Source organism: Anaerobacterium chartisolvens (genome assembly GCF_003337415.1).
Taxonomy (GTDB): Bacteria; Bacillota; Clostridia; order Acetivibrionales; family DSM-27016; genus Anaerobacterium; species Anaerobacterium chartisolvens.
Genome location: NZ_QPJT01000009.1, coordinates 115343 through 173013, shown reverse-complemented (window position 1 = coordinate 173013; position 57671 = coordinate 115343). Strand labels below are relative to the sequence as shown.

Sequence of the window (57671 nt, the reverse complement as noted above, 5' to 3'; positions counted from 1 at the left end):
GATAACTTCGCAGGCCAGCTTGGCAACGGAACCACATCGCCCAGTGTAATACCGGTACAGGTAACAGGGCTTTCAGGAATTAAAGCCATATCTTGCGGTAACAATTACAGCCTGGCATTAAAGGAAGATGGCACCGTATGGGGCTGGGGAGATAATTCCAGCGGACAGCTTGGAAATGGGACCACAGGCGTTAGCATAAGTCCGGTACAGGCAACGGGTCTTACGGGGGTAGACTCTGTAGCGTGCGGATTCTTCAACAGCATGGCGCTGAAGTCAGACGGCACTGTATGGGCATGGGGCCGCAATCAGGAGGGCCAGCTTGGTGACGGTACAATGACCGATAAGACAAGTGCGGTACAGGTAAACGGGCTGTCTGAAGTTAAAGCCATAGCACAGGGGTATTTTCACAGTATGGCGTTGAAGGAGGATGGAACGGTGTGGTCATTGGGACACAATGATGCAGGCCAGCTTGGTGACGGCACATTTGAAATGGGAGTATACCCGGTACAGGCGGAAGGGATTACGGAAGCTTCGGCTATTGCAGGAGGAAATTCTCACAGCATGGCAATAAATGAAAATGGCACGGTGCTATCATGGGGCAACAATTATCACGGACAGTTGGGAGGAGAAACCTATGTAATGTTCAATGCGGTGCCTATGGGGCTGTACGGTTCACCCCCAAGTGTTTCGTCTGACATTTTCGAAGGCGTACTTACCCTGACATACGGTGCAATCAGCGGAACAAGCAGCTATGAGATAGAGATAAACGGCTCGGTTATTGACAATGGCAAAAATACAAGCTATGCATACACATTGCCGGAGGATGGTCAAATTCCGGCTTACAGGGTAAGGTCGGTTAATTTGAACGGCTTTGGGGCGTGGAGTATAAATAAACCTTCGAGAGATGTTATTGGAAATGTATTGAGCGATGCTGTAAGTGCTTCATGGGGAGCTAATTCCAATGTGGACGGAACTTTATATTCTCTTGCCGCATTTAATCTCAGTGGCAGCCTGATAGCACAGACACCGTGGGAAACCGGCCTTTGGGGCACAGTAACGGGATTGCAGCCGGAAACACCATACCTTATAAGGGTTAAAGCAAGGAATGAAGATGGAGCGGAATCTGTGTGGAGCCCAATAGGCCTGATTATAACAAAGGATGCAGGCATAGAGTAAGAAAGAAGCAAAAAGGCCCCGGTCAAGCCCTACTTGGGCTGCCGGGGCTTTTCTGTTTTTTCATATAAAACAGCGTCATCTCTCTTAAGCTTGAAATTTATAGATGTAAATATGAATAATATTATTATTGAAATATTGCGTAAAAACACCTATAATAAAGTTTGAAGGAGCGTGAAGGCATGGAAGATAAAGCTTTTGAACTGATTACTCAAATGTATTCTGAAATGAAGCAGCAGTTTGAAGACATGAATAAGCAATTTGAAGATATGAATAAGCAATTTAAAGAGGTTAACAGGAAGCTGGATCAAAAGGCGGATAAAACTGATATCGTAAGGCTGGAAAATGAGCTCAATCCCAAGGTTCAGGCCTTGTTTGACGGGTATAAGCAGCATACGGATATCTTAGAGCGCATTGAAAATGAAGTTACCAGGCAGGAAGAAATTATTATGAGACGTATAAAATAGTACTACTTTTGGGGGAATTTAAAGTGCAGGGAACGGACATTATAGTTTTAAGACAGATAGTTATGTTGACCCTTCTGGGCTTGACAGGATTTTTTGCAGGCAAGACAAAGTATTTACCTGAGAACTCGGGAGTAATACTTTCAAGGATAGTTGTAAAGCTTACTGCGCCGATACTTATAGTTACAACCATGATAGGCTACAATTTTACGAAGCAGACAATATTAAACGGATTGTGGATATTTTTATTCGGTATAATTTTTATTTTAATATCGGGAGCGATTAGTGTCGCTGCGTGCAAAGCGCTTAAAATTCAGGGCGCTGCTTCAAATATATATAAAATGCTTTCAATGTTTGGAAATGTAATGTTCATGGCTTATCCTCTTTTAAGCTCCATATATAAAGAGGAAGGCATAATTTACGCCATCTTTTTCAACATTGCAAATGATGCGGTGCTGTGGACTCTCGGAATATATCTGGTGAACAAGCATAAAAACAATACGTGGAGAGAAAATATAAAGCATTTGATAAATGGAAATACCGTTGCCTTTACCGCGGGAATTATTTTTATTGCCACCAACCTTAGTCAGCATATTTCTTCCAATGCGGCGGTTAATAGCATATATACCGTTTTATTCGATACCTTCAGCCCTCTTGGCAAAACCACTATATATTTATCCATGCTTTTTATAGGATTAATATTGTCAGAGATAAAAATACAGAGCTTTTCGGATATGCTGAAAAGGTATCCTTTGTTTATATTGTCTTTTGTCAAAATGCTTATAGTTCCTGTTTTGGCATGTGTAATAATGTCATTTGCAGCACCGTTTTTAAATCCAATGGTTAAGGCTATAGTAGTACTGCAGTTGGCCATGCCTTCAGCCACCATTGTTTCGGCACTTGCCTCACAGTATGGCTCGGATTATAAATTTGCCACTGAGGGGGTGTTTGTCACTACCGTTCTGTCTGTTTTGACATTACCCGTGATGGTTTATGTTTTAGGAATATTCGGGTAATGAGGCAATTTAAATCGACCGATAAGAATACCCGGCCTTAAAAGCTTGCTATATATGAATATACACCGAGAAAACACGAATGTTTTATGCCTGTGGGGTAAATAATGTTCGTGTTTTTAACGTTGCTTCATTGACAAAGGGTGCTTCAATTTGATACTATATTTTATGTGAAAAAGAAGGCAACGAAGCAAGCATAAGGTATATTTCAGAGAGCAAGGAGCATATTATTATTTATGATTTAGGGAGGGTTTAGTTTCTATGGATAAGTTTTTTAAACTTAGGGAGAACGGTACTCGGGTAAGGACAGAGATTGTTGCAGGATTGACCACTTTTGTCACCATGGCCTACATTATTTTTGTAAATCCATCCATATTGGCTCTGACAGGAATGGAGCAGAGTGCGGTGTTTGCCGCCACATGTATTTCAGCATTTATCGGTACTATAATCATGGGACTGGTTGCTAATGTTCCCTTCGCTCAGGCTGCGGGCATGGGTATGAACAGTTTTTTTGTTACCATCGTGCTGACGGGCTTTGCAGGCGGCACAGTAAAGATAAGCTGGCAGCAGGCTCTGGCTATTGTGTTCATCTGCGGTATTATAAATATAATCATTACTGTTACAAGGGTGAGAAGGATGCTGATTAATGCGGTGCCTTTAAACCTTCAGTATGCAATCAGTGCCGGAATAGGTTTGTTCATAGCCTTTATAGGCTTTAAGTCGGCGGGAATCATAGCTGACCACGACATAAATCTGGTAGCTCTCGGAGACTTGTCCTCGCCTACCACCTTGATGGCTATAGCGGGAATCGTAATTATTGCGGTATTAATGCTGCTCAAGATAAAGGGGGCAATGCTCATTGGAATACTCGGAGTTACACTGCTGTCGGTGATTTTTGGAATGAATCCCATACCACAGGGCTTTTCACCGATTTCGGCTCCTCCATCCATGATGCCCACATTTTTTCAGCTAGACATTGTGGGTCTTTTCAAGACACTTCCTATATTCACTGTTCTTGCTCTTATACTGTCCTTCAGCCTCTCGGACACCTTCGATACACTGGGAACCTTTATAGGCACAGGCAGAAAAACCGGAATATTTAAGGATGAAGATATGAAATATTCGGGCAAGGGCATGAAAACCAAGCTTGACAAGGCGCTTTTTGCCGACGCGACAGCCACCTCCATAGGTGCGGTTCTGGGGACAAGCAACGTTACAACCTATATTGAAAGTGCCTCGGGAATTTCCGAGGGAGGCAAAACCGGACTTACTTCGGTTGTGGTTTCAATAATGTTTATTTTGTCGCTGTTCATCGCCCCTGTTGTAGGTATAGTACCGGGGTATGCCACGGCTCCCGCGCTTGTGATTGTGGGCGTGCTTATGATGTCCTCCGTAGGCAAAATAAACTTTGAGGATTTTGCAGAGGCTCTTCCGGCGTTTTTTACTGTCATAATGATGCCTCTGACAGGCAGCATTGCGGATGGAATCGCCTTTGGATTTATATTCTATTCTCTTGTAAAAATAGTGAGAGGCAGGTATAAGGAGGTACATCCTCTTATGTATATATTTGCGCTGCTGTTTATATTGAGCTTTATAGCGAACGCTTAGCAGCAAAATGCAAAGTCCGACTTCATAAAAGCCGGACTTTGCATTTTGATAAACATTATATATAGTTGCAGATATTTTAGTGGCAAAAGGAGCTGGTTAGAATGGATAAAAAATCGAAAGCCTTAGAAAAGAACCAAGCGGCAAAAGTTGCTGTAATTATGGGAAGTGACTCTGATTTTCCTACCTTAAAAAGCTGCATAAAGCTTCTTAAGGATTTTGGAGTAGAGGTGCAGGCTATGGTCTGTTCTGCTCACAGAACACCCGACAAGGCCGCCGAATTTGCAAAAAATGCCGAGAAAAACGGAATTGGAGTCATCATCGCCGCTGCGGGAAAGGCTGCACATTTGCCGGGAGTATTAGCCGCGTTTACAACTCTTCCCGTTATAGGTATTCCGATTAAATCATCTACAATGGACGGACTTGACTCGCTGCTGTCAATAGTTCAAATGCCGACGGGAATACCGGTAGCCACAGTCGCAATAGACGGTGCTGAAAATGCCGCGCTGCTGGCGGTTCAGATACTATCGGGATTACACCCTGAATTAAGGGCGAAGATGAAGGATTATAAAAAGAAATTGGCAAAAAAGGTAGAGGAAAAAAATAACGATTTGCAGGAGAAGCTTAAGGAAATATAAAACTAACAGTCATCAAGCGGTTTATAGGAGAATGACCATGAATTTTTATAATAGCATGAGGGATGGTATAAGATTTGACAAATTAAGGGAAGAGTGCGGAGTGTTCGGCATATTCAACAATGACCGTCACGACATTGCCCGTCTTACCTATTACGGCTTGTATGCACTTCAGCACAGGGGGCAGGAAAGCTGCGGAATTGCGGTAAACGACAATGGGACCATACTTTATCATAAGGACATGGGACTGGTTCCAGAGGTTTTCAATGACGTGGTTGTAAACCACCTTAAGGGGCAGATCGCCATAGGTCATGTCCGATATTCAACAACCGGCGCCAGCCGAAGAGAAAACGCACAGCCTATGGTAATAAATTACAGGAATGGACAGATGGCTCTTGCCCACAACGGAAATCTTGTAAATGCGTTGGAGCTGAGGACGGATTTAGAGAACAAGGGGGCAATATTTCAGTCCAGCAATGATTCAGAGGTTATTTTAAACCTCCTGTCGAGGTATAGGATTACCAGTGAAAGCATTGAAGAAACCCTGACTAAAATGATAAAGGATTTGAAAGGGTCATATTCTCTGCTGCTGCTCACACCCAAAAGGCTTGTAGGAATGAGGGACCCTCTTGGGATAAGGCCTCTTTGCATAGGTATTCTGGATAATTCATATGTGCTTGCTTCCGAGACATGCGCCCTAGATGCTATAGGGGCGGAATATGTGAGGGATGTCAACCCCGGAGAGATAGTTCTTATAGGTGAACAGGGAATAGAGTCAATTCAGACCGAGGTACCGGAGGAATCCAAGCTATGTATTTTTGAGTTTATATATTTTGCAAGGCCTGACAGCTACATTGACGGTATAAGTGTTCATCAGGCGAGAATGGAAGCGGGAAGAAGACTTGCAGAGGAGCATCCTGTGGATGCCGATTTGGTAATAGGAGCTCCCGACTCAGGGCTTACTGCCGCTATGGGCTTTTCTGAGAAGTCGGGCATACCCTACGGACAGGGTCTTTTAAAGAACAGGTACGTCGGAAGAACCTTTATACAGCCTGATCAGGCGCAGAGGGAAATAGGAGTTACCATAAAATTCAACGCAATGAAGAGTGCCATAGACGGCAAAAGGATTGTAATGATAGACGACTCAATAGTCAGAGGCACCACTACCCGCAGGATTGTACAAATGCTCAAGAATGCCGGGGCTAAGGAGGTGCATATGAGGGTCAGCTCCCCTCCCATGAGATTCCCCTGCTATTTTGGAGTGGATATACCGTCCACCAAGCAGCTTGTTGCATCCGCCAATTCAATTGAACAGATAAGAGAGATGATAGGTGCGGACAGCTTGGGATATTTAAGCCTGGAGGGATTGCTGAAAACTCCCGTAAGCGCCCGGTGCGGTTTTTGCAGCGCGTGCTTTAACGGAAAGTATCCCATGAGTGTGCCTATGGAGGGAAATAAATTTTCCTGCGGGGGATGCGGTTGATTTTTACACTTTTAAGGAGGATAGTTAATGGCGACATATAAGGATGCGGGCGTGGATGTAGAGGCAGGCTATGAGGCTGTCAGGCTTATGAGAGATCATGTAAAGAGAACCTTCAGGCCTGAGGTGGTTTCCGATATAGGGGGCTTTGGGGGCTTGTTTGCGTTAAACAAGGATAAGTATGACCAGCCTGTGCTTGTTTCGGGCACCGATGGAGTGGGAACCAAGCTTAAGATAGCTTTTTTAATGGATAAGCATGACACAATAGGGGTAGATTGTGTAGCCATGTGCGTAAATGACATTGTATGCTCGGGGGCGGAACCACTGTTTTTTCTTGACTATATAGCCTGTGGGAAAAATAACCCCGATAAAATTGCCGGGATAGTTAAGGGGGTTGCAGACGGGTGCGCCGCCTCGGGCTGCTCGCTTATAGGGGGAGAGACGGCGGAAATGCCGGGGTTTTACCCTGAGGACGAGTATGATCTGGCGGGCTTTGCCGTGGGCATAGTTGACAGAGCTAAAATTATAGACGGTAAAAGGATTAAAGAAGGAAACCGGCTTATAGGGCTGGCATCCTCAGGACTTCACAGCAATGGCTATTCCCTTGTAAGAAAGCTTTTAAACCCCAATCGCGAAAAAATGAGCGAGTATGTCGAGGCGCTTGGCACAACGTTAGGGGATGAGCTTCTAAAGCCTACCAGCCTGTATGTTAAGACGATACTTGATTTAAAGCAAAGATATGAGATAAATGGAATTTCTCATATTACAGGAGGCGGCTTCATAGAAAACATACCCAGAATGATTCCCGATGGGCTTAAGGTCAGGATAGACAAAGGGACATGGCCGGTCCTTCCGATATTTACACTCCTTCAGAAAATGGGAAACATCAAGGAGAGGGATATATACAACACCTTCAATATGGGAATAGGAATGGTAATGGCCGTTGATGAGGAGATTGCCGGGGATATGCTGCAATATCTGAACAGCACCTCCCAGCAGGCGTACCTCATCGGGGAAGTTATACGAGGTGAGTCCGGGGTGGAGCTATGCTGAGGATAGGGGTGCTCGTTTCGGGCGGAGGCACTAACCTGCAGGCAATCATAGACAAAATCGAGAATGGCTATTTAGATAAATGCTCTATTGTTACGGTGGTGTCGGGAAAGCATGACGCGTATGCTTTGCAGCGTGCCACAAAGCATGGTATTCCTTCCATTTGCATCAGCAGTAAGGACTATGCTTCGATAGACGAGTATGATACGGCAATAATTGAGCATTTTAAGGAGTATCAGGTGGGCCTTGTAGTTATGGCAGGGTTCCTTTCCATTCTTGGGGAAAAGTTTACAATGGCTTTTCAAAATAAAATAATAAATATACATCCTTCTCTTATACCTGCGTTTTGCGGAAAGGGCTATTATGGCATAATCCCGCATAGAAGGGCTTTAGAGTACGGGGTCCGGGTGTCGGGTGCGACTGTGCATTTTGTGGAGCGGGAGGCCGATGCCGGGCCTATAATACTGCAAAAGGCAGTTTCTATTGAGCAGGAGGATACTCCTGAGACTCTGCAGAAGAGGATTATGGAAGAGGCAGAATGGGACATACTTCCCGCGGCAATAAAGCTGTTTTCTGAAAACAGGCTTGTGGTTGAGGGCAGGAGGGTAAGGATACTTCCCTGACAGCATATCAAGAGTATATATAAAGATAAATATATAAAGGAGGAGAAATAAAAATGATTAAACGCGCATTGATAAGCGTATCCGATAAAACGGGGATAGTTGATCTGGCAAAGGAGCTTGCGGGCTGCGGTGTGGAAATAATATCAACCGGAGGAACCTCGGCTGCTTTAAAGGATGCGGGTATAGATGTGATAAATGTATCCGATATAACAGGCTTTCCAGAGTGCCTTGACGGGAGGGTTAAGACACTTCATCCCAATATTCACGCAGGGCTTCTGGCAATAAGAGATAATGAGCAGCATATGGAGCAAATTAAGGAGCTGGGGGTTGAACCCATAGATATGGTTGTTATAAACCTCTACCCCTTTAAGCAGACCATACTTAAAGGGAATGTAGACCTTGAGGAGGCTATTGAAAATATAGATATAGGCGGCCCTACAATGCTCCGTGCCGCAGCCAAGAATTATCAGGATGTAGCGGTAATTGTAGATCCTTCTGATTATGGCGCGGTTTTAGAGGAAATAAAGGCATCACGGGAAATATCCGTAAAGACAAAGTTTAAGCTTGCCTATAAGGTGTTTGAGCACACCAGTCATTATGACACGCTTATAGCGGGGTATTTGAGGGATAAGCTGGGAGAGGAATTTTTCCCTGAAACCCTTTCACTGACCTTTGAAAAGGCTCAGGAAATGAGATATGGGGAAAACCCCCATCAGAAGGCGGTATTTTATAAGGAAGTCGGCGCTAATGTCGGGTGCATAACAGCCGCAAAGCAGCTTCACGGCAAGGAGCTGTCGTACAACAACATAAATGACATAAACGGAGCGCTGGAGCTTTTAAAGGAGTTTGAGCAGCCCACCGCTGTGGCGGTAAAACATGCAAACCCATGCGGAGTTGCCAGCTCCGACAACATATATGACGCTTATGTAAAGACCTACGAGTCGGACCCTGTTTCAATATTTGGAGGAATACTGGCTTTGAACAGGGAGGTTGACGCCGCTGTGGCGGAGGAAATACATAAGATTTTTCTTGAAATAGTTATAGCACCCTCCTTTACAGAGGAGGCGATTGGCATACTGACACAGAAAAAGAATTTAAGGCTTATGCAGCTTGATAATATATCCGCAAAGCTTCCCGCAGGCACATATGACATGAAGAAGGTTGCGGGAGGGCTGCTTGTTCAGAATTACAACAATGAGCTTATAAACCTTGACGAGCTTAAGGTTGTCACAGAGGTAAGGCCTGCCGCCCAGCAAATTGAGGACATGATTTTTGCAATGACGGTGGTAAAGCACACAAAGTCGAACGGAATAGCTCTTGCAAAGAATAAGCAGTCACTTGGAATAGGCCCCGGACAGACCAACAGGATAATGGCTGCAAAGATAGCTATAGAGTACGCAGGAGACAGAGCAAACGGAGCGGTTATGGCATCTGATGCCTATTTCCCGTTCAGCGACTGCGTAGAGGCGGCGGCCGCTGCCGGGATAAAGGCTATTATTCAGCCAGGAGGCTCGGTAAGGGATCAGGAGTCTATAGACGCTTGCAATAAGCACGGAATTGCTATGGTGTTTACAGGGATGAGGCATTTTAAGCATTAAAATTGGAGGACGCAAAATGAAAATACTTGTGGTTGGGGGCGGAGGCAGGGAACATGCCATTGTGTGGAAGCTGGCTCAAAGCCCTCTGGTTGAAAAGATATACTGTGCCCCCGGAAACGGGGGAATTGCAGGTCTTGCTGAGTGTGTGCCTCTAAAGGCCATGGATATAGAGGGAGTAGTTGAGTTTTCAAGGGGCAATGGAGTGGATATGGTTGTTGTCGCACCTGACGACCCGCTGGTGGCGGGAATGGTGGATGCCCTCGAAGAGGCCGGCATAAGGGCTTTTGGTCCCCGCAAAAGTGCTGCAATTCTCGAGGGAAGCAAATCCTTCTCTAAGGACCTGATGAAGAAATACGGAATACCTACGGCGGGATATGAGGTTTTTGATGACAGCAGCAAGGCTGTGGAGTATTTAAGGCATCAGAGCTACCCCATAGTTGTAAAAGCAGACGGGCTTGCCCTTGGAAAGGGAGTAATCATAGCCCAATCCTTTGATGAGGCTTCGGAGGCTGTTAAAAGCATGATGGAAAATAAGGCGTTCGGAAGTGCGGGGGACACCGTTGTAATAGAGGAGTTTCTGACAGGCCCCGAGGTGTCTGTTCTGGCGTTCACCGACGGAAGCACGGTGGTGCCTATGGTAAGCTCTCAGGATCATAAAAGGGCTCTGGACAATGATCAGGGACTCAACACGGGTGGAATGGGAACATTTTCTCCCAGCAGGATTTATGACTCCCAAATGGCTGAGTATTGCATGGAAAAGATATATAAGCCTACTATAGAGGCAATGAATAATGAGGGCAGGAAATTTAAAGGAGTATTGTATTTCGGGCTTATAATAACGGAAGACGGGCCTAAGGTACTGGAATATAACGCAAGGTTCGGGGACCCTGAAACTCAGGTAGTGCTTCCAAGGCTTAAAAATGATCTGGTTGAGGTATTTAACGCTGTTATAGACGAGAGGCTTGACAGCCTCAACATAGAATGGCATGATAATGCTTCCGTATGCGTTATAATGGCTTCGGGAGGGTATCCCGGAAGCTATTCTACAGGCCATGAAATAAGCGGCATTGAGGATGCCTGCAAAAATGGCGGAAACATTGTTTTTCATGCCGGCACGAGATGTGAGGACGGAAGATACTATACGGCGGGAGGGCGCGTTTTAGGAGTAACTGCCGTGGGGGCTTCTCTTACCGATGCCATTTCAAGGGCATATGATGCCGTTAAAAAGATAAGCTTCAAGGACATGCATTACAGGAAGGATATAGGAGTAAAATAGCGATTTGCAATTTGGCTTTGCACGAGGGAAATCTTGCAGAAAATTTCAATAGCATCGAAAAATGCCTTGTAGGGAAATGTCTCTGGGGTCCGTCATCAGACATTTTTCTTAGAAGTATTCCTTACGGGTCAAATGAAATTTTCTTCCAGATAATCCCTCATGCAGCCAACTGCGAATTGAAAGGCGTAAAATAGAAAGCTTGACGAAAATAAATAATTTTCTTATAATGGTATAAATGAGAGTAAGATGAGTAGAGAAGAGAAGAGTGGAGAAGAGAAAGCTTAATCGTGGTGGTTCTTTTTTTGGGGGTTCTGTCGCAGGACAATTCTCTTCACTCCTTCTAAATTAAATTTAAAGGAGTGTTTTTTATGTTCGAATATTTATCTGATGATGGGTTTTTTGAGTATTTGACCGAGGGCAATATAAAAATTAAAAGAAAAACGGTATCGTCCGATGCAAAGGCAAGCGTTAATAAGATTTTAGAGCTTATTGACAGCAGCAAGGGGGCCCTTTTTTCAAGCAGCTACGAGTATCCGGGAAGGTATTCGAGGTGGGACATAGGCTTTGTAAACCCCTGCCTGGAGCTGAGGGCCAAAAAGCGTTCCTTTGCTTTCAATGCCTTGAATAAACGCGGTGAGGTTCTGCTTGGTGCTATTTATAATCATTTGAAGGGCAATAGCGATATAGAAGGCATCAATTTGAGCAGCGCGGGCATAGAAGGAACGGTAAAGAGAAGCGACGCTGTTTTCAGCGAAGAGGAGAGAAGCAAGCAGCCCAGTATTTTTTCGGTAATCCGGGCCGTCAATCGGTTGTTTTCATGCAAGGATGATAAATTCCTCGGGTTTTATGGGGGTTTTGGATATGATCTGGTGTTTCAGTTTGATCCCATTGAGTTAAAGCATGAACGCCCTGAAGCCGCCAATGATCTTGTGCTCTTTATGCCCGACCGCATAACTGTAGTGGATCATAGAATGGCGCAGGCCAGTGAAATAAGCTATGAGTTCATTGTTGACGGCGTAAGCACGGAGGGAATACCTGTGGAGGGCAGCAGGAACGAATTTGGCGCAGGCTGCGGAGATGTTCAGCTTCCCAAAACCGAAAAGGGGAAATATGCCTCCATTGTCAGAAAGGCTATAGAATCCTTTAAGGTTGGAGACATGTTTGAGGTTGTGCCCTCTCACACGCTTTATTATAAATGCAGCTCAACGCCATCGGAAATTTTCAACAATCTGAAGGCATCCAATCCAAGTCCATATGGCTTTATAATTAATATGGGAGGAGAGTATCTCGTGGGTTCATCTCCTGAAATGTATGTCCGTGTTGAAAATAATCGCGTTGAGACATGTCCTATTTCCGGCACCATTAAAAGGGGAAAGGATGCAATAGAGGATGCCGAGCAGATAAAAAGGCTGCTGAATTCCTACAAGGATGAGTCGGAGCTTACAATGTGCACCGATGTTGACAGAAACGATAAATCCAGGATTTGTATACCCGGTACTGTAAAGGTTATAGGGAGGAGGCAATGCGAATTTTACTCGCATTTGATCCACACCGTTGATCATGTCGAAGGATATTTAAGGCCCGAATTTGATTCGTTAGACGCCTTCATGACACATATGTGGGCGGTAACCATAACGGGAGCGCCCAAGAAGGCGGCCATAAGCTGGATAGAGAATCAGGAGGATTCGTGCAGGGAGTGGTATGGAGGCGCGGTGGGGTATATTGCTTTTAACGGTGATATCAATACCGGACTTACCCTCCGCACCATTAAAATAGAAAACAACGGAGTAGCCAAAATAAGGGCCGGAGCAACCCTTCTTATCGATTCAGTCCCGGAGGATGAGGAGGAGGAAACGTATGTAAAGGCCGCCGCGCTGGTGAAGGCAGTGGAATTTAATAAGGCACGGAGGGTGGAATTGCCGAAGGAGGAATTGAAAAGCGGTGCGGGCAAAAAGATACTGTTTGTAGATCATGAGGATTCCTTTGTACACACTCTTGCAGACTATTTCAGGCAAACGGGGGCTTCTGTTGTGACACTGCGTTCGGGTCAGGCGCAAAAGGTGTTAGCTTCGGGGGAAGCAGGCTTTGATCTTATTGTTCTTTCTCCGGGGCCGGGAAGGCCGGAGCAATTTAATTTAAACCTCACCATTAAACTGAGCATTGAAAGGGGCATACCGATATTTGGTGTATGTCTGGGATTACAGGGGCTTGTAGAGTATTTTGGAGGAAGGCTGGGACAGCTTGACTATGCGCAGCACGGGAAATCGTCACGTATAAACGCCGATGCCACAGGCAAGCTGTTTGCGGGGCTGCCGGAGGAATTTTGTGTGGGAAGGTATCATTCCCTTTATGCCGCGGAGGTGCCCGAATGCCTGAAGGTGACGGCTGTTTCTGAGGATAATATTGTTATGGCTGTTGAGCATAGAGAGCTTGCTATAAGCGCAGTGCAATTTCACCCTGAGTCTATAATGACGCTGAAGGAAAATAACGGCTTAAAGCTGGTGGGGAATGTGGTTTCGGCACTAAAATAGTTTAGGTGTCTTTATGTATACAAAGCATCTTTAGGAGGTTTATTACATTTACAACCTCTTCAAAAGATGCTTTATTTTATGTCTTTCTTTTAGGCATGTTATATAATAAGAATAATAATATACATTTAAACTACTAAATAGAAGGGGTGGTTATATGAAATATTATACAAGGGAAATGTACGAAAAGGATCAAGTTATGGATTGGCTGTTGATGGATAAGACAATTTTTAGTGACTTAGAGAGATATTATGTTGAAAACGGTATAGATTTTAATGTTAAGCATGAAGAAACAAACAAATTATTGCTTAAGTATTTACCAGAGCATCTTAGAGACAAGATATACAGTATTAAAGATGCTATATATTTGGACAAATACGACGCTTTATTTAGGCCATATTTGGTGGATGAGCTTGAAAAATGGAAGAATGATATTAAGCAAGAGTGTATCAGCAATAGTCAGGCTTACAGTAAGTATTTAAATTCAATTGCAATGCTTTTGCCAGATGGTGTCCAGACACTAATAAAAACTAGTTTGCATGATGCGCAATTGATAGAAATAAACAAACCAACAGAGAATACAATAGCGTTTGAACTTGACGGCAGTAACTGCTGCCCGCCTCAGGGCAGGTACATAATGCTGTTTTCGGATGTGAATTTTTTCCATATGACTCAGGATATATTACCGAAGTGGTGGATATATGAAGAGATTGAATTAATAAATGAAGACTGCTTCAGGATGGGAATCTTATTCGATAACGGAGAGTGTGAATTAATTGCAAACAATTTAATTTTAAAGACAAAATAGCAGAAAACAGACTATTCAGACACACTGCCTTTCCCAGAATTCCCCGAGACACATCTTCTTGCATACTACTAAGCTATTTCAAATTATAGCTGAAAATCGTCGTATTGTCTTATCGCCTTCCTTCAAAAAACTTTTTTGCATATGCTGATGCACCCCCTATGCTGTAGGTGAAGAATCAAAAAAAGATCTTTAAACGTCAAATCTTGTAAAGACAATTCCTCGTTCTCTTAGTTTTAGCTTTCTTGCCTTTGCCGTGTTAAAATAGCCGTTAACGTATAGGCATGGGTATAATTTTATGTTATAATATGCAATAACGTTTTTTAAGGAAATCAACACAATGAATAGATACAGATACATCGGTATTGCAGGAGGAACATTTAATCCCATACATTATGGACATTTAATTCTTGCAGAGAATGTAAGGGAAATATTCCATCTGGACAAGGTCATATTTATTCCTTCCGGAGTCCCTCCTCATAAAAATACACTGGAGGTTGCCTCCGCAAGACACAGGCTTAATATGGTAAAGCTTGCCGTAGAGTCAAATCCTTTTTTTGATGTGTCGGATATGGAAATAGAGAGAGCGGGATATACCTATACAGTTGACACTCTGCTTTATCTTAAGAATCTGTACGGAGAGGATTCCAGACTGTTTTTCATAACAGGGGCGGATGTTATATTGGATCTGCATACATGGAAGGATTACAGGAGGGTTTTTACGCTGTGCGAGTTTATAGCCACAGTCAGGCCGGGATATGAAGAGGAAAAATTTCAAAACAGGCTTGATTTTTTAAAAGAGGAGTATGGAGCCGCAATAAATTTGGTTAAGGCGCCTTTAATAGAGATATCGTCCACGGCTATAAGAGAAAGGATCGTATGCGGCAAATCCATAAAATATATGGTCCCGGAGGCTGTGGAAGGATATGTGGTTGAAAATAGACTGTATTTGGAGGATATGCAAAGGGGATAGAGAGGGACATTGAATATGACTATTGAGGAAATGAAGGACAGGCTGAGGCCGGGTTTAAAGCACAAGAGATTTGTACACTCGGTTAATGTTATGGAAACTGCAATACTTCTCGCAAGAAAATATGGTGTGGACGAGGAGAAGGCGGCTGTTGCCGGCCTGCTGCATGATTGTGCCAGGGATATAAAGGGAGAACAGGTTTTCAAGCTCTGTGACGAGATGGGAATTGAAACGGATTATATAACGCGCGCCCAGCCCGAGCTTCTTCATGGCCCCATAGGAGCCAGGCTTGCAGAGACGGAATATGGCATTTCAGATGCTGGGATACTTGATGCAATAAGATATCATACCACAGGCTGCGAAAGAATGAGCATGTTGTCCAAAATTGTGTTCATAGCGGATTATATTGAGCCGGGAAGAACATTTCCGGCAGTGTTTGAGGCGCGCAAGGTTGTGTATAATGATATTGATAAGGCAATACTCATGTCCCTCGAAAAAACGGTAAGATTTGTAATGGATAAGGGGACGCTGGTTCATCCAAATACAATCAACGCAAGAAATTATATTATTTATGAACGGAGAAATAAGGCTAAATAACCAAAAATTCATGCCTGTAAAGGTGCTTTACTATGCGATAATTAATGGTATAATAAAGCTGTGGACTAATCTGAAAAGGAGGATAAAATTCATTTGGATTCTGAAAAAATAGCGCAAAAGATTCTTGAAATTTTGGAAGGAAAGAAAGCAAGAGATATAAGTGCGGTTAACATAACAAACATATCAATTCTGGCGGACTATTTTATTATTTGCAGCGGGACATCAACCACGCATATACGTGCCCTGGCTGATGAAATTGATGAAAAGCTGTCTAAGGAAGGATATAACTGTTTGCACAAGGAGGGCTACAATACTGCGAGATGGATATTGCTTGATTATGGTGAGATAATAATACACATATTCCATGAGGAGGATAGAGAATTCTACAATCTTGACAGGCTGTGGTCCGATGGAATTGTGACATATAAATAGTTTGCCTGGTTTGAAGGGGAGATTTTGAATATGGGGATAAGGGCCGGAACAATTGTATTTGACTTTGATGGAGTTATTGTGGATTCAGGAGCAGACATAGCCAATGCCGTGGCCTATACCCTTAAAGCCTTTGGAAGGCCTGTGTTAAGCAGGGAAGAGATAACAGGCTATGTTGGAGGAGGCGCGGAGCAGCTTATAAGAAAAAGCTTCAAGGACTGTGGTGAGGATATAATAAAAGAGGCCCTGCCTTTTTATAAAAAATACTATCTGGATAACTGTGTAGTTGAGACCAGGCTTTATGACAATGTCCGGGAAACATTGAGCTTTTTTAGCGGAAAAAATCTGGCTATACTCACAAACAAGCCCGAGGATTTGACGTACAGGATACTTGAGAGGCTGGAGGTAATGAAGTTTTTCAAGCTTGTTATAGGCCCTGAGTCTGTACAAAGGTTAAAGCCTGATCCTGAGGGGCTGGTAAAGGTTCTGCAAAGCTTGGGAGAAAGCCCTCAAAACGCTTTAATGGTAGGGGATACATATACCGATATAGAAGTTGGGAAGAGGGCGGGGGCGCGCACCTGCGGAGTGACATACGGCTTAGGAGACACCGGGGCGCTTGCTGCGGCTGGGCCTGATATTATTATAGACGATATGGGAGAGCTGATGCTGCACGTCAAATAAAGACCTGGTAACATAAATACAGGCACTATGGGAAGAACTTCAGTCCTTACCCATAGTGCCTGTATTTTATATTTAAGATCAGCTTATTTTCTCAATATACCTTTTTATTTTTTTAGTGGTGGTCTTTTCAAACTCATTTTCACGGACTGTAAATTTGCGTATGCGTTTATATAAAGGCATACGGGAATTTATAGCCTTTACCTCCAGATTGATTATTTTAAGTATATCCTCCTGTGAGGGGTTGTCAATCCTGAGCTTTTCCTTTATTGCCTCAACATAGGGTACAATCTGGGCGCTTACATATGTTTCACCCGACATTTCCTCATACTTTCCCCATATCAGGCATTCCTGAATATAGGGGCTCTTGTTGAGATATGCTTCGACCTCCTCCGGGAAAATATTTTTGCCGTTTTTAGTCACAATGACATTTTTCTTTCTGCCCGTCACATAGAAAAAGCCGAAATCGTCAATTCTCCCCAGATCGCCTGTATAAAACCACCCGCCCTTCAATACCTTTTCTGTGGCGAGGCTGTTTTCAAAATACCCCAGCATGACGTGATCACCCTTTACCGCTATTTCTCCTATGCCGTCACTGTTGGGATTTTCAATCCTTACCTCTGTTCCCGGAAGAGCATGACCTATTGAAGCGTCCTTGAAGGCATCGTCCCTGTTTACTGTTACAATAGGTGAACACTCGGTAAGTCCGTATCCCTGTATTACGCGTATTCCCATAGAGCCGAGGCCTTTAGACACCCTTGGATCTATTGCGGCGGCTCCCGATATTACCAGCCGTACCCTTCCTCCTAAGCTTTCATGCACCTGACGGAACAGCTTTTTCCTTATATCAATATTAAAGGCCTTATACAATATATCGCTTATGAAAATGGCAGCTTTAAGCTTGAACCTCATTCCCTTTTTCTTACCCGCCTGCTCCCATATTTTCTTGTAAAGGTTTTCGAGTATGAGAGGTACAACCAGAAGTATAGTGCATTTAACCTCCTTAAGATTTTTGGGTATATGCTTTAAGCCCTGACAGAAGGAAATAGTACAGCCGTTATAGAGCATAAGCAGAAAACCGTTGGTGCATTCATAGGTATGATGTATGGGAAGTATCGACAGAACCGAATCGTTGCTGTCCAGATACAGCACCGAACAGGTCGCCATTATATTTGAGCATATATTTTTGTGAGACAGCATTACTCCTTTAGCCAGATCGGTAGTACCCGAGGTGAAAAGAAGTATGCTCATCTTATCGACATCAATTACAGAATCCACAAAAGCCCTGTTTCCACATTTTTCAATAAGCATCCTTCCGCGCTCAATCAAGCTGGTGTATGAAATAAATCTGCCGTCGGTGCCTTCTGTGGAAGAGCCGGAGGAAGGCTGCTGCGTATGCTTGTAGTCCATTCTGATAAAATACTTTACAGAAGTAAGGGTGGCGGACAGCATTCTCATCTCCCTATCAAGCTTTTCGGAAAAGATAATTGCAGATGTGTCCGACCTTATAATAAGGTTTTCAATTTCCGACAAAGGGAGCTCCCTGTCCAACGGAACTGCTACGCCTGTGCCGTTTACAACGGCCATATAGCCTACTCCCCACTCATAACGGTTTTCTCCTATTACAGCTATAAATTTATCTTTTAAACCCAGATCCAAAAGTGCCGTGCCTAATGCATCCACATCTCTTTTAAAATCACAATACTTTATCCCCCTATAATTATTATCGCCTTCTTTAAGGAGAAAAGCATCCTTTTCACTGTAAAGATCCGCACTTTGCTCAAGCATGTCTTTCAAATTCTTTATTGGCCTCACACTGTAAATGGGCTGAGACACCATTACATACCACTCCTTTGTGATGTATATACATCGAATGCTATTGCAGCACTAAAAATGCAATAGTATATATTATATATTAAATTTTAGGAAAATTAAAGCCCATTATTTTTGCAGCATCAATCTATGTTTGTAAAATCTTTATCGCTTCCTACATATATTATATTAAAAAAAGCATTAACATAGCATTGCTTTGCTTGAATTTTAAGATATTTATTTTGCCTCTATATTTTTCTTGAATTTACTGCTCGGGATATTCTCCGGAGTACTATTCTCAATAAAATAAAGAATATTATTAATCCGGCAACAAAAAGAAGTATTTTTTTAAAGGTTCCTTCCCAAAAGCTATGCACGTTTTCCTTAAGCTCGGCGACAAAGCTCTTTTCTATGTCATTTGCGGCAATAATATTTACCCTTCCCAGAGCTGCTCCGTCATTTTCATACTCTATGTAGCCTAAAACCTCTCCCTTCTTTATGGGAGCCTTAAAGGTATCTGAGACAAAGCTTTGCTTGATGTTTAAATTCCATAGGGTATTGTCTGAAGGCATTAGCGCAGATAAGCCGCTTTCGGAAATAAGAGAAAGCTTTGCATCATCCTTTGCGTCCTCGACGGCAACTGTCTTTACAACCTCATTTGCATTTGCGATAATGGCTTCGGAAAAATTTTGAAAGCCGTATTCAAGCAGCCTTCTCGACTGAATATATACATTGCTGGCATTAACATTATTTCTTACCCCGAACATGACTGCCATAAGCTGTATGCCTTTGTCATTTTCCGCAGCGGATACGAGGTTGTTTCCGGCCTGACTGGTATATCCTGTTTTTATGCCCAGAACACTGGAGAAATAATCCGATTCGGAGTACATGGATATCAGCCTGTTTGTTGTATAAAAGGTATCCCACTTGTCATGCTTATTGGTGCTTTCCATATCATACTTGGGCTTTGCCACTATCTCCCTGAACTTTTCCAGCTTCATTGCATAAAACGCGATTTTTGCCATGTCATGGACAGTGCTGTAATGATCGTCGTCATGCATTCCGTTGGTATTTACGAAATGAGTGTTATATGCGCCAAGCTCCTTTGCCTTTTTATTCATAAGATCAACAAAGTCCTGTCTTGTAGGACACAGGTTTTCAGCAATTATATTTGCCGACTCATTGGCGGATTTCATAAGAAGAGCATGTAAAAGGGCTTCCATAGTGAGCTGCTCGTCTGCCATAATGCCTACGTTCATTCCCCCGCGACCTGGGTCTATGTTCTTTTCATTTGCTGTCATTAACTGATCAAGCTTGCCGTTTTCAAGTGCGATAATCGCAGTCATTATCTTTGTGGTGCTTGCGGGGTACATCCTCTCGTTCTCGTTTTCTCCGTACAGCACTCTGCCGGATTTTAAATCCATAAGTATGTAAGAGGGTGCGTCTATGCCTTCTATCGAAGGCTCGGCGTAAGCCGCAGAAAAGCATAAAACTACAATTAAAAGCGCTATTGTACATGAAAAAAGCTTCCTCATCAGTTCCTCCAAAAAAATATAAGTGGATTTTAAGGTACGATAATAATTATGCCATACCTTCCATATAAAATACTCGCATTAAATATTATTCTGCAAATAAAAGTATACCAGAAAAGAGGATAAAAATGTACTGATTTTTCAAAAAAAATGAAGTAAAAAAAGGGAAAAATGCACATATGTAGAATATATAACATTGCATATTATGTAAAATCTGAGAGCGAATGCTTTAAGAGAGGTGTTGTTTATGGAGCTTAATATACTGGGAAGGCAAATATATATAAAAAAGCAGCTGGTGGTTATTGCCGCCGCAGTTATTGTTTTGGCGGCGGTTGTGGCAGGATTTATGATAAGAAAAAACGACAAGGGAATAATAATAGACAGGCAAGGCGTGTATGGCCCGCAAGAAAACGTGCAGCAGCAGACAGCCTTGCAGAAGGAGCAGGAGGAGAGGGAGGAGGACGACCTTAAGGAGGAGATAAAGGTCTATGTGGTGGGGTGTGTGAAAAAGGCGGGAGTAGTAACCTTAAGAAAGGGACAGATAATTGATGATGCCATAATAGCTGCCGGAGGCTTTACCGACGAGGCCGATATGGAAAACATAAATCTGGCATACCGCTTGGAGGACAACACCATGATTAAGGTATTGTCAAAAAAAGATACTGAGAAAATAAATGAGGATATAAAAAGCCCCGCACCTAAGGCACCGTTAGGCACAAAGCCCGGAGTTATAATTACAAAAGACAGCGGGGGTGCCGTTGTAAACCCTGAGGGGGAGAAAAGCAAGGCGAGCGCAAAAATAAACATAAATACCGCAGACTCTGCGGAGCTTGATAAGCTGCCGGGAGTAGGAGAGAAGACGGCGGGCGATATAATTTCATACAGAGAGAAAAACGGCAGCTTTAAAAGACCCGAGGATATTATGAATGTGCCGGGAATAGGCCAAAGCAAGTTTGCGCGCATGAAGGACTTGATAGTTGCCGACTAAATAAATTAGGATATAAACTATCGCGTCTTCTACAGGTATACATGCTTCTATAGTTAGAGTAGAAATTATTCTGGAGGATATTATTTTACATCCCACGTTATCTGATATGCCAAAAGCCTAAACTATATAGTACTAACTGTGTTTTGGGGAAATGTAAAAGTCATACTATGCAATATAAGGGATTAGGGGTATAATATTATGTATAACTGCGGCAAAACTATATAATGTAAGAGAGGTCTTAGCTATGAATAGAAAACTTATTGCTATAGTATGCTTGATAATGCTTGTCGCACTGTCAGGATGCGGCGCGGGAAATTCCATACCGAAAGGCAATGGGGCGGACGCTGAAGGGACAGCGGCGGCAGGTGACGGCAGCTCTGCCGATGAGCAGAGGAAAACGGCAACTTTATATTTCGGGAGCGAGAATGCCGATGCTCTGGTGCCGGAGGAGAGAGAAATTTTAGTTAAAGGCGGGGAGACCGAAGAGAAGGTTCTGTTTGAGGAGCTGCAAAAGGGACCTTCGGGAAGAGGACTTCCTTCTCCTATACCCGAGGGAACAAGACTGCTGTCTGCTTCCACCGAGGGGGATACCTGCACAATAGATTTATCCCGTGAATTTATAGATAACCACCCCGGGGGCTCGGCGGGGGAGCTGATGACCATATATTCTATTGTCAATACAATGACGCAGCTTGATAACGTCAAAAAGGTCCGGTTCCTTATTGAAGGGGAAAAACGTGACATATTTATACATTCGGAGCTTGACGCAGCGTTTGAAAGAGATGAGTCGATGATTTACAAATAGGTAAAAATAAAATACCTGTAAAAGGGTTTGAATGAATTTGTTGCAGTAACATAATAAGTTTATTATCCATATATTAGCGTAGGGAAAGTTTTTGCCCTGCGCTTATTATTTTGGAGGATTTTTTTATGGATTGCAGTGAAATTCCGCTGAATCAATTGCCAATGGGGGAAAAGGCAAATGTTGCGATGCTGATATCCGACGGAGCGGCCAGAAGACGTATGCTGGATCTGGGCATAATATGCGGAACCGAAATTAAACCGCTTTATAAAAGCCCGTCCGGCAATCCGGTGGCTTATTTAATAAGAGGAGCTGTCATTGCATTGAGATCCGATGTGTCGGAAAAGATTATAGTGTCGGTGCCATAAAGGCTTCACAGCTTCTTTAAGGAGGTTTAGTATGGGGCTAACAAATACATCAACGGGTGCGGGAGTGTTAAATTGCTGCGGATTACATATAAAGAGAGAAACACAACAGGATAAAATTGTGGCACTGGCAGGTAATCCCAATGTCGGAAAAAGTACAGTGTTCAACAGCCTGACCGGCCTTAATCAGCATACCGGAAACTGGCCCGGAAAAACCGTGGCCAATGCGCAGGGGAAATACCGGCATAAGGACAGAAACTTTATTATGGTGGATATCCCCGGTACTTATTCCCTTATGGCCAACTCGGCGGAGGAAGAGGTTGCAAGGGACTTCATCTGCTTTGGAGGCTCGGACGCTGTAGTGGTGGTTGCCGACGCTACCTGTCTTGAAAGGAATTTGAATGTAGTGCTTCAGACCATGGAGATTACGGGTAAGGTGGTATTGTGTGTAAATCTTATGGATGAGGCCAGAAAGAAAAAAATCTCTATAGATTTGGATTTGCTTGCTTCTAAGCTGGGCATTCCCGTCGTCGGGATAAGCGCGAGATCCTGCAAGGGCCTTGACTGCCTGATGGATGCCGTTTGCAGTGTAACAGAGAGCTCAAACGAATTAAAGCCTCTGCATATTAAATACATAGACCAGATCGAAATAGCTGTTTCTATGATAGAGCCTGCGGTAGAAGAGGTTTTGCAGCGGCATGTGAGTGCCCGGTGGGTGTCGCTGAGGCTGCTGGACGGGGATGAAAGTTTGCTTAAGTCTTTAAAAGCTTATCTCGGCTTTGATTTGACGGACAATGACGAAATATTAAAATGGACAGTAAGAGCCAGGGATTTTCTCCGGGAGGCAGGCATACCGCATGACCAATTGAGAGATCGGGTGGTGGCTGAAATTGTTAAGACATGTGAGGACATCACCCGTGAAGCTGTTGTGTTTGAGAAAAAGGAATGTGCCGAACGAGATGGTAAAATTGACAAAATTCTGACCTCAAGGCTGACCGGCATTCCCATAATGCTTGCTCTTCTGTTCGGCATATTATGGATTACCATTGTCGGCGCTAATGTTCCGTCAAGACTGCTTGCTTCGGGCCTGTTTCATGTATATGAGCTTGTCTCTCAATTTTTTTTGTGGATACAGGTGCCGGTGTGGGTTCACGGTATACTTGCAGACGGAGTTTTCAGAACGCTGGCATGGGTTATATCCGTTATGCTTCCGCCGATGGCAATATTCTTTCCGCTGTTTACACTGCTGGAGGACTTAGGATACCTGCCCCGCGTTGCCTTCAACCTTGATAATTTCTTTCGCAAGGCCTGTGCCCACGGAAAGCAAGCTCTTACAATGTGTATGGGCTTCGGCTGCAACGCTTGCGGAGTCATAGGCTGCCGCATTATTGATTCTCCGCGCGAGCGCCTGATTGCAACCATCACAAACAGCTTTGTTCCCTGCAATGGGAGATTTCCCACTCTGATTGCAATTATTACAATGTTTTTTGCCGGAACAGCAGGGGGCGCATTTCACTCCATTGTATCCACTCTTATGCTTACCGGGGTGATTGTTCTTGGCATTGCCATGACTATTTTAATCTCCAGACTGCTTTCAAAGACCATATTAAAAGGAATGCCCTCTTCGTTCAACCTCGAGCTTCCGCCGTATCGCCGCCCTCAGGTGGGCAGAGTAGTGGTGCGCTCTATTTTAGACCGGACTCTGTTTGTGCTTGGCCGGGCGGTTGTTGTTGCCGTACCCGCCGGTCTTGTTATCTGGATACTTGCAAATATTCACGTTGGGGATTTAAGCCTTCTTTCCCATTGTGCAGGCTTTCTCGATCCGTTTGCCAGACTTATAGGCTTAGATGGCTATATTCTGATGGCTTTTATTCTTGGCTTTCCTGCAAATGAAATTGTTGTGCCCATAATGATTATGAGCTATATGGCAACCTCTAGGCTTACTGAGCTGCAGAGCCTGCATGATCTGTATGCATTATTTGTAAATCATGGCTGGACGTGGCTGACGGCTGTATGCACAATGCTGTTTTCCCTGATGCACTGGCCCTGCGGCACAACCTGCCTCACAATCAAAAAAGAGACTGGGAGCCTCAAATGGACGCTCGTTTCCTTTGCGGTGCCTACAGCGGCGGGTATTGCCATATGCTTTATTGTAGCAGGTGCCGCACGTTTGTTGGGCATAGCATAGAGGGTTGATTCTATCTGGTGCTCATAACCGGCAGAAATAGAAATGAGGATATCAGGTATCCCAAAAAAACCAGTGCAAACGGTAAAATAAATGCAAAAAATACTACATTTCTATTTCTTTTTAACCTGCTCCGCCTGAATTTGTTTACTCTTTTTACTCTCACTGCTTCCTCCCCCTTTTTGATATAATGGAATATTATTCCATTATATCATAGGCTGCATTTTTATATTATTACCTGGAAATAATATAAAAATACGTTTGGGCGGCAATAAAATCCTTATTCAAATACGTTGACAGCAAAACATAATGAGAATATAATTATTTAATAAATATACTATTCCGCTGTGATGAGAAGAGTAGGCTGATTTTTTCTTTTTAGAGAGAAAGCATCATTGGATTTTAGCTTAAATCCTTTGGCTGAAAATGCTTTTATTGAATAACAGTTGAAGACCGCCTCTGAGCGGAAGCGATGATTTCGTTATAATCGGCAGCAAGGCTGCACTAAGAAATATGCGGTTTTATCGTATACAAATTAGGGTGGAACCACGGGAGAACAGCTCTCGTCCCTTTTAAGGGACGGGAGCTTTTTAGATTTTAAGGAGGAATAAAATATGATAAAAATTACATTGAAGGATGGAAGCGTTAAGGAGTATCAAAAGGGCTCAACCATAAAGGAGATTGCGGAGAGTATAAGCGCAGGTCTTGCAAGGGTCGCGCTTGCAGGAGAGGTAGACGGAGCTGTGAAGGATTTGAGCTATAAAATTGAGAAGGATTGCAGGCTGAGTCTTTTGACCTTTGAAAGCGACGGAGGAAAGTATGCTTACAGGCATACAACCTCACATATAATGGCTCAGGCCGTAAAAAGGCTGTACCCTGACATAAAGCTTGCAATAGGTCCTGCTATAGAGAATGGGTTTTATTATGACTTTGATGCAGAAAAGCCGTTTTCAACTGAGGATTTGGACAAAATAGAAAAGGAAATGAGCAAAATTGTAAAAGAGGATCTCAGCATGGAGCGGTTTGTCCTTCCCAGGGACGAAGCAATTAAGTATATGGAGGAAAAGGGAGAGCCGTACAAGGTGGAGCTGATCTCGGATCTTCCCGAGGGTGAGGAGATTTCCTTCTACAAGCAGGGAGAGTTTGTTGACCTTTGCGCAGGGCCGCATTTGCCTTCAACAGGCAAGGTAAAGGCGTTTAAGCTTACTCAGGTTGCCGGTGCTTACTGGAGGGGAAGCGAAAAGAATAAAATGCTTCAGAGGATATACGGGACTTCATTTTCAAAAAAGAGTGAGATGGATGAGTATCTTGCAAGGGTAGAGGAGGCAAAAAAGAGGGATCACAACAAGCTTGGGCGTGAGCTGGAATTGTTTACAACGGTTGATTATATAGGTCAGGGCTTGCCTATACTGATGCCTAAAGGCGCAAAAGTTATTCAGATCCTACAGAGATTTGTAGAGGATGAAGAGGAACGCCGCGGGTATATGCTTACAAAGACACCGTTTATGGCAAAAAGCGACCTGTACAAAATATCGGGGCATTGGGATCATTACCGGGAGGGAATGTTCATTATGGGGGATGAAAACAGTGACGGCACAGAGGTGTTTGCGCTGAGGCCCATGACTTGTCCCTTTCAATTTCAGGTATATCTTGCAAGGCTTAGAAGCTACAGAGAATTGCCAATGAGATTTAATGAAACGTCAACGCTGTTTAGAAATGAATCCTCGGGAGAAATGCATGGATTGATACGAGTGAGGCAATTTACAATTTCAGAAGGCCACATAGCCTGTACGCCGGAGCAATTGGAGCAGGAGTTTGCCGGCTGTATTGATCTTGCAAATTATATGCTTAAAACTGTCGGCTTAGATGATGATGTTTCCTACCGCTTTTCCAAATGGGACCCCAATAACAAGGAAAAGTATATTGGAACAGAAGAGCAGTGGGAAGAGGTTCAAAACAGAATGAGACAAATACTGGACAACTTAGGCATAGATTATAAGGAGGCGGAGGGAGAAGCTGCCTTTTATGGTCCAAAGCTTGATATACAGATAAGAAATGTGCATGGGAAGGAGGATACCTTAATAACAGTACAGATAGATTTCCAGCTTGCAGAAAAGTTCGGTATGCAGTATGTTGACAGTGAGGGACAAAAAAAGTATCCTTATGTTATTCATAGAACCTCAATAGGCTGTTATGAAAGGACTCTGGCCTTACTTATAGAAAAGTATGCTGGTGCATTTCCTACCTGGCTATCGCCGGTACAGGCTAAGATATTGCCTTTGATTGATAAGCATCATGCCTATGCCCTTGAGCTTCAGAAGCTGCTTCAGGCTAATAATATAAGGGCTGAGGTTGACCTGAGGAACGAAAAGATAGGATATAAGATCAGAGAGGCTCAAATGGAGAAGATACCTTACATGCTGGTCATTGGAGACAAGGAAATGGAAAGCAGGGCTGTGGCGGTGAGATCAAGAAAGGATGGAGATTTGGGCTCAATGCCTGCGGAGGAATTTATAAACAAAATTGTGGAAGAGGTAAAAAGCAAGGCAAAGTAGGGCATTTAGATGTATTAAGGGATTAAAACGGGGAAATGGAGGAAATCCAATGGAACAATATCTTAACCTTTGCCGTCATATTCTAAATAAAGGTATTCGGAAGGAGGATAGGACGGGTACAGGCACTATAAGCACCTTTGGATATCAGATGAGATTTAATTTGGCAGACGGATTTCCGCTGGTTACTACAAAAAAGCTGCATCTGAAATCTATAATGCATGAACTGCTGTGGTTTATAAAGGGAGACACAAACATAAAATATTTAAAGGATAACGGGGTTTCCATATGGGACGAATGGGCTGATCCTAACGGTGATCTCGGACCAATATACGGGCACCAGTGGAGATCATGGACGGCAGGTGACGGAAGAACGATAGATCAACTGTCTAATGTCATAAATGACATTAAGAAAAACCCTGACTCCAGAAGACACATAGTAAGTGCATGGAATGTGGGTGATATACCCAATATGGCTTTGCCCCCGTGCCACTGCTTTTATCAGTTTTATGTGGACGGCAACAGACTTTCGTGTATGCTTTACCAGAGGAGTGCCGATGTTTTTATAGGCGTGCCCTTTAATATAGCGTCGTATGCATTGCTTTTGCTTATGATAGCTCAGGTCTGTGGGCTTATGCCGGGAGATTTTGTTCATACTCTGGGTGATGCGCACATTTATACCAACCATATTGAGCAGGTAAAGCTCCAGCTTTCAAGAGAGCCAAGGCAACTGCCGGTTATGAAAATAAATAGCGCTGTAAAGTCTATATTTGACTTTAAATACGAAGATTTTAAGCTGGAGGGATATGACCCTCATCCCCATATAAAGGGAGAGATTGCGGTATGATATCGTTAATAGCTGCTATAGGAGCAAATGGTATAATAGGAAGAGAGAACAGGCTTCCATGGAAGCTTCCGGCCGATCTTGCCTATTTTAAAAAGACAACTATGGGCCATGCCGTAATTATGGGGCGTAAGACCTTTGAATCTATAGGCAGGCCCTTGCCGGGAAGGAAGAATATAATACTGACCCGAAACAGTAATTTCAGCTGTGAGGGATGTGTTGTCTGTGCTAATGCCGGTCAGGCGTTAAACATTGTTGAAGAAGGGGATGAGGCCTTTGTAATAGGAGGAGCGAGCTTATACCGTGAGCTTTTGCCTTATGCGGATAAGCTTTATTTAACCTTTATAGACCATGCTTTTGAGGGGGATGCCGTGTTCCCAGACATAGATTATGCAAGGTGGCGCCTTATACGGGAGGAAAAAGGGCCGGAAAACGAAGCTAATCCATATACATACTATTTCAGAGTGTATAATAGGGATGTAGTTTAATCTATTTAGCAATTACAGAGGATTAAGGCTGTAATTGCTAAAAGTTCGAAGTAATTAATTGTTGACACATTTTTAAAAATTAATATATAATATAGTGTGTGCTGTATTTAGTTTTATTTCCAATAATATACAGAGAAGGATGTGTAGATTATTCTTGGCACAATTGTTACCATCGGAGGGAGGGAAATACATGTCTGAAATTAGAGTTAAAGAGAATGAATCTCTGGATAGTGCGCTTAAAAGATTTAAGAGATCCTGCGCGAAGTCCGGCGTTTTAGCTGAGGTTAGAAAAAGGGAGCATTACGAAAAGCCGAGTGTGAAAAGAAAGAAAAAATCTGAGGCAGCAAGAAAAAGGAAGTTTAAATAAGGGAGGACTTACAACATGTCCCTTAAGGAAAGATTAACCGAGGATATGAAGATAGCTATGAGGGATAAGGACAGTATTAAAAAAAATGCTGTTCAGATGGCCAGAGCGGCAGTGCTTCAGGTAGAAAAGGATAAAAAAGTTACCCTTGACGATGATGGTATAATTGAAATAATAGCTAAAGAAGTTAAGAAAAGAAGGGATTCGGTACCGGATTATGAGAAAAGCGGAAGGATTGATCTGGTAGAGGACTTAAATAAAGAGATAGAGGCATTGTTGCAGTATTTACCACAACAGTTAACTGAGGAAGAGCTTGAAGTAATAGTAAAGCAGGCGATCGAAGATACCGGAGCGAGTTCTGCCAGAGATTTAGGGAAAATAATGCAGGCAGTGATGCCAAAGGTTAAAGGCAGGTCTGACGGCAAGATAATAAACCAAATAGCTAAGAAATATTTATCATAAAAAGCTCGATGAAAATCGAGTTTTTTTTATTATGGTGCGCCCCGACTGATACCGGTTGTCATTTTATAAACATAATATTAAAAGATGTAACCTTTTTAACAATGATAAATATAATATTAATGTAAGCATATACGATGGGATAAAAAAATGGAATGAATTACGAAAGCATTATATTTATTGAGTATAAGGTTTTATTGTGAGGAGGTTATTTTATGTCAAAAGGTGACAATCATTTTGTAAAAATTGAAGCGGGTCAGATTTTAAATCCCGATCATTTTCCCCCACCGAATGAGCTGGTGTGTGTTCAGGTACCCAAGGTTTTTGACCAGGTTGCGGTAAGAGATTGTGTTACAAGAACGGTAACATTGATACCGGGCTCAGGGGTAATTAATCCCATGTTTTCATTTGAGGGGGCAACTGACTTTGATATTATTGAAGTTAAGGTTATTTCAAGAACCGATTCTCTTACAAAAGCAGGCTTTAAGAAACTTAAGCTGTTTGTAAAAATAAGATACACCATTCATTATAATGACGGTGTTAATCAGCTTGCTCAGATAGATGAGGCAGCGTTCAACCTGACGGTGAATGAGATATATTGCCCAAGCTGTCTGGCACAGATAGGTGTTATACGCTATCCCGAGGATACAACTACAATTGACGAGGACGGATTGATCCTCAAAATTGAAGCACTGGCCGAAGCGTTTAATGATGCGGTTAATGCCACCACAGGAGTTTTGACTTTGGATGTGGGCGTATTCTTTGTTGTAAAATGTGAGTGCATTGTACAGCTTTTAATTCCGGCATACGGATATTGTCCTGTTCCTCCAGAGCAGCAGAATAATCCTTCCACCCTTAACTGCTGCAGCTTTAATGACAGGTGCAAGACCCCGTTCCCGACACAGTTTTTTCCCGATCAGAAAATGAATCCTCTTGACATTTGCAAAAAAGAAGATTGGGATGATTAAGACTGCATTTGGAGAAATTGTTTCCGGATGCCATATTATGCAGCAAGGTTCTTTAAAATGTATAAGAACTACATGAGAACATGTAGTTCTTGTACTTTGCTTCAGAGGTGAATGTATGACGAATATGTATGTAGCTTTCCAGACCAGGTCACAGGCTTTTTTGATAGAAAGGCGCTTAAAAAATGAAGAGATTGAATGTGAGCTGGCCTTCATGCCCAGAGAAATAATGAGAGATCTTTGCAATTTGGGAGTAAAGTTTAGCGAGCTTGACTATAAAAGAGCCGTAAATCTCATAAGAAGAGCGGGCATTCCGGGATGCAGGGTATACAGGGAGGTTGTTTACCCCAATCTCAGCAAGTGCTATGAAGAAGACATATGGCGGGATGCTTAAGCCGTATAAAACAAATAAAATGGACATTTTGACTTAAGAGATCAAAATGTCCATTTTATTTGTTTTATTTTATTTCTGTTCTTTTTTCAAGTTATTGAAGTAGTTTTTGTTATATAACACTGCTGAATCATTGGGCTTTATTTCTCCTGCCAAGTCATTGCATTTCATAGCGGCGTCGTGATTGCCCAGCCTGTCGTGACATACACACAGCTCCATTAAAGGTATGTAGCCCCAGTAGTCATGTAAAATAAATCCCCAGCTATCTTGAGGCTTTTTTAAATTCAGCGCAAGATCAAACCAAAAAAGGGCCTTTTCATATTGCTTTATATTTTTAAAGTAATAGCCTATCTGACAGCAAATTTCCGCCCTTGGCACTTCGTATTGGAAGCTTCTGAACAGGGCTTTTAAAGAGCTCTCGGTATCCTTTTTTTCACTATAGCATTTTGACAGGTCAAAGCACGCGCTTATATTGTCCTCCACCCAGCCCTGCCCCGAGTCTAAAAATTTGTTAAAGTATTCTATGGCATCGTCAAAAAGGCCGTTATGATAGAATTCTCTTGCGCAGTAAAAGAGGTTTCTGGGGCTTAAGGGCTTTCCCTCCTCAATCATTTTTCTGAAGATTTTAAGGTTTCTTTGCGGGGGAGACGCATGTATTTTCTTATGGGTTATACATATGTCAGAGTTTATTACCTTTCCCCAAGCCGGTATATGCTCATGAATAGGGTCATTCCAGGTATAGTTGTTGGCTCTTTTGAAAAGCCTTTCTCTGAAGTAGGACAGGGTAACCTTGCCGCTGGCATCGAACCCGACGTTATACTTCATCATCACTATATCTATGCTTTTGTCCATGATTGACTTAAACTTCTTAAGCTTTTTTCTATCCTCCTCGAGAATTACATCGTCTGCGTCCAGCCACATAATATAGTCCATAGTCGCTTTTGAAAAGGAATAGTTTCTTGCGGCTGAAAAATCGTCTATCCACTCAAAATCATATATTCTGGACGTAAATTCCGATGCAATTTCCTTTGTCTTATCGGTGGAGCCGGTATCTATTATAATTATTTCATCCACGATGTCTTTTACAGTTTCCAAACACCTTGACAGAGTATCCTCTTCATTCTTTACAATCATACATAAGCTGAATGTTGCCACTAAACCCCTCCTGATTAGCCTATAAGCATTGTGATATGTTTGCTTTTCAAAAGGCATATATTTTCAAGATAATATATGCAGAAGTCAGGGATTTTGTGACATGAAATTAATGAAGGCTTAAGGCTGCCGAAAAAATTCAGGCAGCCTTAAGCCTTATAAAAGCGTTGCCGTATCTTCGGACGCAAAAGGTATTATGGCACCGTTGCCCGCAGCCCCGGTCGTGCATTCACTTCATTTATTGAGTATTGAACTTCAATGTGGTCGCTCACAAAATATGTGTCGTCACCATCCGAGAGCATCCAACTTACGCTAACGCTTCCCGGCTGAAAGTAGCCATTCTGCTCTTTGTAATCAGAATAGGTTACATACCACGGCACCAGCGAGCTGCTCTTCCCGTTTTTATCCATATATCGGTCATTGGTATCAAAACGTATAATGCTGCCATTATTGTCAAAAGTAAATCTTCCTTTAGCAGTAACGCCCTTCCATGAAATCTCACCTTCAACGGTGCAATCGTCAACGACTTTCCATGACACATACTCCTGTAAAAACAAGGACGGCATATATACTGCATCTGCCAATGCCGTTATCAACTGACCTTGATCCATTTCTGCCCCAGTAGAGCGGAAAAGCTGGAACTGCTTGGCAAGCACACCTGTCATAGAACCGAATCCGTCCAGTACGCTGTCTTTAGCCTGCAATGGAATCCCGGCGATTCGTCCTGTCAAGAAAGCGTGTCTGTCTGGTCTGTTTACAAAATTAACCTGCATGAATTTAATTTTAATTGGCTTTTTGCCCGCCGACATACGAAACTTTGTGTTGTGAAAATATATCAGCATGTTATCCATAAAGGGTTTTTCCATATAGTGCCCATTGATTATGTGCTGGCGAAGCAGAGCAGGCAATCCGGCAACACTATCTTCCGTAAATGTACTTTGCATGTTTCTTTGCTTATTCGTATCGATTAAAGAACTTTTTACATCCGTCAGGTATTGCTTCCAAAGTCTACCTCCGGGTATTGCAAAGTACATCAAAATAATTGCCAGCGCAATCAATACTATTACTATCCAAAGCATTATTCCACCTCATATCCTAAACTCAACTAAATTATAACAACCTAACGTTATTTATTCAACAAAAAAAGGAGCTTTACTATGCAGGAAAAAGAGAACTATTTTCATGTTCTTTCTGACAGCATAAAAATCACCGAAGCTGTTATCTTAGATTTCGTTCCATAAAACGCCTTGACCTTTAGCAAAAAAAGTAATACAATAACGGTTGAATGAACGGTTCAATTAAAGAGGTGAGCGCGATGGAAAATAGAATGAAATTGATATTTGACGCAGCTAGTCATTTATTTATCAACAAAGGGTATGCGCGGACACAAATGAAAGATATAGCAAAGGAAATTGGCTTGTCAACTGGTATGCTCTATGTCTACTTTACAGGCAAAAGAGATATATTGAGTTTTCTTCTCAAAGGAACAATTGATCCAGCGTTTGTTACACAGGAATTTGAATTACCAATTCGTTCCGAATTATTCAATTCTTTGGATAACGAAATCATGGAAGCATTTGAACAGAATACAAAAGCATTTTCTGATCGTCTTGACGACATTACAAATTATCCTTTGGAGCAAATGTTATCCGATGCATTTGATGTGATTTCAAAGTACGGAATAGGCTGCTTACTCATTGAAAAAAACCCCAACGACTCAGGAAAGCTGACGGATTACTATAGGGAATACCGACAGAAATTTTATAATCAGGTTCTATCGTATATCACACAATACATGCAGAACGGAACCTTCCGTCAGGTGGAACTTCCGGAGTATGTTACACGCTTAATCATCGAAACCCTGTCATGGTGGGGAATGCACATAACAAATGACGCTTTCGAAATACAAAAGAATATTACGGCCCAAACAGCTAAAAGCATATGCATGGATAACCTGCTTCACGCATACAAGAGATAAAATTTTTACGGAGCAAACGCTCAGTAAAAAAAATACAGCTTAATTAAATGAATGGTTCAATTGGTGAAAGGAGAAGTTTTTTATGAAACGCAATTTAATTTTATTCGTCTGTGTAGTTTTTTTACTCATAGGGATTTTATCAGGGTGTGAAGGACAAAAGGTGACCGCACTCGTAAACACTCTTACATTCGATATCGGAGATTTTGAGAGCATTAGGCTTGATTATGACGCAGATGATATTCATGTTTTGGAAAGTGACAATGGCAAGGCGATATTAAAAGAATATATGAACGAGGATAAAAAAAGCTATTACGCCAGAACCTCTACTCAAAACGGTGAATTGTTGATTACAGAGGGGGATAGGCCAAGACGTTCCAGTTTTGAATCGTACATTGAAATTTATATTCCGCAGAACTCTACGGATAGCTTATCCCTACACTCTACAAGCGGAACAATCAATTCGGACATTGCTCTGAATTTATCAGGCGATTTCAGTGTTGATACGACTAGCGGCGTAGTGGCAGTATCAAATACAAAGGCATCAAATGTAAAGGCTATCAGTACAAACGGCAGTTTGAGCTTTAAAAATATTGAAGCAGACGGGGTAAACATACAGACTGCCAACGCCACGACTTCAATGAATCAGATAAACGGAACTATCAGCTATCAATCAAAGGGTGGAAAGCTGACCGCTTCTGAACTGAATGGTTTCGGTTCCTTTAATGCCTCCGGGGAGGGTTCCATAGAGATTTCATTTGCCGATGTGAATGGAGATATTTCCGCATACTCTAAAAACGGAACCCTTACGGTAACGCTTCCTAAAGAGCTTGCTTTCAAATTTTCAGCAACAACCAAAGAAGGCTCTATTCATACCTCTTTTGCAGACCAGCTTGCTGTTATGGATAACACCGCCGACGGAACCGTTGGCACTTCCCCTGAAATAACCATAAAACTGGAAACTCGAAACGGGGATATTAAAGTATCAAGGTGACTACATGAAAAAGGACGATAAAACAACAGGAAAATTAGCCATTGTAATTGACATGAAATATAACAACAAACATCAAGATTTTGCTAAGGTGCAGGAGCTTTTTAAAAAGGATACCCGCACTGCACCGAAGCAAAAAACATTTTAAAGCTCATTGCAGGAGATAGACTTAAAAAAGCTTTTATTATACAGGACAGAGGGGTCATCAGGCTTATATTCCGCAGCTTTATTGTTGTATTTTAAGGATTCTTTAATATTCCCCAGCTTGAAATGACATACGCATAACTCTATGTTTGGAATATATCCCCAAAAGTCATGCAGAACAAATCCCAGACTATATTCGGGCTTTTCAAGACGGGTGGCCAGCTCGAACCAAAAAGAAGCAGTTTTATAGTCATTGTCATGCATGTAGTAATATCCAAGCTGACAGCATATTTCGGCACGGGGTATGCCATACCCAAAGCTTCTGAGCATAGCCTTAAGAGCATTTTTTCTGTCGTTTTTCATTAAGTAGCATTTAGCAAGGTCATCACAGGCATTTATCTTATTCTCAACCCATCCCTGCTCAGTATCCAGAAATTTATTGAAATACACTATTGCGTCATCCGTTTTTCCATTATATAAAAGCTCCCGGGCATAATAAAAAAGATTTCTGACACTTAGCTCCGAGCCTTGTGAAATTAATTTCTCAAATATTCGTAAATTTCTTCCTGCTTCACTGTGTATTTTCTTGTGGGTTATGCAAATATTTACACAGGTAATATTTCCTGTTAAACATATATACTCATGTATACAGTCGTTCCATTTGAAGTTTCGTATTCTTTTAAAAATACGTTCTCTATAGAAGGACATTATAACGTTGCCCATATGGTCAAAGCCAGTGTTATACTGCATTACTACTATATCTACATCCTGTGGGAGAATCTCCTTCATTTTTATAAATTTTATTCTGTCTTCCTCTAAAATTACATCATCAGCGTCCAGCCACATAATATAATCCATTTCTGCTTTTGAAAAAGAGTAGTTTCTGGCTGCAGAAAAGTCATCTATCCATTCAAAGTCATAGATTTTAGATGTAAAAGCATTGGCAATGTCTTTAGTCTTATCAGTAGACCCTGTATCCACTATTATTATTTCATCTACAATATCCTTTACAGATTCCAGACATCTTGCTATCGTATCCTGTTCGTTTTTTACAATCATACATAAGCTGACAGTTATCACTTAATCACCTCACACAAAATGTAATTGGTTAAATTAGTATGGGAGCCCTCTTATATAAATTAAGAGAGCTCCCGCGAACTGTACGGAATCAGTTCAATTTTAATATTGTCATGGATGCGTTTACGTCACTGTAGGTTCCTCCGTTTAATGCAGCCAGTGTTACAACTCCCGTAGACAGGTTGCGAAGGGAGAAGTCGCCGTCTCCTGTAACTGTATAGAATACTTCACCCTGGTTCTGACCAATTGTTCCTGTAAGACCATATATAGAATTCTCAACTAAAACAGGTTCTCCTCCAGAAATGGTGAAGAATATGCCAAATTGATTTTGTGTGGTTATAGTTGTTGTAGAAAAACGCACATCATAATCTCCTGTAACAGTAAGAGTTACAAGAGGACTTCCGGCAGAGTGTGTCACGCCTGTAGGAGAGAGAAATCCCCCATTACTGAACGTTACTATACCTTCGTCGGGATCTAATTCCAGCTCTGATATATTGCTTATATAAGCATATACAGGTGTAAATGCTCCGGCAACCCCGGTTTCACCCGTAGCCCCAGTAGCGCCGGTTTCGCCCGTAGCACCAGTAGCCCCGGTTTCGCCCGTAGCACCAGTAGCGCCGGTTTCGCCCGTTGCACCAGTAGCACCGGTTTCGCCCGTTGCACCAGTAGCGCCGGTTTCACCTGTAGCCCCAGTAGCGCCGGTTTCACCCGTAGCCCCAGTAGCCCCGGTTTCACCCGTGGCACCAGTAGCGCCGGTTTCACCTGTAGCCCCAGTAGCACCGGTTTCACCCGTAGCCCCAGTAGCCCCGGTTTCACCAGTAGCACCAGTAGCTCCTGTTTCACCAGTAGCCCCAGTAGCCCCGGTTTCACCAGTAGCACCAGTAGCTCCTGTTTCACCAGTAGCACCCGTAGCACCGGTTTCACCCGTAGCCCCAGTAGCCCCGGTTTCACCAGTAGCACCCGTAGCACCGGTTTCACCCGTTGCACCAGTAGCCCCGGTTTCACCAGTAGCACCAGTAGCTCCTGTTTCACCTGTAGCCCCAGTAGCACCGGTTTCACCCGTAGCCCCAGTAGCCCCGGTTTCACCCGTAGCCCCAGTAGCCCCGGTTTCACCCGTGGCACCAGTATCGCCGGTTTCACCTGTAGCCCCAGTAGCCCCGGTTTCACCCGTAGCCCCAGTAGCCCCGGTTTCACCCGTAGCACCAGTAGCTCCTGTTTCACCAGTAGCCCCAGTAGCCCCGGTTTCACCAGTAGCACCAGTAGCTCCTGTTTCACCAGTAGCACCAGTCGCACCGGTTTCACCCGTAGCCCCAGTAGCCCCGGTTTCACCCGTAGCACCGGTTTCACCCGTAGCCCCAGTAGCCCCGGTTTCACCAGTAGCACCAGTAGCCCCGGTTTCACCCGTAGCCCCAGTAGCCCCAGTAGCCCCGGTCTCACCCGTAGCACCAGTAGCCCCGGTTTCACCCGTTGCACCAGTAGCGCCGGTCTCACCCGTGGCACCAGTAGCGCCGGTTTCGCCTGTAGCCCCAGTAGCCCCGGTTTCACCCGTTGCCCCAGTAGCCCCGGTTTCACCCGTTGCCCCAGTAGCGCCGGTCTCACCCGTAGCACCAGTGGCACCGGTCACACCCGTAGCGCCGGCTTCACCAGTAGCGCCAGTAGCGCCGGTTTCGCCCGTAGCCCCAGTAGCGCCGGTCTCACCCGTAGCACCAGTGGCACCGGTCACACCCGTAGCCCCGGCTTCACCAGTAGCGCCAGTAGCGCCGGTTTCGCCTGTAGCCCCAGTAGCCCCGGCTTCACCCGTAGCGCCTGTGGCGCCGGTTGCACCCGTAGCCCCGGCTTCACCCGTAGCGCCTGTGGCGCCGGTTGCACCCGTAGCCCCGGCCTCACCAGTAGCACCTGTGGCCCCGGTCTCACCAATGGCACCCGTAGCCCCGGCTTCACCCGTAGCGCCTGTGGCGCCGGTTGCACCCGTAGCCCCGGCCTCACCAGTAGCACCTGTGGCCCCGGTCGCACCAGTGGCTCCAGTAGCACCGGCCTCACCAGTAGCCCCCGTAGCCCCGGTTGGGCCGGTAGCCTCTGTGCCCGCAGGTCCGGTCGCGCCTATAATTAAAGGAAAACCGCAAGAGGAAAGGGGAATTTTAATTATAATTTACTTATTGACTTTATCTCAAATTTGAAATATGTTTATTTTATGGCTTATTTTAGCTGTTATAATAACAAAACAAATAAACATCTGGCAGGTGGTTTTATATGATTTTTTTAGCATTGATTTATTTATCCTTTATTAGTCTGGGGCTTCCAGATTCGCTGCTCGGTTCCTCATGGCCTATTATGAATGCGGATCTTGGGGTTGCTGTGGGGAGTGCGGGCTTCGTTTCTATGATAGTATCCGGCGGTACTATTGTTTCCAGCTTATTCTCACATCGCATGATTCATCGGTTCGGCACAGGCAAGGTCACAGTCGCAAGCGTCGCTATGACGGCTGTTGCGCTGCTTGGCTTTTCTATATCCCCGTCATTTCCCTGGCTGCTGGCATGTGCTGTTCCACTTGGACTTGGGGCAGGAGCAGTAGATTCCGGTCTGAATGAGTTTGTGGCAGAACACTATGAGGCCAAGCATATGAATTGGCTGCACTGCTTTTGGGGTGTGGGTGCCATGCTTGGGCCTGTTCTGATATCTGCTTTAACGCGGTCGGGCCATAATTGGAGAAGCGGTTATTTTAGCATATCAATGATACAGTTTGTTTTGGTTGTTCTGCTGCTGCTTTCCCTTTTTATGTGGAAAAAATATGAAAGCCCGTCTAACGGGCACACAGAACCGACTCAGGGTGACAAGGCAAGGCACGGATTGTTCGCACCGCTTAGAGAAAAGGGAGCTGCCTTCGCTATGGTAGGCTTTTTCCTGTACACATCAGTTGAAGCCTTAATGATACTGTGGGGAGCCAGCTATCTGGTCAAGATAAAAAACATACTGCCTGTAAGTGCGGCGGGATGGATGTCACTATTCTTTTTGGGTATCACTGCCGGACGTATGCTAAGCGGTTTTATTTCCATTAAGCTCAGTAATGAGGCTCTTATTCGCATCGGAACTGTTCTTATCATCGTGGGTGTTGTTTTTATGCTGCTGCCTCTGCCTGTGGTGGTTACGATATGTGCCCTAATCGTTATCGGAATAGGGCTTGCACCTATTTATCCATCCATGCTGCATCAGACGCCTGTCTATTTTGGGAAGGGGAATGCACAGGCAACAATGGGATTGCAGATGGCTTTTGCTTACTCTGGAACTACGTTAATGCCCCCTGTGCTTGGACAGCTTTTTTCACGAGTTTCCTTTTCGTTGATGCCTTACGTGCTTCTGGCCTGTGCTTTAGTATTACTTGCCTGCACTGAGCGTCTGGCTGCGATAGCTAAGAAGAAGGCCTTGGCCACGGGGTTGGAGGGACAAATCTGATAGCAATAAAGCCGGACAAGCACCAAAATTATAAGTGGTGTGAAAAAATAAGGAGACATAGCGTCTTATTAGATGCTATGTCTCCTTATTTTTCATAGGACAATCAAGAGAATTCATAAATATGAAAAGGGGGGCGATTATTTATGCAAAAGCGCATACCGGTTACAGAGCTGGCAAGCATCGGTATCGAGACAGTCAATAAAGAGAAGCTGGTTGACGTTAGCGGGCTTACTTTTGATACCACTGTGCCGCAGGAGCAAAGAGCCGCCCGGATATGGGCAATAACTAAAAATCCTTACTGCTTTCGCGTAGGAGATATAGGAGTAAAGCTTGAGTTTTTAGATAATGCTCCTGTTCTTCAAGATGTGTTTGACAGCCTCCTCAAGCGCAAGAAGGGCGGTCTGTAAGGCCGGCCTGTACGGCTGTACTCGTTGTTTGCACTGCGCTATAGCGGTATGCTATGAGCTTAATTCTATGGAAGGGAGTCTTAAAATGCCACGGAAAAGCCGGGTTAATGTAACGGAGCATAAACAGGTCAAATTCAACATATGGCAAATAGCTGTTTATATTCGTTTATCGCGCGAAGATTCCTCAAGCTACGACGAATCGGAAAGCGTTGCAAATCAACGGGCTATTATAGAACAGCATATTGCTGGCTTTAACGATGGCGACGAATACATTATTGTCAAGGAATATGTTGATGATGGAATATCAGGCACGACAGACGACGAACGGGACAGCTTTCAGGAAATGCTGACAGATATCACAAACGGGCGCATCAACTGTGTGATTGTTAAAGACCTTGCCCGTTCCTTTCGCAATTACAGCGATCAGGGCTACTATTTAGAGGACTGGTTTCCAAGATACAATATCCGCTTTATCTCACTGTTTCATCAGCCTCTTGACAGTTATAAGGAGCCGCGGAATATGCGGAGCATTGCTGTACCTATACAGGGTGTGATTAACGAAAATCATTGTGCGGAAACCTCCGATAAGGTGCGTCAGGTCTTTAATATGAAGCGGAGCAATGGAAAGCATATAGGCTCCTTTGCCCCGTTCGGCTATATCAAGCACCCGAAGGACAATAACGCATTGGTTATTGACGAGGTTGCCGCTGCTGTTGTCCGAGACATATTCAATATGTTTTTAGACGGCATGAGCAAAAGCTTCATTGTACATACTCTAAACCGGCATGGAGTTTTATGCCCGGCGGCCTATAAGAGAGAAATACAAGGGCTGAAATTCACATATCCTGGGCTTGACCCTGCTAAAATGCCGCTGTGGACGGCTGCCTCCGTTACAAATATACTAAGCAACGGCATATACTGCGGGGATATGATTCAGGGAAAATGGCGTGTTAAAAGCTATAAAATCCATGTACAGGAAAGAGTGCCGGAGGAGGAATGGTATGTAGTAAAAAATACCCATGAGCCTATCGTTAACCGGATAACTTTTGAAAAGGTACAAGAGCTGCTCAAGAAGGATACCCGAACAGGCCCACAGCAAAAAAAGCTCTATCTTTTCAGCGGCTTCCTGCGGTGTGCTGATTGCGGCAAGGCAATGGCCAGAAGTCAGGTTAAGGGTAAGGTTTATTATTTCTGCCGTACCTATAAGGAACAATCGAAAACAGCTTGCAGCAAGCATTCCATCAAGCACGACAAGCTGGAAGCGGCTGTGCTCCATGCTATTCAACAGCAGATATATATTGCGGTAAATTATTCAACAACCGTTGCCAACATCAGCAAAGTACATTTGATGAAAAGTAAGTCTGTAAAGCTGGTCAATGCCTTGGAACAAAACCATAAAGAGCTCGCGAAGGCAGAGCGGTATAAACAGGCAGCCTGGCAGGATTGGAAGGACGGTGAAATCTCCCGCGCAGATTACTGTAATATGAAGGAGAATTACGAAAAGCAAACTGCAGAACTTGAACGGATCATCAAAACACTCGAAAATGAGAATGCTGAGCTTAAAAAAGGCGTTGACGCTGAAAATCCTTTTTTAGCTCACTTCTGGCAGCATCACAACATCGACAGGCTAACAAGGGATGTCTTGATAGAATTGGTTAACTGTATCATTATACATGAAAACAGAAATATCAGCGTTAAGTTTAAATTTGCCGATGAGATAAGCAGGATAACCCAATTTATAGAAGCCGATATTAATTAGTGTGGTTTAATGTGAACCACATTTAAAAAGGGAGTTTTGTTTTCCTTTTATTGTAGGCTCTGTGGGTCCTGTAGGTCCTGTGCTGCCTGTCTGATCCGCAATTATTATAATTGTGACAGGTCCACTTGCTCCGGTAGCGCCGGTAGCCCCGGTTGGGCCGGTTGGGCCGGTATCCCCGGTGCCTGCGGGTCCTGTAGGCCCTGTGGGCCCTGTGCTGCCTGTCTGATCCGCAATTATTATAATTGTGACAGGTCCGGTAGCGCCGGTTCCTGCGGGTCCTTCGGGTCCTGTAGGTCCTGTGGGCCCGGTACTGCCTGTCTGATCCGCAATTATTATAATTGTGACGGGGCCGCTTGCTCCGTTAGATCGTGTATTATACTCATTTGCCTCAGATACGCCCTGTATTTCACCGAAATAATTTTCATCATGTGAGTATTCATTATCTGGTATACCGGGATCAGGTTGATTAATTATTTCCATAAATTAATTTTACTCTCCCCTCTATCAATTAGCTATAATATTTCTAATATATAGGTTATGTGAATTAAGTATAATCTGTTACCCGCCGAAAGTTTTTTAGAAAAATATGACTATAAATTTATTATAGGACATGTTAAACAGAATAAGGAGGCTGCCGAAAAAATTCGACAGCCTTAACAAAAATGCTTTTAAAATATTTTATTGAAATAAAATTCAATTATACTGCTGCAAGCTCATGCATCAAACGATGGTAATTCCTGCGCTTGCATAGCCTGTTACAGTATTTATCAGGCTCACTCCTGCGGCTGTTGCCGAGAATACCATTAAAAGGCGTGTCTCGGCAGTTACCGGTATAGACAGCCCGGTAGTAATACCATTGCTGGTAGCACCAAGTCCAACTACGCCTGTGAGGGCCGGAGCCAATGTTACCACGGCACCCGGAATAGGAGAAAATGTGTTATCCGGTGTAGCAGAACTGAACAACTGTCCCGTAATGGTTATGGTTGTACCTACAAGCCCCAGAGCTACGGTGTTACTGAAAAAGCCTGCTATTGACGTAATGGTGCCATCTCTGGGGGCTGAGAAAGCAAAGTTTATTAATGGCCCCAGAGCAGTGCCCGTAATGTCAATAAGTCCCCCTACAAGGCTTATTCCCGAGGCGGAGCTTCCGAATCCTACAAGGCTCGTGGTTCCTACCAGTCCTCCCGCTATAGTGGTCATGGTAATGGTGTCTCCGGATGCAAAAGGTATTATGGCACCGGCGCCATCGGCACCTGTAGCACCTGTCTCACCCGTGGCGCCGGTAGCCCCGGTTTCACCCGTTGCACCAGTAGCTCCGGTCTCTCCTGTGGCACCAGTAGCGCCGGTTTCACCTGTAGCGCCCGTAGCACCAGTCTCACCCGTGGCACCAGTAGCCCCAGTTTCGCCCGTGGCACCAGTAGCTCCGGTCTCTCCTGTGGCACCAGTAGCGCCGGTTTCACCTGTAGCGCCTGTAGCCCCGGTCTCTCCTGTGGCACCAGTAGCCCCGGTTTCACCTGTAGAGCCCGTGGCACCAGTCTCACCCGTGGCACCAGTAGCCCCAGTTTCGCCCGTGGCACCTGTGGCTCCGGTTTCACCCGTAGCCCCCGTAGCCCCGGTTTCACCTGTAGCACCTGTGGCTCCGGTTTCACCAGTAGCACCTGCTGCACCGATTTCACCCGTAGCACCTGTAGCCCCGGTCTCTCCTGTGGCACCTGTAGCGCCGGTTTCACCTGTAGCGCCCGTAGCACCAGTTTCGCCCGTGGCACCTGTGGCTCCGGTTTCACCAGTAGCACCTGCTGCACCGATTTCACCCGTAGCACCTGTAGCCCCGGTCTCTCCTGTGGCACCTGTGGCTCCGGTTTCACCAGTAGCACCTGCTGCACCGATTTCACCCGTAGCACCTGTAGCCCCGGTCTCTCCTGTGGCACCTGTGGCTCCGGTTTCACCCGTAGCACCCGTAGCCCCGGTTTCACCAGTGGCACCTGTAGCGCCTGTGGCTCCGGTCTCACCCATGGCACCTGTGGCTCCAGTCTCACCCGTAGCGCCTGTAGCCCCGGTTTCACCTGTAGCCCCTGTAGATCCGGTGCTTCCCGTTTGATCTGCAAGTATAATAATTGTCACAGGTCCGCTTGCACCAGTAGGCCCGGTAGGCCCAGTAGCACCTCCTCCTGATGGGCCGGTAGGACCTGTTGGTCCAGTGCTTCCCGTTTGATCTGCAAGTATAATAATAGTAACGGGACCGCTTGCACCAGTAGGCCCGGTAGGCCCGGCAGCACCTCCTCCTGATGGGCCGGTAGGACCTGTTGGTCCAGTGCTTCCCGTTTGATCTGCAAGTATAATAATAGTAACGGGACCGCTTGCGCCTGTAGCCCCTGTTGCACCGACTTGGCCTGTACAGCAAGGCCAATAAGGCCAAGGCCAGTAAGGCCAATAAGGCCAGCAAGGGCCAGTAGGGCCATTAGGTATACTTGAAAAGAGATTTTGCATTTCCATAAATATGTTTTATACCTCCTGTATTAATGAATAATTATAATATTTCTAATATTCTCAATATATAGATTATGTTTTATTAAAGTAAGGGGTTACCAGGAGATATTTTGGAAAAATTTAGGTTATCATAATCTAACAAATTTATCATTAAAAAGACTATTTAAAGCAATTCTTGGGACAAGGCATCTTTACAAAAGCACTAAAAGGTGGGATAATACGTTCTAATGATAAATAAAGGTGCTATAATAGGATCAGCATTTAAACGGAGGGGTTAGTTATGAACTTTGAGCTTGGTTTCGGAAAGGCAAAGGCTCACTTTAGTGTTAAAGAGGAAAATGTAATTGGTGTGCTCCAGCCTAACGCAGTTAGTGTGGGCAGCACCGGCGAGGAAGAGGTAAAGCGCGCCTTGCACAGCCCCATAGCATCTGAAAGGCTCAAATACATTGTAAATAGAGGAGAGAAGATTGTCATAATAACAAGTGATATAACCAGGCCCATGCCCAGCAGGCTTGTTATTCCCGGAATAATTGAGGAACTGAAAGAGGCAGGTGTGAGGCTTGAGGATATTACCGTTGTATTTGCGCTGGGAAGCCACCGCAAGCACACGGAGGAGGAAAAGAAGTACCTTGTGGGCGAGCAGGTGTACTCCTCGGTAAAATGTATAGACAGCGATATGGACGACTTTGTACACATGGGAACAACATCAAGCGGCACTCCGGTGGATATATTCAGAGCTGTGGCAGAGGCAGACAGGAGAATATGCATCGGAAATATAGAATATCATTATTTTGCCGGATACAGTGGGGGAGCTAAAGCCATAATGCCGGGGGTATCTACAAGAGCAGCCATACAGGCCAATCACAGCAAGATGGTTATGGAGGAGGCAAAGGCGGGGGAAATGGTTAAAAACCCCGTAAGAAGAGATATTGATGAGGTTGTGGACTTTGTGCCAATTGACTTTATATTGAATGTTGTACTAGATGAGAATAAGAATATTATAAAGGCTGTTGCGGGACATTATATAAAAGCCCACCGTGAGGGGTGTGACTTTCTGGATAAGCTTTATAAGGTCAAGATAAGTGAAAGGGCCGATATAGTTGTCGTCTCCGCAGGAGGGTATCCTAAGGATATAAATCTGTATCAGGCGCAAAAGGCATTGGATAACGCAAAGCATGCAGTCCGCGACGGAGGTGTCATTATACTCGTCGCAAGCTGTAAGGAGGGATATGGGGAAGAGGTTTTTGAGCATTGGATTAAGCGATCCTCGGCGCCTTCTGAGCTTACCAATGAGATACAGAGGAACTTTGAGCTCGGAGGCCATAAGGCGGCCGCTATAGCAATGGTCTTGAATAAATGCAGTATTTATATGGTTTCGGATTTGGATGTGCAATCAGTCCGTAAAATATATATGAAGCCTTACAGTGAGCTTCAGCAAGCCTTTAATGATGCCGTGGGCGAGCTGGGAGAGAATAGCAGTGTAATAGTTATGCCTTATGGCGGATCTACGCTGCCCGATGCGGAGAAATAAAATAGGTGTGGCATACTTTTGTTAATTGAATAAAATATAGTAATGAGAGCCTTTTTTAGCAAAAGGACATTCCTGAAATTGGAGATAAAAATGGGCTGTGATAATTCCAATCAACCCAACAGTGGTTCTAATAACAAAAATGAGTTTGGCTTTTTCTCTATACCTCCTGAGCAATTTACTTTATTGGCCTCTGTAGTAGGCTTTTTGCTGGCTGAAAATTTAGATGCTAATGAGCAAAATTCATTAGGAAACTTTCTTACACTTGTAGGGCAGGTTCTTATGACGGTAGCTTCACAAAAGGCTTTACTCGACTCAGGCAATGACAATCAGCAAATCCTTCAAAGGCTGAACTATCTCAAAAAGCATATAAGTGAGATTGAACAGGAGCTGGAGGGAAATACATAAATTATCATTAATGGGGATAATGAACGGCAGTGGGCACAAGGTTTTTTTCAGACAAATACCAAAGACTATGCCCACTGCCATAAAGAGGGTTTTATTTTAAGGACACTAGATTTCACATTCTGCTTTGAACACCTTTTGCAGGCCCTCATACAGTCCAACCAGTTCTGTTTTTAAAAGAATGTTTTCATCCCCGCAGCATATATCCATTACCTCACGCTTTCTGTAAGGATGCCTTCCAAACTCTATATTCAATTTTTTTCCAAGGGCATTTTCAAATATTGCCGACACCTCCCGCAGAGTGTATATCTCTTTTGGAGCAGCTATAAAGCTTTTCTTAGTGCCGGGAGGCATTTTTTCGGCGTACAGGGCTGCGAGTACAAACGCCTTCACCACATCATCAATATACACAAGCCCTATTTGCTGTTCCCCCGGAGACATATCAAGCCTTTGATCGCTTTGCGCCGCCATTTTTAAAGCCGGTATAAGCTTTGGCCTTGGGTCAAACGGCCCGTAAGTATCTATAAGCTTCAGAGTGACAAAGCTTATGCCAAACGCGGATATATAATAGTCTGCGATGGTTTCAAGAGCCTGCTTGGTGGCTGCGTAAAGATCCGAAGGACAATACTCGCAAGTATCGTAGTTCTGCCAGTGGGTACCGGTGTTTATAAAGCATTTAACGCCTTCCGCCGCCGCCGCTTCTAAAAGCTGAGTTCCAAGCAGTATGTTGCTTTCAATAAGCTCTTTGATTTCGTGAGGCTCATGCTGTGCCTTAAAGCACGCCGCAAGATGAAAAATTGTATCCGGCCGGACCGAATGGACAATTTCTATTATTTCGGAGGTCTCGCCCGCGTACCTATGTACATTTATTTTATCCTTTAAGTCACTTATTAATAAAAGCTGGGTGGAAGGCCGCAAAAGGACATGCACCTCTGCTCCCGTGCCGCAGATGTGCCTTGCAAGGTTTGAGCCTATATATCCTCCGGCTCCCGTAATAATAACTGTTCTAATCTCTCATCACTCCTTTATTTTACCCTTTTGAGATATCCGTCTACTGCTGCAGTCAATACGATTTTATCCTGAATGCTTTTGTCGATACAAAAGCTGTCATTGTCCTTTAAAAATTCCTGCACCGCCGTCCACGGGTTATCGCCCGACCCCCAGGGGCGGTCGGAGCTTAATTGGGAGGGCAGGAACTCCACTATTGTGTCAAAAACTACGATATATGACCCTTCAGTTACAAACTGTGAATATATTTGCAGCTCTCTTAAAACATGATCATGAGTGTGGCAGGAATCAAGAAACACCATTATGCTCTTTTTGTTTTTTGCATACTCTTTAACCTGATTTACAATACCGCTGTCGATTGAAGAGCCCTCCAGCATTGTAATTCTCTTAATCATGGGATGCTTTTCTATTTCAAGCCTGTTGTGCTTTCTTATGTCGATGTCTATGCCTATGACATGCCTGTCTCCTCCTAGAATTTCCAGCATTGATGCAGAAAATATAATGCTTCCGCCATGGGCAATTCCAGTTTCAATTATCAGATCGGGGCCTACCTCCCATATAAGCTCCTGAAGGGCAACAATATCTGTCGGTATTTGAATAATCGGTCTTCCAAGCCACTTGAAATTCCTCACATAGTTGTAGCGGGAGGATGCCAGCAGCCAGTCGGACGACAGCTTGGCCAGATGCGGGTCTTTACGCATTTCTTCTATTGCCTGCTGTCTCTCTGAGTTGAATTCTTCTATAGGGTCCATAATTCACAAGCCTCCTTATATTTATTAATTGATTATATTTCCCGCTCTACGAGGTCATGCAGCTTCATAGAAAGCGGGTAAGCTCTCAGAAGGTATTTTTTTGCGGTATCATAATAGGAATTTTGCATTGCGTTTATAACGTTTATAATACAGTCCTTTAAAAGCATTGCAGAGCTTTTTATCTCTTTGTTTTTTAAGCTGTCAAAGTCCCTGTTTAAGATATGACAAAGCCTGCAAAGCGTTTGAACGGAGCCGTATAGTGCTTCTGTGCTTTCGCCGCTTAAGGTGTCGGGGCTTATGGATAGCAAGCTCTCCTTAACCGAATTGCTCATATCAGATATGCTTGCCGGATGCTGTGTTAACTCCGGCAAAGTGGGAGAGGCAGTGCATTCATCCTTCACCATTCCATTTAACCGGAATAGCATATCCAGCTTGTTAAGTATGTATTTCCATGGCAATTCATGTCTTGCAAAGGAACATATGCCGCCCGACACCTCTTTTATTCTTTCTTCGTCAGGGCATACGTTTTCAAAGGCAAGGGTAAGGGCGTTATGATCTCCTATGGGAACAATAGTGCCGTATTTTCCGTTATCAGTAATATCATATGCCCCCTCTACATCTGTGGTAATTATATAGCAGCCATTTTTTGCAGCCTCGGCAAATACATGGGCGTATGCCTCGGAGGCGGAGCTCATGCAGAAAATTTTTGCCTTGAGGTATTCCTCCTCAAGCACGTCTCTGTCATATATGGGCCCTGTAAATTCTATGCTTGAAGAAAACTTAGGGTGCTGCTGAAGAAGCTTTAATTCCGGCAAAAATTCATCTGCTATGCCGCCCACCAGCTTGAGCTTCCAGCCCGGCACCTCCGCGCTCAAAAACGCCTTTATCATAACGGCGGTTTGCTTTGCATAGCAGCCCAGACGGCCTACTGTAAGTATTGTGTTCTCTTTTTTTTCATAGCATAACGGCTTGGGATCCGGGCTTTCATAGTACCCGTTGGGGATAAGCTCAACGTCAAACGGGATAACCCGGTTTAAGTGGCTGTGCAGGTTTGAGGATTCAACGGTTGTTAAGTCGCATAAGTCCAGCAATGCATGAAAGCGGGGAGACGAGTCCAGTCTTAAAATCCAGAACCTGTTCATATCCAGCTTTAAATAAGCCTTGCCGCAGGCATTGTTTTTTTTGTATATGGATACTATTTCATGATAGCAGTCATACGGACCAAATAAACAAATAATGTCAAAGCCTTTCGCGTTTTTTTCGATATATGTATGTATATCCGCATTGAAGCTTCCCGTATAGTTTACGCACTCAAATTTGCAGCCGGGAAAATGGCTGTGAAGAACGCTTTCATTCACAGAATACGCGGCAATGGTTGAATCATAGCCGTAATACTTCTGCAAAAGGCATGGAATAATACATATGTCCTTTAAAATTTGTGCATCCGAGATACTATAATTGACATCAGGAGCAACCAATAGAATTCGTTTGCTCATACAGCTTGCATCCACCTTTCTATAATATATAGAGATTATATCCTCTATGTTTGTAAAATCTTTATCGCGTCCTTTCTATATGTTTTTCAATAGAGGCTTTTTAGCCGGCTTACATAAGGATCAAGTATGTCTTCAGGGAAAAGTCCGTATTTATACAGGGAGCAGCTTTTGCAAATGCTTCCGCACGCTTCCACACCGTCTAAAAGTGTCCTTCGGAAGGATGAAAACTCCTTGCCGTTCCAGATTCTGTAAATATCTTCATTCAGTACATTTCCAAGCACTCTCGGATAGGCCGTGGAGCAGCAAGGAACAACGCAGCCGTCAGGATTTATCTGCATCATGTAAAAGGGCTGGGGGCATATATTGGCTTCCATAATGCAGTTTCCGCTTTGAGTGGTTTTGAAGTCCTTTCCTTGCGACAGCCTTTGATAATCTATATTGCTTACCGTTGGCGTAAGGTGCTCTATTGAAATTGTATCGCATAGAGGCCCGAACATTTCTAAAAACTTTTTTTCCTCGTCTTTGTCCGAAAGCGCGCAGTCTATTATTTTTATATATACCTTTGTTTTCCCCCTGTTTTTATAGAAGAACATAAGGCTTTCCACAAATGAAGCAAGGTCTATATCCACCCCTGATATGCTTTTATATTTCTCTGCCGAAACCCCCTGTATTGAAACCCGAAGCTTGTCAAGCCCGGAATTAATAAGTGAAAGGGAAAGATTGTCAGTCAGCAGTGCGCCGTTTGTTACTATGTCTATGCTGTCTGCTATCTGTCTTGACTTTGCATAGCTTATCATTTCCGCGATATCCCGGTGGAGTAGCGGCTCTCCTATACCGGCAAACCTGAGCATTTTTAACGGCTTATCGAACAGCCTCATTTCGTCTATGCATTTTTTATACAGCGCCATATCCATAAAGGTCTTAGAGGATATATGCCCGTGCTGTGCCCTTGGAATGGCATGGAGGCAGTAGCCGCACTTAAAGTTGCAGCCGTACACCGGGAATATCTGTATTAAAAACGGAGTTGACAGGGGAAGGACTTCCCCCAGTACCGTCCGTTTACCTCCGGGAGTGATCCCTGTAACAAATTTATCACTCATAGACAAACCCCCCTTTCAAATGCGCTTTAATATTTCCTCTGCGTCATAATCTAAAACGTCCTCCGGGTGGGAAACATCATCGGGAGCACAGCATACCCGGCACTTAGGGTTTGTACACCTTTGATTTTTAAGCTGCATAATGCGGAATTCCCGCAGCCTGCTTCCTTGCCATATGCCCAGCAGTGTATCGTGATTTACATTTCCTACCACCACGGGCTTGTAAATTGTGTCACAGGGCTCCACATCGCCGTCTGGGAATATTCCAAGCATAAAGAAGGGAAGAGGACACACCTGCCGTTTATCGTGAAATCTTCCGTAGCGATCCGCGCAAGCTGATGCATCGGAATAATTTACACCGTCATAGACCGGCCTGCACTGCTCTACAAACATCCTGTCGCTTATATCGGAAAAAAGCTCATAGAATTTTTTATCCTCTCCGGGACTTAGCGCTATGTCCATAACCTTTACAAACACCTTGCAGCCCTTTCTGTTTTGATAAAAATACCGTATGCTTTCTATGAATTTATCAAAGTCAAGCTTATATTTGCATACCTCGTTGTATTTTGAAGCGGACAGCCCCTGAAGTGATATTCTTATAGTGTCAAGTCCCGCTTCAATCAGGCTTTTGGAAAGCTCCGGCGTGAGCAGGGAGGCATTTGTTATGATTTCCACTCTCTCGGCAACATAACTTTTCTTTGCCAGCTCTATCATCTCCGGTAAATTCTTGTTTAAGAGGGGCTCTCCGTGGCCTGTAAGCGACAACAGCTTAACCCTGTCGGGGAACTCGCCGGCCTGTGCTATAATTCGCTTATAGGTATCCATAGGCATATTCTGAGGCTCAAAATTGTATTTTTCCTTCATTTTTTTAAGGCCCAGAGAATGTCCGCAGTAGCTGCACTTAAAATTGCAGAAGGTTGTGGGGAACACAAACAGTGTAAAGGGAGTGCCAAGGGGGACGGCACTGCAAAGCTTGGTTCTTTCAAGCCCGCATATGGGCTTTATTTCAGAGGGCATTATCTATGCACCTCCTTCGGAGTCTAAAAGTGAAAGCAGGCGTTCTCTGCAATCGTCCAGAAACTCGCTTCCGTCAAGCACTGCGGCACATGCGCTGCAGGTTGCGCACACGGGAATTTTCAGGCGTTTTTGCATAAGGTGGCCCCTCATAAGGCTATTGCGTTTTTTGCCCTTCCATATTGAGACTAGCGGCTCATTGTTGATATTTCCCATAGAAAAGCCTTTTGGCAGCCCACCTACAGGGCACGGGAAGACATTCCCGTCGGCATCAATCTGGAGCATGTAAAATATTACAGGGCATACATGCCTGTATACAACCTTTTCGTTATTGAGATTGCGCGTATTGTCGGCCAAGCCGTTGTGATCCTTCATCTGCTGCTGAAGGGTTATTAGATGCTCAATGAATATTTGATCGCATATGTCTCCGAACAGCTTGTAAAAACGCTGCTTATCCTCCTCACCGTCTAAAATGGAGTCTATGATTTTTATAAAAATTGAACAGCTCTTTCTGTTCTTATATAAATAGCTTAAATTCTCATGCATTTTATCAAAATCTATTGTGACTCCTGAAATCTCCTTATATTTGCGGGAATCAAGACCCTGAAGAGATACCTGTATCCTTGTGGTTCCCGCGTCTATAAGCCTGTGCGAAAGCTCAGGGGTAAGGAGTGAAGCATTTGTCAGAATATCAAGCCTTTTCGCTGCTCCAAGCTGGTGTGCCAGTTTTATCATGTCGGGAAGACGGGGGTTTATAAGAGGCTCGCCAAGCCCCGAAAACACTATTCTCTTGGGCCGTTCGGGGAAGGAGAGAAGCTGTTCTAAAAGCTGCTCGTACATGGAAAAGTCCATGTGCCTTAATTTGTATCCCGTTTTTGCCAGCTCTCCGTTTTGCTGTCCCCTTGTGCCGTGAAGACAGTAAAAGCACTTGAAATTGCAGCAGCGGGTGGGTTCTATAAAAACCGTAAAGGGAGAGCTTAAAGGAATTACCTCCGAAAGCTGCTTACGGTTGGTGTCATAGCTGGGCTTTATTTCAGCATTCATAAAAACAGACCTTTCATATGAAATAATTATATCAATATTATATTATAAGGCTTCACGCATGCGGCGGAATGAGCTTATACCTTTCCTCAAGCTCCTGGGCGTATTTATCCAGATAATCGCTCGGGCGCATAACGTGAGTATGCCTTTGGCATTGCTTGCATACAGGCATTTGGGCTTTTTTATGCTGCAGCAGCTTTATGAGAAAGGAGTTGTATTCCTTTCCGTTCCATATGCTGTCCAGCCCCCTTTCGGCGGCGCTTCCGAATACGGCAGGAGGAGGAAATACGCAGCAGGGAAGCACTAAGCCGTCCACATCAATAATGCAGGAATAAAAGGGAAGAGCGCAGATGTCTGTGTCAACTATCCTATTTCCCATAAGCTCAGTTGAAAAGTCACTTCCGAATTCGGTATAATCGAATTCATTTAAGACGGGGATTAGGGATTCCACCGCTATTTCATCACAGAGTTCTCCGAAAAGCCGGAAAAATTCCTCCCTGTCCTCATTATTCTTCAGCATGATATCCATTATTTTCATATATACGTTTGTGCTTTTTTTATTGTGATAAAAATATTTCAGGTTGGATATAAATTCATTAAAATCAATATCTACTCCCGATACCTGCTTATAGTCTCCCGAATTAAGCCCCTGTATTGAAATCCTGAGGCTGTCGAGGCCCGCTTCTATAAGGCGGTCGGCAACGGCAGGCTTCAGCAGAGAGGCGTTTGACAATATTTCTATTTTATCCGCTATGTTATTGCTCTTTGCATACCGCACCATTTCAATTATATCAGGATGCAGCAAAGGCTCGCCCCATCCCACAAGCACAAGCACCTTAAGTCTGGTCTTTAAGGCCTTGAAGCCGTCTATGCATTTTTTATACACCTCAAGGCTCATAAGCTTTTTCTGGAAGGACATGCTTTTAAGCGTCTCGGCATCGGAGCTTTGCAGGCAGTAGCTGCACTTGAAATTGCATACGTTGGCCACGTACATCTGCACCGAAAAGGGGGCTTTAAGGGGCAGTACCTTCCCCAACTCCACTCTGCAGGCGTTTTTATTTGTTATAGCTTTAGCTCCCATAGGTAAACCTCCCCATACTATAGCTCATTTGCAGCTTGGTTTACCGCATACAGTATTGTCTCCATGCCATACAGACCGTGACTTCGCATATAGAATACATATCCGGGACTGATGCTTTTTATAAGAAGAGGTATTTCCCACAGGTGTTCTAACGAGTGGTACACGCTGATTGCCATATCGGGAGTGTGCCGCTTTATTGTTTCTGCCGCGCCATAAAGGGCTTCGCACTCGGCTCCCTCAATGTCCATTTTTATAAAGGTAGGAGCAAAATCGGGAATGACGTTATCTATTGAGACGCACTGCGTAAAGGTATCGCCGTCCTCGGAAATTCCGCTGGAGGTCTCAATGCCCGATTTGAACTTGAGTATTTGGCTGCTTTTCCATACGCCGCAGGGGAAAAGTATCTGCTCCTTTGATGCTCTGTCCGACCTTAAATTCGAGCAAAGCCTGTTAAAGTTATCGGGATCGGGTTCAAAAAGCGCCAGTGCATCCGCCACTCCGATGTATTTCTTAAGAGCGTACGCAGTGTCCCCGTCAAATGCGCCGCAGTCTATAAATCTTGAGTATCCTTTTTGCAGAGGTATGTCATCTACAAAATACTGCGGTTTTTCCGAGGGCAGGGAAAAGTATGCCGGATTTCCGCTGATTACTGCCTTTAAGAAGGCTTGATATACCAGAAAGCTTTCGCTGTCCTCCAAAAGGGCGGCAACCTCCAGTATTTTTTTGTATTTTTCAGATTCTTTGACGTTCCCGTCTAAGCAGCCGTCCTGATTGCCACAGCTTAAATAGTCGTATATATCAAAGAAATACCGTATTGTCTGGAAATAGTATATTGACTCCCAACCGCAGCAGGACAGGTGCCTCTCAATATCCTCAAGCTCACTGCAGCCACACATAAAGGCTATTATTATTAATGCTTCGCCGTCGCTTTTTTGGTGCAGATTGTGCTCATCCGCCTTATAAACCGGCTTTCCGCAGTAAAAGGTATCGCTTCCTCCATGCCTGTCAAAAAAGCCCTCAACATGGATATTTCCCTTTTGAAGAAGATTAAGAGTCATTGCTCCGGCGTTGCCCGCCCCATAGATGTATACCTTTCCCGTTGCCAGCTCATGAAAGATTTGCCCAGCCTTCTTGATGTTTTCGTCAGAATTTATCAACTCCTGTATTGATTTTACAAAGGACTGTCTTTTATTCATTGTCATCACTTCCTTCATTTATTGTGTTTGCCCACACTTGCAGCATTGGATCATAAGGGAACTCTCTTTTGTAATGGAATATTGAGGCTTTGTTGGGCCCTTTAAGAAGGGGGCTGCATCTCAAAATTGCTTTTTTTATTTGAGGAGTCTGCCCATGAGGCCCGGCTGCAAGGCTCAGCTTAAAGCTTTGCCCGTCGGCCCCGAGGCATGATGCAAACCACTCACAGGGAACGGAGCCAAGTATATCGCTGAAATGGAATTTTGCCTTTGGGCACGACATTACATCCTCGATGCCTGAATAAAAATTATCCGCAAGCTTTTTTTTACTGTATTTGTCCATTACATAATTCCGCGCTTTTCTGCCCATTGCCTTTCTTTTTTCAGGGTTTTGGTACAGATATCTCATGGCATTTCCGTATTCCTCAATTCCTGAGACTAAAAGCCCGGTTTCATTATCGGTGACAATGTACCGCTCAGAAAGCTGGTTCAGCATTACGGGGGGTACCCTCGCCGCCATAGCCTCCAATACTGTATTTTCCGTTGTGCAGGTATGAAAGGGCATAAGAGGATAGCCCAATACGTCAAAGCCGGAAAGCACATCATATATGTTTTCTAAGTAGCCGGTATAAGTAAATCTATCCTGCATACCGAGAGCCCTTGCCTGCATGTCGAGAGTATTTTTTGCAGGTGCTTCGCCTGCCAGTATAAAGTGTGCCTGTGCTATTTCCACTGCCTTGCAGAATAAAACAAACCCGGTATGCAGCTTTGAAAAATCTATATATCCAAGGTAGCCTATGTTAAAGCCGTCATGCGGCTCATGCCTTATATCGGGGGCATCGTCAAGCCCCGGACAGCCATATACCACACGGGTTTTTTTCATGAGCATCTCATACGGTATTTCCTTAAATACACCCGCGTCATAGGAGGAGGGAGATGTGAACCACACTGCCAAGGCTCTTAAAAGAATGCCGGGGTTTAAGGCGGGAGACGTAAGGCTTGATATATGTGTCCATATTACAAGCCGTGTGCGTACCTCCGGGAAATGGCAAAGCAGCCTTGCGGTTTTAGGATGGTGCCACCAGTGTACAATTGTAACATCACTGCTTTCAATGAGGCTATGGAGCTGCTTTTCGTCCGGCTGCACAAATACCCTCGCACCCATATCCTGTGCGGCTGTCATAAAGCTTTTGTTTACAGGGCTTTCCAGCAGAGCTATTTCATGAATACCGCCGCTTGAGGACGCTATACCGGAAATTACGTTGCCAACGCCTCCTCCCATATGAGGGGTGATATGAAGTATTCTACTTTTAAGCATATGCCACCTCAGAGCAAAAGTATGCGGCAAATATTTTTATATGTGCCGCTGATGCATCTACCTTGATATGTCAAGTACGTAATTGTTGATCATTATTTTGCCGAAAATGTCATTGGCGCTTTGCGGATTTAAATCCTCCGATACCTTTTTTAAGGTGTTCATCGTGTCCACGTCGGTACAGTGAAATTCCGACACCTTTTTTTTACATTCATACCCAAGGGTATTTAAGTATGCTTCAAATGCGGGGAAAGGAACGTTCGCCACAATTGCGCCGTCGAGTGCAGAGGCGTTTCCCGAGATTGACAGAAGGGTTCTTGCATCGTAGGTATTTGTGAGCTTCATAAGCAAATGGCCTCCGTCCTTTAAAAGAGAGAGCATATCGCTTGTAAGCCTGTAAGGATCACTGTATGTGTTGACAGGCTTTCCGAGAACTATATAGTCAAACCTGTCTGCATTAAAATGCTCACTAAGGTATTGAAGCCTGTCAACAGCCACCTTTCCGCTACATATGGTGTTTAAGTCCAGCCAGTATTTCGCATCGGAGGTAAATGCCGACAGGCGTACATTGCACACGTCTCCGCTTCTCAGCTTGTTTTTAACCTCCAGTAAGGGAGTGCCGCATAAAACATCTATTCCAAGAACGTTTGTGCAAGCTGCTTCTATACTTTGAACGGGGTCTATAAGAGCTGTCATTGTAAGCTCATAGTTGTTGACGTCATTCCATGCGTCTATTCCATAGTATTTATTGTTAAAGACTGTGCGCCCTTTTTGCAGGGACTCCCTGTACTGCTCAAACGACTGGCCCGAGGTATGTCCGGCATGGTATACGAAAACATCCCTGCAAAGCACTGCCTTGTAGCCTGCCCTTCGCACCCTGAAGGTTATGTCGTCGTCGGCGAAATCGTGCAGGAAGCCGTAGTCATATGTACCTATCATGTCGAGACAGGTTTTTTTAAAGAGAACAATGGGGGATATCAGCCTTATGCGCTCATGCCACTGCGCGGGGCAGGATATGTTGTATTGTGCCGCTTTTTCCTGCATATCGGCAATACCGTTAAAGCATAGATCTATGCTCTGGTAATTGCTTACATTGTTTGATACAGGCCCTACCATACCTATGGATTTGTCTGAAATCGCACATTTAAGAAGGTTTGAAAGCCAATTTTGAGTTACATATACATCGTTTGCAATTCCCACTATATATGCGCCGGCCGCAAGCTCAAGCCCTGATCTGCTGCCGTAAAAGGCGCCTAAGTTTTTGGTAATATGTATTATTCTTTTTCTGGCATAGGGCACTTGCTTAAAGTATTCGAGAGTTTCGTCCGAAGAGCCGTTATCTACCATTATAAGCTCATAATCAACATCTCCCGTATATTTTAGTATGCACTCAATGCATGTTTTGGTGTGCTGCTCAAGGTTGTTGAACCCTATAAGAACAATACTGACAAGGGGTGCGTTATCCTCAAGCGTTGCAGAGAGCATGTTTTCTCTGGTGGAATAGAGGCTGTCTCCTGCGGCAGGCCCTGTTTTGCTGTCGGTATTTTTTACTATAACTTCGGGAGCCTGGTTTAAATCATACATGTTAACCCCTCCATGCAGCCTTGCTGCAAAAAAATAAAACCTAT

Annotated in this window: 54 protein-coding genes (1 of these 54 cut by a window edge); 35 read left to right on the top strand and 19 right to left on the bottom strand. The window is 44.0% G+C overall.

Features of this window, described 5'->3' with window-relative positions; translation table 11 throughout:
- The 16 genes from DFR58_RS09795 to DFR58_RS09715 form a co-directional block, all read left to right on the top strand.
- Positions 1 to 1176 carry the 3' end of an RCC1 domain-containing protein gene (locus DFR58_RS09795; protein ID WP_207659202.1) on the top strand. It extends 1542 nt beyond the left edge of the window, so the window shows 1176 of its 2718 coding nt (coding positions 1543-2718); the start codon falls outside the window, past its left edge; its stop codon occupies positions 1174 to 1176.
- 179 nt (positions 1177 to 1355) lie between these two features.
- Complete coding sequence (locus DFR58_RS09790; protein WP_114297660.1) at positions 1356 to 1640, top strand: hypothetical protein; 285 nt, start codon at positions 1356 to 1358, stop codon at positions 1638 to 1640.
- Positions 1641 to 1648: 8 nt separating this feature from the next.
- Entirely contained in the window at positions 1649 to 2653 is a 1005-nt protein-coding gene (locus tag DFR58_RS09785; RefSeq protein ID WP_242987521.1) for an AEC family transporter, read from the top strand.
- A gap of 258 nt (positions 2654 to 2911) precedes the next feature.
- Positions 2912 to 4258, top strand: coding sequence for an NCS2 family permease (locus DFR58_RS09780; protein ID WP_114297659.1), 1347 nt, complete (start codon positions 2912 to 2914; stop codon positions 4256 to 4258).
- 101 nt (positions 4259 to 4359) lie between these two features.
- Positions 4360 to 4893, top strand: coding sequence for a 5-(carboxyamino)imidazole ribonucleotide mutase (gene purE, locus DFR58_RS09775; protein WP_114297658.1), 534 nt, complete (start codon positions 4360 to 4362; stop codon positions 4891 to 4893).
- Positions 4894 to 4930: 37 nt separating this feature from the next.
- A complete protein-coding gene (purF, locus tag DFR58_RS09770) occupies positions 4931 to 6373 on the top strand; it encodes an amidophosphoribosyltransferase (RefSeq protein WP_114297657.1) in 1443 nt (480 codons plus the stop codon).
- A 27-nt stretch (positions 6374 to 6400) separates the two neighbouring features.
- Positions 6401 to 7423, top strand: coding sequence for a phosphoribosylformylglycinamidine cyclo-ligase (gene purM, locus DFR58_RS09765; RefSeq protein WP_114297656.1), 1023 nt, complete (start codon positions 6401 to 6403; stop codon positions 7421 to 7423).
- The gene (purN, locus tag DFR58_RS09760; RefSeq protein ID WP_114297655.1) at positions 7417 to 8043 is read left to right on the top strand and encodes a phosphoribosylglycinamide formyltransferase; all 627 of its coding nucleotides are present in this window, start codon (positions 7417 to 7419) and stop codon (positions 8041 to 8043) included. Before purM ends, purN begins: the two co-directional genes overlap by 7 nt.
- 53 nt (positions 8044 to 8096) lie before the next feature.
- Positions 8097 to 9641, top strand: a complete 1545-nt coding sequence (gene purH / locus DFR58_RS09755) for a bifunctional phosphoribosylaminoimidazolecarboxamide formyltransferase/IMP cyclohydrolase (protein WP_114297654.1) — start codon at positions 8097 to 8099, stop codon at positions 9639 to 9641.
- Positions 9642 to 9657: 16 nt separating this feature from the next.
- A complete protein-coding gene (gene purD, locus DFR58_RS09750) occupies positions 9658 to 10917 on the top strand; it encodes a phosphoribosylamine--glycine ligase (RefSeq protein ID WP_114297653.1) in 1260 nt (419 codons plus the stop codon).
- A gap of 368 nt (positions 10918 to 11285) precedes the next feature.
- Complete coding sequence (locus tag DFR58_RS09745) at positions 11286 to 13448, top strand: anthranilate synthase component I (RefSeq protein ID WP_114297652.1); 2163 nt, start codon at positions 11286 to 11288, stop codon at positions 13446 to 13448.
- 154 nt (positions 13449 to 13602) lie between these two features.
- On the top strand, positions 13603 to 14253 hold the full coding sequence (locus DFR58_RS09740) for a DUF4085 family protein (protein WP_114297651.1): 651 nt from the start codon (positions 13603 to 13605) through the stop codon (positions 14251 to 14253).
- Between the two features lie 337 nt (positions 14254 to 14590).
- Positions 14591 to 15223: a nicotinate-nucleotide adenylyltransferase gene (gene nadD, locus DFR58_RS09730; protein WP_114297649.1), complete on the top strand. Its 633-nt coding sequence runs from the start codon at positions 14591 to 14593 to the stop codon at positions 15221 to 15223.
- 15 nt (positions 15224 to 15238) lie between these two features.
- Positions 15239 to 15817 carry a bis(5'-nucleosyl)-tetraphosphatase (symmetrical) YqeK gene (gene yqeK / locus DFR58_RS09725; RefSeq protein ID WP_114297648.1) on the top strand — a complete coding sequence of 193 codons (579 nt, stop codon included), beginning with the start codon at positions 15239 to 15241 and terminating at the stop codon, positions 15815 to 15817.
- 93 nt (positions 15818 to 15910) lie between these two features.
- The gene (gene rsfS, locus DFR58_RS09720) at positions 15911 to 16249 is read left to right on the top strand and encodes a ribosome silencing factor (RefSeq protein ID WP_114297647.1); all 339 of its coding nucleotides are present in this window, start codon (positions 15911 to 15913) and stop codon (positions 16247 to 16249) included.
- 30 nt (positions 16250 to 16279) lie between these two features.
- Complete coding sequence (locus DFR58_RS09715) at positions 16280 to 16927, top strand: HAD family hydrolase (protein ID WP_114297646.1); 648 nt, start codon at positions 16280 to 16282, stop codon at positions 16925 to 16927.
- Positions 16928 to 17005: 78 nt separating this feature from the next.
- On the opposite strand, the gene DFR58_RS09710 is transcribed toward DFR58_RS09715, so the two are convergent.
- Together DFR58_RS09710 and DFR58_RS09705 are read right to left on the bottom strand one after the other, a co-directional pair.
- The gene (locus tag DFR58_RS09710) at positions 17006 to 18763 is read right to left on the bottom strand and encodes an AMP-dependent synthetase/ligase (RefSeq protein WP_114297645.1); all 1758 of its coding nucleotides are present in this window, start codon (positions 18761 to 18763) and stop codon (positions 17006 to 17008) included.
- A 221-nt stretch (positions 18764 to 18984) separates the two neighbouring features.
- A complete protein-coding gene (locus DFR58_RS09705) occupies positions 18985 to 20271 on the bottom strand; it encodes a D-alanyl-D-alanine carboxypeptidase family protein (protein WP_114297644.1) in 1287 nt (428 codons plus the stop codon).
- A 244-nt stretch (positions 20272 to 20515) separates the two neighbouring features.
- On the opposite strand from DFR58_RS09705, the gene DFR58_RS09700 reads away from it, so the two are divergent.
- The 4 genes from DFR58_RS09700 to feoB all read left to right on the top strand — a co-directional run bounded on the left by DFR58_RS09700 (position 20516) and on the right by feoB (position 24611).
- Complete coding sequence (locus DFR58_RS09700; protein ID WP_114297643.1) at positions 20516 to 21256, top strand: ComEA family DNA-binding protein; 741 nt, start codon at positions 20516 to 20518, stop codon at positions 21254 to 21256.
- Positions 21257 to 21500: 244 nt separating this feature from the next.
- Positions 21501 to 22061, top strand: coding sequence for a GerMN domain-containing protein (locus tag DFR58_RS09695; protein ID WP_114297642.1), 561 nt, complete (start codon positions 21501 to 21503; stop codon positions 22059 to 22061).
- A gap of 125 nt (positions 22062 to 22186) precedes the next feature.
- Positions 22187 to 22426, top strand: a complete 240-nt coding sequence (locus tag DFR58_RS09690) for a FeoA family protein (protein WP_114297641.1) — start codon at positions 22187 to 22189, stop codon at positions 22424 to 22426.
- Between the two features lie 31 nt (positions 22427 to 22457).
- Complete coding sequence (feoB, locus tag DFR58_RS09685; RefSeq protein WP_114297640.1) at positions 22458 to 24611, top strand: ferrous iron transport protein B; 2154 nt, start codon at positions 22458 to 22460, stop codon at positions 24609 to 24611.
- A gap of 10 nt (positions 24612 to 24621) precedes the next feature.
- Here feoB and DFR58_RS21840 read toward each other — a convergent pair whose 3' ends face one another.
- Entirely contained in the window at positions 24622 to 24774 is a 153-nt protein-coding gene (locus DFR58_RS21840) for a hypothetical protein (protein ID WP_170138103.1), read from the bottom strand.
- A gap of 448 nt (positions 24775 to 25222) precedes the next feature.
- On the opposite strand from DFR58_RS21840, the gene thrS reads away from it, so the two are divergent.
- The 7 genes from thrS (at position 25223) to DFR58_RS09650 (ending at position 30674) form a co-directional block, all read left to right on the top strand.
- Positions 25223 to 27163 (top strand): threonine--tRNA ligase, encoded by a 1941-nt coding sequence (gene thrS / locus DFR58_RS09680; RefSeq protein ID WP_114297639.1) that lies wholly within the window; start codon positions 25223 to 25225, stop codon positions 27161 to 27163.
- A gap of 49 nt (positions 27164 to 27212) precedes the next feature.
- Positions 27213 to 28007 (top strand): thymidylate synthase, encoded by a 795-nt coding sequence (locus tag DFR58_RS09675; protein ID WP_114297638.1) that lies wholly within the window; start codon positions 27213 to 27215, stop codon positions 28005 to 28007.
- Positions 28004 to 28492, top strand: coding sequence for a dihydrofolate reductase (locus tag DFR58_RS09670; protein WP_114297637.1), 489 nt, complete (start codon positions 28004 to 28006; stop codon positions 28490 to 28492). The genes DFR58_RS09675 and DFR58_RS09670 overlap by 4 nt, the downstream gene beginning before the upstream one ends.
- A 190-nt stretch (positions 28493 to 28682) precedes the next feature.
- Positions 28683 to 28859 carry a 30S ribosomal protein S21 gene (gene rpsU, locus DFR58_RS09665; RefSeq protein WP_114297636.1) on the top strand — a complete coding sequence of 59 codons (177 nt, stop codon included), beginning with the start codon at positions 28683 to 28685 and terminating at the stop codon, positions 28857 to 28859.
- Positions 28860 to 28874: 15 nt separating this feature from the next.
- Complete coding sequence (locus DFR58_RS09660; protein WP_114297635.1) at positions 28875 to 29318, top strand: GatB/YqeY domain-containing protein; 444 nt, start codon at positions 28875 to 28877, stop codon at positions 29316 to 29318.
- A 212-nt stretch (positions 29319 to 29530) separates the two neighbouring features.
- A complete protein-coding gene (locus DFR58_RS09655) occupies positions 29531 to 30283 on the top strand; it encodes a hypothetical protein (RefSeq protein WP_114297634.1) in 753 nt (250 codons plus the stop codon).
- 115 nt (positions 30284 to 30398) lie between these two features.
- On the top strand, positions 30399 to 30674 hold the full coding sequence (locus DFR58_RS09650) for a putative Se/S carrier protein (RefSeq protein WP_114297633.1): 276 nt from the start codon (positions 30399 to 30401) through the stop codon (positions 30672 to 30674).
- A gap of 69 nt (positions 30675 to 30743) precedes the next feature.
- Here the strand turns inward: DFR58_RS09650 and DFR58_RS09645 are convergent, their stop codons facing one another.
- Positions 30744 to 31826 (bottom strand): tetratricopeptide repeat-containing glycosyltransferase family 2 protein, encoded by a 1083-nt coding sequence (locus DFR58_RS09645; protein ID WP_114297632.1) that lies wholly within the window; start codon positions 31824 to 31826, stop codon positions 30744 to 30746.
- A 191-nt stretch (positions 31827 to 32017) separates the two neighbouring features.
- On the bottom strand, positions 32018 to 32902 hold the full coding sequence (locus tag DFR58_RS09640) for a DUF6544 family protein (RefSeq protein WP_114297631.1): 885 nt from the start codon (positions 32900 to 32902) through the stop codon (positions 32018 to 32020).
- Between the two features lie 206 nt (positions 32903 to 33108).
- Between DFR58_RS09640 and DFR58_RS09635 the strand changes: the two genes are divergently transcribed.
- The 3 genes from DFR58_RS09635 to DFR58_RS21835 all read left to right on the top strand — a co-directional run bounded on the left by DFR58_RS09635 (position 33109) and on the right by DFR58_RS21835 (position 34937).
- Positions 33109 to 33801, top strand: coding sequence for a TetR/AcrR family transcriptional regulator (locus DFR58_RS09635; protein ID WP_341457396.1), 693 nt, complete (start codon positions 33109 to 33111; stop codon positions 33799 to 33801).
- Positions 33802 to 33883: 82 nt separating this feature from the next.
- The gene (locus DFR58_RS09630) at positions 33884 to 34792 is read left to right on the top strand and encodes a DUF4097 family beta strand repeat-containing protein (protein ID WP_114297629.1); all 909 of its coding nucleotides are present in this window, start codon (positions 33884 to 33886) and stop codon (positions 34790 to 34792) included.
- Between the two features lie 4 nt (positions 34793 to 34796).
- Positions 34797 to 34937, top strand: coding sequence for a hypothetical protein (locus DFR58_RS21835; protein ID WP_170138102.1), 141 nt, complete (start codon positions 34797 to 34799; stop codon positions 34935 to 34937).
- On the opposite strand, the gene DFR58_RS09625 is transcribed toward DFR58_RS21835, so the two are convergent.
- Both DFR58_RS09625 and DFR58_RS09620 read right to left on the bottom strand, forming a co-directional pair.
- A complete protein-coding gene (locus DFR58_RS09625; protein WP_114297628.1) occupies positions 34934 to 36013 on the bottom strand; it encodes a tetratricopeptide repeat-containing glycosyltransferase family 2 protein in 1080 nt (359 codons plus the stop codon). The genes DFR58_RS21835 and DFR58_RS09625 overlap by 4 nt on opposite strands.
- 88 nt (positions 36014 to 36101) lie before the next feature.
- Positions 36102 to 37733, bottom strand: coding sequence for an ICP22 family protein (locus DFR58_RS09620; RefSeq protein ID WP_242987517.1), 1632 nt, complete (start codon positions 37731 to 37733; stop codon positions 36102 to 36104).
- 527 nt (positions 37734 to 38260) lie between these two features.
- On the opposite strand from DFR58_RS09620, the gene DFR58_RS09615 reads away from it, so the two are divergent.
- From DFR58_RS09615 to DFR58_RS09605, 3 genes are all read left to right on the top strand, one after another.
- Positions 38261 to 39460 carry an MFS transporter gene (locus DFR58_RS09615; RefSeq protein ID WP_114297627.1) on the top strand — a complete coding sequence of 400 codons (1200 nt, stop codon included), beginning with the start codon at positions 38261 to 38263 and terminating at the stop codon, positions 39458 to 39460.
- A gap of 143 nt (positions 39461 to 39603) precedes the next feature.
- Complete coding sequence (locus DFR58_RS09610) at positions 39604 to 39867, top strand: DUF6870 family protein (protein ID WP_114297626.1); 264 nt, start codon at positions 39604 to 39606, stop codon at positions 39865 to 39867.
- Between the two features lie 85 nt (positions 39868 to 39952).
- On the top strand, positions 39953 to 41626 hold the full coding sequence (locus DFR58_RS09605) for a recombinase family protein (protein ID WP_114297625.1): 1674 nt from the start codon (positions 39953 to 39955) through the stop codon (positions 41624 to 41626).
- A gap of 6 nt (positions 41627 to 41632) precedes the next feature.
- On the opposite strand, the gene DFR58_RS22490 is transcribed toward DFR58_RS09605, so the two are convergent.
- Together DFR58_RS22490 and DFR58_RS09595 are read right to left on the bottom strand one after the other, a co-directional pair.
- On the bottom strand, positions 41633 to 42106 hold the full coding sequence (locus DFR58_RS22490; protein ID WP_278278806.1) for a collagen-like domain-containing protein: 474 nt from the start codon (positions 42104 to 42106) through the stop codon (positions 41633 to 41635).
- A 240-nt stretch (positions 42107 to 42346) separates the two neighbouring features.
- Positions 42347 to 44119 (bottom strand): exosporium glycoprotein BclB-related protein, encoded by a 1773-nt coding sequence (locus DFR58_RS09595; RefSeq protein WP_114297624.1) that lies wholly within the window; start codon positions 44117 to 44119, stop codon positions 42347 to 42349.
- A gap of 274 nt (positions 44120 to 44393) precedes the next feature.
- Here DFR58_RS09595 and larAH6 point away from each other — a divergent pair, with 274 nt between their 5' ends.
- Positions 44394 to 45644: a nickel-dependent malate racemase, LarAH6 family gene (gene larAH6 / locus DFR58_RS09590; protein WP_114297623.1), complete on the top strand. Its 1251-nt coding sequence runs from the start codon at positions 44394 to 44396 to the stop codon at positions 45642 to 45644.
- Positions 45645 to 45734: 90 nt separating this feature from the next.
- Entirely contained in the window at positions 45735 to 46049 is a 315-nt protein-coding gene (locus tag DFR58_RS09585; RefSeq protein WP_147273164.1) for a hypothetical protein, read from the top strand.
- Positions 46050 to 46154: 105 nt separating this feature from the next.
- On the opposite strand, the gene DFR58_RS09580 is transcribed toward DFR58_RS09585, so the two are convergent.
- The 10 genes from DFR58_RS09580 to DFR58_RS09535 all read right to left on the bottom strand — a co-directional run bounded on the left by DFR58_RS09580 (position 46155) and on the right by DFR58_RS09535 (position 57627).
- Positions 46155 to 47042 (bottom strand): NAD-dependent epimerase/dehydratase family protein, encoded by an 888-nt coding sequence (locus DFR58_RS09580; protein ID WP_278278807.1) that lies wholly within the window; start codon positions 47040 to 47042, stop codon positions 46155 to 46157.
- A 29-nt stretch (positions 47043 to 47071) separates the two neighbouring features.
- The gene (locus tag DFR58_RS09575; RefSeq protein ID WP_114297620.1) at positions 47072 to 47806 is read right to left on the bottom strand and encodes a cephalosporin hydroxylase family protein; all 735 of its coding nucleotides are present in this window, start codon (positions 47804 to 47806) and stop codon (positions 47072 to 47074) included.
- Between the two features lie 32 nt (positions 47807 to 47838).
- A complete protein-coding gene (locus DFR58_RS09570; protein WP_114297619.1) occupies positions 47839 to 49302 on the bottom strand; it encodes a glycosyltransferase in 1464 nt (487 codons plus the stop codon).
- Between the two features lie 86 nt (positions 49303 to 49388).
- Positions 49389 to 50402, bottom strand: a complete 1014-nt coding sequence (locus tag DFR58_RS09565) for a radical SAM protein (RefSeq protein WP_114297618.1) — start codon at positions 50400 to 50402, stop codon at positions 49389 to 49391.
- Between the two features lie 15 nt (positions 50403 to 50417).
- A complete protein-coding gene (locus DFR58_RS09560) occupies positions 50418 to 51416 on the bottom strand; it encodes a radical SAM/SPASM domain-containing protein (protein ID WP_114297617.1) in 999 nt (332 codons plus the stop codon).
- Between the two features lie 3 nt (positions 51417 to 51419).
- On the bottom strand, positions 51420 to 52457 hold the full coding sequence (locus tag DFR58_RS09555) for a radical SAM/SPASM domain-containing protein (protein ID WP_114297616.1): 1038 nt from the start codon (positions 52455 to 52457) through the stop codon (positions 51420 to 51422).
- Between the two features lie 52 nt (positions 52458 to 52509).
- Positions 52510 to 53535 (bottom strand): radical SAM/SPASM domain-containing protein, encoded by a 1026-nt coding sequence (locus DFR58_RS09550; RefSeq protein WP_114297615.1) that lies wholly within the window; start codon positions 53533 to 53535, stop codon positions 52510 to 52512.
- Between the two features lie 17 nt (positions 53536 to 53552).
- The gene (locus DFR58_RS09545; protein ID WP_170138101.1) at positions 53553 to 54731 is read right to left on the bottom strand and encodes an FkbM family methyltransferase; all 1179 of its coding nucleotides are present in this window, start codon (positions 54729 to 54731) and stop codon (positions 53553 to 53555) included.
- On the bottom strand, positions 54724 to 56046 hold the full coding sequence (locus tag DFR58_RS09540; protein WP_114297613.1) for a glycosyltransferase family 4 protein: 1323 nt from the start codon (positions 56044 to 56046) through the stop codon (positions 54724 to 54726). Before DFR58_RS09540 ends, DFR58_RS09545 begins: the two co-directional genes overlap by 8 nt.
- Before the next feature lie 57 nt (positions 56047 to 56103).
- Positions 56104 to 57627 carry a glycosyltransferase family 2 protein gene (locus DFR58_RS09535; protein WP_114297612.1) on the bottom strand — a complete coding sequence of 508 codons (1524 nt, stop codon included), beginning with the start codon at positions 57625 to 57627 and terminating at the stop codon, positions 56104 to 56106.
- Positions 57628 to 57671 lie beyond the last annotated feature (44 nt).

Bases quoted from the DNA above. Each gene is read 5' to 3' on its own strand.
- DFR58_RS09790 (WP_114297660.1), top strand. From the start codon at position 1,356: ATGGAAGATAAAGCTTTTGAACTGATTACTCAAATGTATTCTGAAATG.
- DFR58_RS09780 (WP_114297659.1), top strand. From the start codon at position 2,912: ATGGATAAGTTTTTTAAACTTAGGGAGAACGGTACTCGGGTAAGGACA.
- purE (WP_114297658.1), top strand. From the start codon at position 4,360: ATGGATAAAAAATCGAAAGCCTTAGAAAAGAACCAAGCGGCAAAAGTT.
- purF (WP_114297657.1), top strand. From the start codon at position 4,931: ATGAATTTTTATAATAGCATGAGGGATGGTATAAGATTTGACAAATTA.
- purM (WP_114297656.1), top strand. From the start codon at position 6,401: ATGGCGACATATAAGGATGCGGGCGTGGATGTAGAGGCAGGCTATGAG.
- purN (WP_114297655.1), top strand. From the start codon at position 7,417: ATGCTGAGGATAGGGGTGCTCGTTTCGGGCGGAGGCACTAACCTGCAG.
- purH (WP_114297654.1), top strand. From the start codon at position 8,097: ATGATTAAACGCGCATTGATAAGCGTATCCGATAAAACGGGGATAGTT.
- purD (WP_114297653.1), top strand. From the start codon at position 9,658: ATGAAAATACTTGTGGTTGGGGGCGGAGGCAGGGAACATGCCATTGTG.
- DFR58_RS09745 (WP_114297652.1), top strand. From the start codon at position 11,286: ATGTTCGAATATTTATCTGATGATGGGTTTTTTGAGTATTTGACCGAG.
- DFR58_RS09740 (WP_114297651.1), top strand. From the start codon at position 13,603: ATGAAATATTATACAAGGGAAATGTACGAAAAGGATCAAGTTATGGAT.
- nadD (WP_114297649.1), top strand. From the start codon at position 14,591: ATGAATAGATACAGATACATCGGTATTGCAGGAGGAACATTTAATCCC.
- yqeK (WP_114297648.1), top strand. From the start codon at position 15,239: ATGACTATTGAGGAAATGAAGGACAGGCTGAGGCCGGGTTTAAAGCAC.
- DFR58_RS09715 (WP_114297646.1), top strand. From the start codon at position 16,280: ATGGGGATAAGGGCCGGAACAATTGTATTTGACTTTGATGGAGTTATT.
- DFR58_RS09710 (WP_114297645.1), bottom strand. From the start codon at position 18,763: ATGGTGTCTCAGCCCATTTACAGTGTGAGGCCAATAAAGAATTTGAAA.
- DFR58_RS09705 (WP_114297644.1), bottom strand. From the start codon at position 20,271: ATGAGGAAGCTTTTTTCATGTACAATAGCGCTTTTAATTGTAGTTTTA.
- DFR58_RS09700 (WP_114297643.1), top strand. From the start codon at position 20,516: ATGGAGCTTAATATACTGGGAAGGCAAATATATATAAAAAAGCAGCTG.
- DFR58_RS09695 (WP_114297642.1), top strand. From the start codon at position 21,501: ATGAATAGAAAACTTATTGCTATAGTATGCTTGATAATGCTTGTCGCA.
- DFR58_RS09690 (WP_114297641.1), top strand. From the start codon at position 22,187: ATGGATTGCAGTGAAATTCCGCTGAATCAATTGCCAATGGGGGAAAAG.
- feoB (WP_114297640.1), top strand. From the start codon at position 22,458: ATGGGGCTAACAAATACATCAACGGGTGCGGGAGTGTTAAATTGCTGC.
- thrS (WP_114297639.1), top strand. From the start codon at position 25,223: ATGATAAAAATTACATTGAAGGATGGAAGCGTTAAGGAGTATCAAAAG.
- DFR58_RS09675 (WP_114297638.1), top strand. From the start codon at position 27,213: ATGGAACAATATCTTAACCTTTGCCGTCATATTCTAAATAAAGGTATT.
- DFR58_RS09670 (WP_114297637.1), top strand. From the start codon at position 28,004: ATGATATCGTTAATAGCTGCTATAGGAGCAAATGGTATAATAGGAAGA.
- rpsU (WP_114297636.1), top strand. From the start codon at position 28,683: ATGTCTGAAATTAGAGTTAAAGAGAATGAATCTCTGGATAGTGCGCTT.
- DFR58_RS09660 (WP_114297635.1), top strand. From the start codon at position 28,875: ATGTCCCTTAAGGAAAGATTAACCGAGGATATGAAGATAGCTATGAGG.
- DFR58_RS09655 (WP_114297634.1), top strand. From the start codon at position 29,531: ATGTCAAAAGGTGACAATCATTTTGTAAAAATTGAAGCGGGTCAGATT.
- DFR58_RS09650 (WP_114297633.1), top strand. From the start codon at position 30,399: ATGACGAATATGTATGTAGCTTTCCAGACCAGGTCACAGGCTTTTTTG.
- DFR58_RS09640 (WP_114297631.1), bottom strand. From the start codon at position 32,902: ATGCTTTGGATAGTAATAGTATTGATTGCGCTGGCAATTATTTTGATG.
- DFR58_RS09635 (WP_341457396.1), top strand. From the start codon at position 33,109: ATGAACGGTTCAATTAAAGAGGTGAGCGCGATGGAAAATAGAATGAAA.
- DFR58_RS09630 (WP_114297629.1), top strand. From the start codon at position 33,884: ATGAAACGCAATTTAATTTTATTCGTCTGTGTAGTTTTTTTACTCATA.
- DFR58_RS21835 (WP_170138102.1), top strand. From the start codon at position 34,797: ATGAAAAAGGACGATAAAACAACAGGAAAATTAGCCATTGTAATTGAC.
- DFR58_RS09615 (WP_114297627.1), top strand. From the start codon at position 38,261: ATGATTTTTTTAGCATTGATTTATTTATCCTTTATTAGTCTGGGGCTT.
- DFR58_RS09610 (WP_114297626.1), top strand. From the start codon at position 39,604: ATGCAAAAGCGCATACCGGTTACAGAGCTGGCAAGCATCGGTATCGAG.
- DFR58_RS09605 (WP_114297625.1), top strand. From the start codon at position 39,953: ATGCCACGGAAAAGCCGGGTTAATGTAACGGAGCATAAACAGGTCAAA.
- DFR58_RS22490 (WP_278278806.1), bottom strand. From the start codon at position 42,106: ATGGAAATAATTAATCAACCTGATCCCGGTATACCAGATAATGAATAC.
- DFR58_RS09595 (WP_114297624.1), bottom strand. From the start codon at position 44,119: ATGGAAATGCAAAATCTCTTTTCAAGTATACCTAATGGCCCTACTGGC.
- larAH6 (WP_114297623.1), top strand. From the start codon at position 44,394: ATGAACTTTGAGCTTGGTTTCGGAAAGGCAAAGGCTCACTTTAGTGTT.
- DFR58_RS09585 (WP_147273164.1), top strand. From the start codon at position 45,735: ATGGGCTGTGATAATTCCAATCAACCCAACAGTGGTTCTAATAACAAA.
- DFR58_RS09575 (WP_114297620.1), bottom strand. From the start codon at position 47,806: ATGGACCCTATAGAAGAATTCAACTCAGAGAGACAGCAGGCAATAGAA.
- DFR58_RS09570 (WP_114297619.1), bottom strand. From the start codon at position 49,302: ATGAGCAAACGAATTCTATTGGTTGCTCCTGATGTCAATTATAGTATC.
- DFR58_RS09565 (WP_114297618.1), bottom strand. From the start codon at position 50,402: ATGAGTGATAAATTTGTTACAGGGATCACTCCCGGAGGTAAACGGACG.
- DFR58_RS09560 (WP_114297617.1), bottom strand. From the start codon at position 51,416: ATGCCCTCTGAAATAAAGCCCATATGCGGGCTTGAAAGAACCAAGCTT.
- DFR58_RS09555 (WP_114297616.1), bottom strand. From the start codon at position 52,457: ATGAATGCTGAAATAAAGCCCAGCTATGACACCAACCGTAAGCAGCTT.
- DFR58_RS09550 (WP_114297615.1), bottom strand. From the start codon at position 53,535: ATGGGAGCTAAAGCTATAACAAATAAAAACGCCTGCAGAGTGGAGTTG.
- DFR58_RS09545 (WP_170138101.1), bottom strand. From the start codon at position 54,731: ATGAATAAAAGACAGTCCTTTGTAAAATCAATACAGGAGTTGATAAAT.
- DFR58_RS09540 (WP_114297613.1), bottom strand. From the start codon at position 56,046: ATGCTTAAAAGTAGAATACTTCATATCACCCCTCATATGGGAGGAGGC.
- DFR58_RS09535 (WP_114297612.1), bottom strand. From the start codon at position 57,627: ATGTATGATTTAAACCAGGCTCCCGAAGTTATAGTAAAAAATACCGAC.